The 55,965-nt window shown below is 71.3% G+C and carries 50 protein-coding genes, 1 rRNA gene, 3 pseudogenes and 1 riboswitch (1 of these 55 only partly in view); of the genes and pseudogenes, 23 read left to right on the top strand and 31 right to left on the bottom strand.

The features are described 5' to 3' along the window. A protein-coding gene (locus ACZ53K_RS30700) for an NB-ARC domain-containing protein (RefSeq protein WP_468842866.1) crosses the window boundary here: on the top strand, positions 1 to 528 show its end. Its footprint begins 1,974 nt before the window's first position; only the last 528 of its 2,502 coding nucleotides appear in the window; its start codon lies off the left edge, out of view; the stop codon is at positions 526 to 528. 61 nt (positions 529 to 589) lie between these two features. On the opposite strand, the gene ACZ53K_RS30695 is transcribed toward ACZ53K_RS30700, so the two are convergent. Further along, positions 590 to 2,371: a hypothetical protein gene (locus tag ACZ53K_RS30695; RefSeq protein ID WP_468842863.1), complete on the bottom strand. Its 1,782-nt coding sequence runs from the start codon at positions 2,369 to 2,371 to the stop codon at positions 590 to 592. Between the two features lie 334 nt (positions 2,372 to 2,705). On the opposite strand from ACZ53K_RS30695, the gene ACZ53K_RS30690 reads away from it, so the two are divergent. The 4 genes from ACZ53K_RS30690 to ACZ53K_RS30675 all read left to right on the top strand — a co-directional run bounded on the left by ACZ53K_RS30690 (position 2,706) and on the right by ACZ53K_RS30675 (position 5,883). Further along, entirely contained in the window at positions 2,706 to 2,861 is a 156-nt protein-coding gene (locus tag ACZ53K_RS30690; protein ID WP_468842860.1) for a hypothetical protein, read from the top strand. Positions 2,862 to 3,124: 263 nt separating this feature from the next. Further along, positions 3,125 to 3,796 (top strand): DNA alkylation repair protein, encoded by a 672-nt coding sequence (locus ACZ53K_RS30685; RefSeq protein WP_468842857.1) that lies wholly within the window; start codon positions 3,125 to 3,127, stop codon positions 3,794 to 3,796. A gap of 334 nt (positions 3,797 to 4,130) precedes the next feature. Then, on the top strand, positions 4,131 to 5,120 hold the full coding sequence (locus ACZ53K_RS30680) for a PI-PLC domain-containing protein (RefSeq protein WP_468842854.1): 990 nt from the start codon (positions 4,131 to 4,133) through the stop codon (positions 5,118 to 5,120). Between the two features lie 166 nt (positions 5,121 to 5,286). Beyond that, on the top strand, positions 5,287 to 5,883 hold the full coding sequence (locus ACZ53K_RS30675) for a chemotaxis protein CheB (RefSeq protein ID WP_468842851.1): 597 nt from the start codon (positions 5,287 to 5,289) through the stop codon (positions 5,881 to 5,883). Here the strand turns inward: ACZ53K_RS30675 and ACZ53K_RS30670 are convergent. From ACZ53K_RS30670 to ACZ53K_RS30660, 3 genes and pseudogenes are all read right to left on the bottom strand, one after another. Continuing rightward, a pseudogene (locus tag ACZ53K_RS30670) lies at positions 5,775 to 7,904 on the bottom strand (AfsR/SARP family transcriptional regulator). The gene ACZ53K_RS30675 and the pseudogene ACZ53K_RS30670 overlap by 109 nt on opposite strands. Before the next feature lie 148 nt (positions 7,905 to 8,052). Beyond that, positions 8,053 to 9,213, bottom strand: a complete 1,161-nt coding sequence (locus ACZ53K_RS30665; protein WP_468842849.1) for a serine hydrolase domain-containing protein — start codon at positions 9,211 to 9,213, stop codon at positions 8,053 to 8,055. 53 nt (positions 9,214 to 9,266) lie between these two features. Further along, entirely contained in the window at positions 9,267 to 9,938 is a 672-nt protein-coding gene (locus ACZ53K_RS30660; RefSeq protein WP_468842847.1) for a DUF4097 family beta strand repeat-containing protein, read from the bottom strand. A gap of 221 nt (positions 9,939 to 10,159) precedes the next feature. On the opposite strand from ACZ53K_RS30660, the gene ACZ53K_RS30655 reads away from it, so the two are divergent. Next, positions 10,160 to 10,915: a GbsR/MarR family transcriptional regulator gene (locus ACZ53K_RS30655; protein ID WP_468843041.1), complete on the top strand. Its 756-nt coding sequence runs from the start codon at positions 10,160 to 10,162 to the stop codon at positions 10,913 to 10,915. A gap of 29 nt (positions 10,916 to 10,944) precedes the next feature. Here ACZ53K_RS30655 and ACZ53K_RS30650 read toward each other — a convergent pair whose 3' ends face one another. From ACZ53K_RS30650 to ACZ53K_RS30635, 4 genes are all read right to left on the bottom strand, one after another. After that, positions 10,945 to 12,276: a cytochrome P450 gene (locus ACZ53K_RS30650; protein WP_468842845.1), complete on the bottom strand. Its 1,332-nt coding sequence runs from the start codon at positions 12,274 to 12,276 to the stop codon at positions 10,945 to 10,947. Between the two features lie 108 nt (positions 12,277 to 12,384). Further along, positions 12,385 to 13,362 (bottom strand): endonuclease/exonuclease/phosphatase family protein, encoded by a 978-nt coding sequence (locus tag ACZ53K_RS30645; protein WP_468842843.1) that lies wholly within the window; start codon positions 13,360 to 13,362, stop codon positions 12,385 to 12,387. A gap of 229 nt (positions 13,363 to 13,591) precedes the next feature. Next, complete coding sequence (locus ACZ53K_RS30640; RefSeq protein WP_468842841.1) at positions 13,592 to 14,008, bottom strand: VOC family protein; 417 nt, start codon at positions 14,006 to 14,008, stop codon at positions 13,592 to 13,594. A gap of 10 nt (positions 14,009 to 14,018) precedes the next feature. Next, positions 14,019 to 14,438, bottom strand: coding sequence for a helix-turn-helix transcriptional regulator (locus ACZ53K_RS30635; RefSeq protein WP_468842838.1), 420 nt, complete (start codon positions 14,436 to 14,438; stop codon positions 14,019 to 14,021). 264 nt (positions 14,439 to 14,702) lie between these two features. Here ACZ53K_RS30635 and ACZ53K_RS30630 point away from each other — a divergent pair, with 264 nt between their 5' ends. Together ACZ53K_RS30630 and ACZ53K_RS30625 are read left to right on the top strand one after the other, a co-directional pair. After that, positions 14,703 to 16,853 carry a S9 family peptidase gene (locus ACZ53K_RS30630; RefSeq protein ID WP_468842835.1) on the top strand — a complete coding sequence of 717 codons (2,151 nt, stop codon included), beginning with the start codon at positions 14,703 to 14,705 and terminating at the stop codon, positions 16,851 to 16,853. Between the two features lie 127 nt (positions 16,854 to 16,980). Next, on the top strand, positions 16,981 to 17,505 hold the full coding sequence (locus ACZ53K_RS30625; RefSeq protein WP_468842832.1) for a Rieske (2Fe-2S) protein: 525 nt from the start codon (positions 16,981 to 16,983) through the stop codon (positions 17,503 to 17,505). 42 nt (positions 17,506 to 17,547) lie between these two features. Here ACZ53K_RS30625 and ACZ53K_RS30620 read toward each other — a convergent pair whose 3' ends face one another. Continuing rightward, positions 17,548 to 18,204 carry a cysteine hydrolase family protein gene (locus ACZ53K_RS30620; protein WP_468842829.1) on the bottom strand — a complete coding sequence of 219 codons (657 nt, stop codon included), beginning with the start codon at positions 18,202 to 18,204 and terminating at the stop codon, positions 17,548 to 17,550. Positions 18,205 to 18,437: 233 nt separating this feature from the next. Here ACZ53K_RS30620 and ACZ53K_RS30615 point away from each other — a divergent pair, with 233 nt between their 5' ends. The 5 genes from ACZ53K_RS30615 (at position 18,438) to ACZ53K_RS30595 (ending at position 22,720) form a co-directional block, all read left to right on the top strand. Next, on the top strand, positions 18,438 to 18,905 hold the full coding sequence (locus ACZ53K_RS30615; protein WP_468842827.1) for a pyridoxamine 5'-phosphate oxidase family protein: 468 nt from the start codon (positions 18,438 to 18,440) through the stop codon (positions 18,903 to 18,905). Positions 18,906 to 19,147: 242 nt separating this feature from the next. Further along, a complete protein-coding gene (locus ACZ53K_RS30610; RefSeq protein WP_468843038.1) occupies positions 19,148 to 20,602 on the top strand; it encodes an acyl-CoA synthetase in 1,455 nt (484 codons plus the stop codon). A gap of 181 nt (positions 20,603 to 20,783) precedes the next feature. Further along, positions 20,784 to 22,214: a carboxyl transferase domain-containing protein gene (locus ACZ53K_RS30605; protein ID WP_468842824.1), complete on the top strand. Its 1,431-nt coding sequence runs from the start codon at positions 20,784 to 20,786 to the stop codon at positions 22,212 to 22,214. Between the two features lie 32 nt (positions 22,215 to 22,246). Further along, the gene (locus tag ACZ53K_RS30600; RefSeq protein WP_468842821.1) at positions 22,247 to 22,456 is read left to right on the top strand and encodes a hypothetical protein; all 210 of its coding nucleotides are present in this window, start codon (positions 22,247 to 22,249) and stop codon (positions 22,454 to 22,456) included. Positions 22,457 to 22,513: 57 nt separating this feature from the next. After that, a complete protein-coding gene (locus tag ACZ53K_RS30595) occupies positions 22,514 to 22,720 on the top strand; it encodes a GNAT family N-acetyltransferase (protein ID WP_468842818.1) in 207 nt (68 codons plus the stop codon). A 300-nt stretch (positions 22,721 to 23,020) separates the two neighbouring features. Here the strand turns inward: ACZ53K_RS30595 and ACZ53K_RS30590 are convergent, their stop codons facing one another. Continuing rightward, a complete protein-coding gene (locus ACZ53K_RS30590) occupies positions 23,021 to 23,929 on the bottom strand; it encodes a LysR family transcriptional regulator (RefSeq protein ID WP_468842815.1) in 909 nt (302 codons plus the stop codon). A 73-nt stretch (positions 23,930 to 24,002) separates the two neighbouring features. On the opposite strand from ACZ53K_RS30590, the gene ACZ53K_RS30585 reads away from it, so the two are divergent. Beyond that, complete coding sequence (locus ACZ53K_RS30585) at positions 24,003 to 25,085, top strand: DMT family transporter (RefSeq protein ID WP_468842813.1); 1,083 nt, start codon at positions 24,003 to 24,005, stop codon at positions 25,083 to 25,085. 37 nt (positions 25,086 to 25,122) lie between these two features. Here the strand turns inward: ACZ53K_RS30585 and ACZ53K_RS30580 are convergent, their stop codons facing one another. Both ACZ53K_RS30580 and ACZ53K_RS30575 read right to left on the bottom strand, forming a co-directional pair. Next, entirely contained in the window at positions 25,123 to 25,695 is a 573-nt protein-coding gene (locus ACZ53K_RS30580) for a GNAT family N-acetyltransferase (protein ID WP_468842810.1), read from the bottom strand. A gap of 239 nt (positions 25,696 to 25,934) precedes the next feature. Further along, on the bottom strand, positions 25,935 to 27,266 hold the full coding sequence (locus ACZ53K_RS30575; RefSeq protein ID WP_468842807.1) for an aminotransferase class I/II-fold pyridoxal phosphate-dependent enzyme: 1,332 nt from the start codon (positions 27,264 to 27,266) through the stop codon (positions 25,935 to 25,937). A gap of 35 nt (positions 27,267 to 27,301) precedes the next feature. On the opposite strand from ACZ53K_RS30575, the gene ACZ53K_RS30570 reads away from it, so the two are divergent. Both ACZ53K_RS30570 and ACZ53K_RS30565 read left to right on the top strand, forming a co-directional pair. Beyond that, complete coding sequence (locus tag ACZ53K_RS30570) at positions 27,302 to 27,976, top strand: pyridoxamine 5'-phosphate oxidase family protein (RefSeq protein WP_468842805.1); 675 nt, start codon at positions 27,302 to 27,304, stop codon at positions 27,974 to 27,976. Positions 27,977 to 27,987: 11 nt separating this feature from the next. After that, on the top strand, positions 27,988 to 28,629 hold the full coding sequence (locus tag ACZ53K_RS30565) for an FMN-binding negative transcriptional regulator (protein WP_468842802.1): 642 nt from the start codon (positions 27,988 to 27,990) through the stop codon (positions 28,627 to 28,629). A 338-nt stretch (positions 28,630 to 28,967) separates the two neighbouring features. On the opposite strand, the gene ACZ53K_RS30560 is transcribed toward ACZ53K_RS30565, so the two are convergent. The 4 genes and pseudogenes from ACZ53K_RS30560 to ACZ53K_RS30545 all read right to left on the bottom strand — a co-directional run bounded on the left by ACZ53K_RS30560 (position 28,968) and on the right by ACZ53K_RS30545 (position 31,732). Further along, positions 28,968 to 29,114 (bottom strand): hypothetical protein, encoded by a 147-nt coding sequence (locus ACZ53K_RS30560; protein WP_468842800.1) that lies wholly within the window; start codon positions 29,112 to 29,114, stop codon positions 28,968 to 28,970. Then, a pseudogene (locus tag ACZ53K_RS30555) lies at positions 29,111 to 30,202 on the bottom strand (EamA family transporter). Before ACZ53K_RS30555 ends, ACZ53K_RS30560 begins: the two are co-directional and overlap by 4 nt. A gap of 52 nt (positions 30,203 to 30,254) precedes the next feature. Further along, positions 30,255 to 30,782, bottom strand: coding sequence for a peptidase (locus tag ACZ53K_RS30550; protein ID WP_468842797.1), 528 nt, complete (start codon positions 30,780 to 30,782; stop codon positions 30,255 to 30,257). A 347-nt stretch (positions 30,783 to 31,129) separates the two neighbouring features. After that, the gene (locus ACZ53K_RS30545; protein ID WP_468842795.1) at positions 31,130 to 31,732 is read right to left on the bottom strand and encodes a PadR family transcriptional regulator; all 603 of its coding nucleotides are present in this window, start codon (positions 31,730 to 31,732) and stop codon (positions 31,130 to 31,132) included. A gap of 460 nt (positions 31,733 to 32,192) precedes the next feature. Between ACZ53K_RS30545 and ACZ53K_RS30540 the strand changes: the two genes are divergently transcribed. After that, positions 32,193 to 32,735: a hypothetical protein gene (locus ACZ53K_RS30540; protein WP_468842792.1), complete on the top strand. Its 543-nt coding sequence runs from the start codon at positions 32,193 to 32,195 to the stop codon at positions 32,733 to 32,735. A gap of 301 nt (positions 32,736 to 33,036) precedes the next feature. Further along, the gene (locus ACZ53K_RS30535) at positions 33,037 to 34,344 is read left to right on the top strand and encodes an MFS transporter (protein ID WP_468842790.1); all 1,308 of its coding nucleotides are present in this window, start codon (positions 33,037 to 33,039) and stop codon (positions 34,342 to 34,344) included. Between the two features lie 81 nt (positions 34,345 to 34,425). Here ACZ53K_RS30535 and ACZ53K_RS30530 read toward each other — a convergent pair whose 3' ends face one another. Continuing rightward, complete coding sequence (locus ACZ53K_RS30530) at positions 34,426 to 34,773, bottom strand: MerR family transcriptional regulator (RefSeq protein WP_468842787.1); 348 nt, start codon at positions 34,771 to 34,773, stop codon at positions 34,426 to 34,428. Between the two features lie 166 nt (positions 34,774 to 34,939). Between ACZ53K_RS30530 and ACZ53K_RS30525 the strand changes: the two genes are divergently transcribed. Continuing rightward, on the top strand, positions 34,940 to 35,743 hold the full coding sequence (locus tag ACZ53K_RS30525) for an aminotransferase class IV family protein (RefSeq protein WP_468842785.1): 804 nt from the start codon (positions 34,940 to 34,942) through the stop codon (positions 35,741 to 35,743). Between the two features lie 134 nt (positions 35,744 to 35,877). After that, on the top strand, positions 35,878 to 36,702 hold the full coding sequence (locus ACZ53K_RS30520; protein WP_468842782.1) for a PhzF family phenazine biosynthesis protein: 825 nt from the start codon (positions 35,878 to 35,880) through the stop codon (positions 36,700 to 36,702). A 97-nt stretch (positions 36,703 to 36,799) separates the two neighbouring features. On the opposite strand, the gene ACZ53K_RS30515 is transcribed toward ACZ53K_RS30520, so the two are convergent. Continuing rightward, entirely contained in the window at positions 36,800 to 37,567 is a 768-nt protein-coding gene (locus ACZ53K_RS30515) for a CPBP family intramembrane glutamic endopeptidase (protein WP_468843036.1), read from the bottom strand. Between the two features lie 381 nt (positions 37,568 to 37,948). Beyond that, positions 37,949 to 39,484, bottom strand: a complete 1,536-nt coding sequence (locus tag ACZ53K_RS30510) for a glutamate-cysteine ligase family protein (protein WP_468842777.1) — start codon at positions 39,482 to 39,484, stop codon at positions 37,949 to 37,951. 621 nt (positions 39,485 to 40,105) lie between these two features. Here ACZ53K_RS30510 and ACZ53K_RS30505 point away from each other — a divergent pair. Together ACZ53K_RS30505 and ACZ53K_RS30500 are read left to right on the top strand one after the other, a co-directional pair. Beyond that, the gene (locus ACZ53K_RS30505) at positions 40,106 to 40,693 is read left to right on the top strand and encodes a hypothetical protein (protein ID WP_468842774.1); all 588 of its coding nucleotides are present in this window, start codon (positions 40,106 to 40,108) and stop codon (positions 40,691 to 40,693) included. A 363-nt stretch (positions 40,694 to 41,056) separates the two neighbouring features. Next, on the top strand, positions 41,057 to 41,263 hold the full coding sequence (locus ACZ53K_RS30500; protein WP_030019934.1) for a DUF5999 family protein: 207 nt from the start codon (positions 41,057 to 41,059) through the stop codon (positions 41,261 to 41,263). Between the two features lie 145 nt (positions 41,264 to 41,408). Here the strand turns inward: ACZ53K_RS30500 and gcvP are convergent, their stop codons facing one another. After that, complete coding sequence (gene gcvP / locus ACZ53K_RS30495; protein ID WP_468842771.1) at positions 41,409 to 44,294, bottom strand: aminomethyl-transferring glycine dehydrogenase; 2,886 nt, start codon at positions 44,292 to 44,294, stop codon at positions 41,409 to 41,411. A 189-nt stretch (positions 44,295 to 44,483) separates the two neighbouring features. Beyond that, positions 44,484 to 44,581: riboswitch (glycine riboswitch) on the bottom strand. A 114-nt stretch (positions 44,582 to 44,695) separates the two neighbouring features. Between gcvP and ACZ53K_RS30490 the strand changes: the two genes are divergently transcribed. Beyond that, the gene (locus tag ACZ53K_RS30490; protein WP_398487045.1) at positions 44,696 to 45,085 is read left to right on the top strand and encodes a PRC-barrel domain-containing protein; all 390 of its coding nucleotides are present in this window, start codon (positions 44,696 to 44,698) and stop codon (positions 45,083 to 45,085) included. Between the two features lie 293 nt (positions 45,086 to 45,378). Here ACZ53K_RS30490 and ACZ53K_RS30485 read toward each other — a convergent pair. The 11 genes and pseudogenes from ACZ53K_RS30485 to rrf form a co-directional block, all read right to left on the bottom strand. Further along, positions 45,379 to 46,776, bottom strand: a pseudogene (locus ACZ53K_RS30485) (DNA polymerase IV); the annotation flags it as partial. A 288-nt stretch (positions 46,777 to 47,064) separates the two neighbouring features. After that, positions 47,065 to 47,667: a MerR family transcriptional regulator gene (locus ACZ53K_RS30480; protein ID WP_468842768.1), complete on the bottom strand. Its 603-nt coding sequence runs from the start codon at positions 47,665 to 47,667 to the stop codon at positions 47,065 to 47,067. A gap of 186 nt (positions 47,668 to 47,853) precedes the next feature. Continuing rightward, the gene (locus ACZ53K_RS30475; protein WP_003984965.1) at positions 47,854 to 48,327 is read right to left on the bottom strand and encodes a bifunctional nuclease family protein; all 474 of its coding nucleotides are present in this window, start codon (positions 48,325 to 48,327) and stop codon (positions 47,854 to 47,856) included. A gap of 53 nt (positions 48,328 to 48,380) precedes the next feature. After that, the gene (gene ftsR, locus ACZ53K_RS30470) at positions 48,381 to 49,127 is read right to left on the bottom strand and encodes a transcriptional regulator FtsR (protein WP_468842766.1); all 747 of its coding nucleotides are present in this window, start codon (positions 49,125 to 49,127) and stop codon (positions 48,381 to 48,383) included. Between the two features lie 17 nt (positions 49,128 to 49,144). Further along, complete coding sequence (locus ACZ53K_RS30465) at positions 49,145 to 49,990, bottom strand: FHA domain-containing protein (RefSeq protein WP_468843033.1); 846 nt, start codon at positions 49,988 to 49,990, stop codon at positions 49,145 to 49,147. Positions 49,991 to 50,108: 118 nt separating this feature from the next. Next, positions 50,109 to 51,074: a DUF881 domain-containing protein gene (locus ACZ53K_RS30460; protein ID WP_468842763.1), complete on the bottom strand. Its 966-nt coding sequence runs from the start codon at positions 51,072 to 51,074 to the stop codon at positions 50,109 to 50,111. Then, positions 51,074 to 51,406: a small basic family protein gene (locus ACZ53K_RS30455; RefSeq protein WP_003984969.1), complete on the bottom strand. Its 333-nt coding sequence runs from the start codon at positions 51,404 to 51,406 to the stop codon at positions 51,074 to 51,076. Before ACZ53K_RS30455 ends, ACZ53K_RS30460 begins: the two co-directional genes overlap by 1 nt. Then, the gene (locus ACZ53K_RS30450; protein ID WP_468842760.1) at positions 51,403 to 52,317 is read right to left on the bottom strand and encodes a DUF881 domain-containing protein; all 915 of its coding nucleotides are present in this window, start codon (positions 52,315 to 52,317) and stop codon (positions 51,403 to 51,405) included. Before ACZ53K_RS30450 ends, ACZ53K_RS30455 begins: the two co-directional genes overlap by 4 nt. A 116-nt stretch (positions 52,318 to 52,433) precedes the next feature. Further along, entirely contained in the window at positions 52,434 to 54,929 is a 2,496-nt protein-coding gene (locus ACZ53K_RS30445) for a sugar phosphate nucleotidyltransferase (RefSeq protein ID WP_468842758.1), read from the bottom strand. A gap of 117 nt (positions 54,930 to 55,046) precedes the next feature. Then, entirely contained in the window at positions 55,047 to 55,655 is a 609-nt protein-coding gene (locus ACZ53K_RS30440) for a CDP-alcohol phosphatidyltransferase family protein (protein ID WP_031005205.1), read from the bottom strand. 215 nt (positions 55,656 to 55,870) lie between these two features. Continuing rightward, positions 55,871 to 55,965 (bottom strand): 5S ribosomal RNA (rrf, locus tag ACZ53K_RS30435); the annotation flags it as partial.

The raw sequence follows: 55,965 nt of genomic DNA, 5'->3' as shown, positions 1-55,965 counted from the left end.
GAGTTCTACGGACGGTACTGGGACCGGGCCGACCCCGGGCGTGCCATCGGCGCGTACCGGTACTCCCTCGACCTGAACCAGCAGGCCGGCGAAGTACGGGGCGCGGCCATCGCCGCCTACTTCCTGGGCTGCGCCCTGGACGCGCACGGCGATCACACGGAGGCTCTGGCCACGCTCCAGCAGGCGCACCAGGACCTCCTGGACCGTGCGGACCGGCGGATGGCGGCGCGAGTGACGGCCGCTCTCGGCACGGTGTACGACCACCTGGGCGATCCCGACGCGGCTCTCCGTGCGCTCCACGAGGCTGCCCAGGTGCTGCGTACGGAACAGGCGACCCACTATGAGGCGCAGGCACTGGTGACCATGGCCGACATCGCGGAACGGACCGGCCGTGCGGACCAGGACACCGTGCACGCCTGCCTGACCCGGGCCCTCGAAATCCACGAGGCGGGCGGCAGCCCCTTCGCGCAGACGCTCCGGGAACGTCTGGCGCGTCTGGCGCCGCGTCTTGCGGTGGACGAAGAGTGACGCCCGCGCGGCAACCGGGCGGAGGAGGCAGGCGGCAGACAGGCGGCAGGCAGCCTCGGTTTCAGGCGGGCAGCCTCCCCAGTAGCTCGGGGTACGGCTTCGGGTGCGGCTTGGGGCGCAGGCGCAGTACGACATCCTCCTCGCGTGCCGTGCCGATCCGCAGCAGTACCGTGACGTCGTCGAGCGGGAGCTGGGCGCGCAGGCAGGTGTAGACGATGGCGGCAGGCAGCCCTGGGTCCAGGGCGGGGCCGGTCGCCGTGGTTTCCACGACTCGCCCGTCGCGGCACCCGACCAGGAAACCGCCGGAGCCTAGCGCCGTCGCTGCCAGCAGGCTGCCGGGCCACTGGGCGAGAGTGTCCTGTATCCAGCGCAGCGCCTCGATCGCGGTCGCGGCCGGGCATCGGCGCAGCAGGACCGAGGCGCTCTCGACCAGCCGTCGGTCACTCTCGTCGTCCCTGCAGGCCAGGTGGGAGAACGACACGGCGGCGGTTTCCGGTACGTCGCCGCCGAGGCCGGGCCCGGCACCGGGAAAGCGGCACACCGTGACCGCTGTCTGCCCGCTTGTCGGCACACCTGTCTGTCCACTTGCCTGTCCGCTCTGCTCGGTGGCAGTGGTGGTCACGCGCCACGATGTGACCTCGGAAGCCGGCGGCTCGGGAAGTGGCAGCATCCGCGCAGCAGGTGCGGAAGCAGACGGCTCGGGCAGCTTCAGCAGACGGTAGACGGCGGTACGGAGCCGGGCCAGCGCCTGTCCGGGCTCGGCGAACGCCTGCTCCGCAACCGCGGCGTACCGCTGCGGGGTGTGCTCACGCACGGCGTCATCGATCTGCTGCTGAAGACTTTCCTGCGGATCGAGCCGGGGTGCGACGCACGCCAGGGCGTGGATGGCGGTGCCCGGCACCGCGTCCTGGCCGAAGGCGGCCAGCAGCACCGGCTTGCCGAGCGCCGCCCCGTACATGGTCACCGAGCCGTGGTCGCCGACCACGACATCGGCCGCGACCAGCGCCGGCCGCCAGGCATGAACCGTCGGCATCAGCAGCAGCCCCGCCTCCAGTGCGGCGGCCTGTACGGTACGGACCTGCCAACCTCCGTGCGCCGCCCACACATTGGGGTGCACGATCGCTCCGACCCGATACTCGTCGTACGGCAGTTGCGCCAGAAGACGAGCAGGCAGCTCCGGCTCCGCGCCCAGCAGCGACGTAGGCCCCCAGGTGGAACTGACCACGACCAGGCACTGATCATCCGCCACCCCGAGCGCCTCTCGGTAGGCCCGGCGCCACGGCAAGCCGGCGGCGAGTTCGTCAAGGCACGGGTCTCCGACGAGCAGTGTGTGTCCCGCGGCCTTCGGGTGTGCGGCGACCAGCTGGTCTTCCTGGTCCGGGTGGGAAACGGCGAGCCAGGCACGCCCTGCTTCCAGCAACGCGTCCGGTACGACGCCGGACAGCCGGTCGCGGGAACTGCGCGAATCCGGCACGAACTTCTGGAAGCCCACGCCGTGCGGCAGCACCAGCACCGGGCAATCGCCCTCCGGCACATCGACGTTCTCGCTGGCGGAGAGGATCAGGTCGGGCGCGGCACTTTCCAGCTGGCCCCAGGGCATGACCCGGCAACCGGCAGCACGGAGCAGGTCGAGGACCCCGTCGTTGAAGGCGGAGGTGGGGTCGTGGGCGAACACGACGGTCACCCGGCTGTCGCCACGCAGGAGGGCGGGCAGCGCCTCAAGGACCCTGACGGTCGAGGTGACCGTGCGAGCGGTGACCACCAGGGTGCGCTCCCCCTGGAAGGTGCTCCACCGATGGGCGTCGTGTCCCACGGGCACGCGAAGCGGCCGGCTACCGTACATGGCCGCCGCTTCCGGACGCCCGGCTGCCGCTACACGTCAGGCGCTGTTCGCTGTTCGCTGTTCGCTGTTCGCTGTTCGCTGTTCGCTGTTCGCTGTTCGCTGTTCGCTGTTCGCTGTTCGCTGTTCGCTGTTCGCTTCTTTTATGTTACCCAGATCACTTTGCAAGTCGTACTGCAACCATTCAGTGGTTCCGCCAAGAGGACCCGTACACGGTAGCGAAGGCCGGACGAAAGGCCAGGGCGGCGGCGCAGTGGGCTGCGTGGGACGTACGGGGGCCCGTGCCGCCCGGCGGTCCCCGGCGGGCCGCTTCAGAGCGAAAAAATACGACGCCGGGATGGTGAGCGTTCGATATTTCCCGCGCAGGCAGGCCGCGCAAAACAGGTCGGAGATGGGCGGTGCCTGGCTGCCGATGAGCCTGGCCGCACGTCAGTACGGACGGCGGGCTCCGCAGGCCGGGGCCCTGCTGGCCGGACTCGCGCTGGGCGGCTGATTCGGGCAGGTAGCGAAGGCCGAGGAGGAGGGCCGCCAGGCCAATGGGCAGGTTGATCAGGAAGAGCCGCTTGCGGCCGTGGAGATCGCCGAGGCGGCCGCCGGTGATCTGTCGGCGTCAGCGGACACGACGCATTCCTGTTCTGCCGGACAGAAAGGGGAAAGGGCAGGCCGGACGTGCCCGACCGAAGAGGCCGGCCGTACGGCGAAAGGCCGGCTTTCGTCGTAGGCTGAGTTCTCGCGCGCGAGGGACGGGAGGCCGAGGTGGTCGAGACCGCGTTGGCCGACGTGCTGGCCGAGCTGGCCGGGCTGGCGGACCCGAAGACACGTGAGGTGAACGAGAGACACGGCGACGATCATGGTGTGCACCTCGGCAAGCTGCGCGCACTCGCGAAGCGGCTGAAGACGCAGCAGGAACTCGCCTGCCGGCTCTGGGAGACCAACGACACCGCGGCGAGGCTGCTGGCCCTTCTCATCTGCCGTCCGAAGGCGTTCGGGCGTGACGAGTTGGACGGCATGCTGCGCGAGGCGCGTACGCCCAAGGTGCACGACTGGCTCGTGAACTACGTGGTGAAGAAGAGCCCGCACGCAAAAGAGCTGCGGCCGGCCTGGTCCGCCGATCCGGACCCGGTGGTCGCGAGCGCCGGCTGGGCGCTCACCACCGAACGCGTGGCGAAGAAGCCCGAAGGCCTCGACCTCGCGGGACTGCTCGACACCATCGAGGCGGAGATGAAGGACGCCCCGGACCGCCTGCAGTGGGCGATGAACCACTGCCTGGCGCAGATCGGGATCGAGCACGCCGAATACCGCGCCCGGGCCATCGCCATCGGCGAGCGCCTGGAGGTGCTCAAGGACTATCCGACCTCGCCGGGTTGCACATCTCCGTTCGCGCCCGTCTGGATTACCGAGATGGTGCGCCGGAAGGACGGTACGTAGGAGGGTTCGCGCCCACACTCGTACCGCTGCTCCCGTACTCCCTCCCGTAGTTCCGTACTCCCGCACGCCCTCGGAACACGGCACCCGATACGGGCCGGCCGTGAGGAGCGGGAACGCGTGGCCAGAATGGCTGTTTGCCGCTGGAAATAGACCGATAACACATCACGAAAGCCGCGTCGGGCGGGATATTTTCGCCGCAGCTGGACGGCTTGTCGCCGTCACGTTTCACGGAAGAGGAGCGCCGTGGGGACAGCGGCGACGGAAACGGCGCGCGAAGGGTGCGGCGCCCGCTCGCCAGGGGCGCTACAGGACACCCACTTGAAGGAGAACCTTCTTGACCACTCATCTTCGACGTCGCTCCGGCCCGCGGAGGGTACTGGCGCTGCTGGCGGCGCTGTGCGCGATCGTCGGCGTCACCGCGGCCGGTACGGCACCGGCGGCAGCAGCCGATCAGCGTCACGCGATCTACGCCATCGCGCACCGGGTCAACACCCTGGACGGCGTGGACGCCGCGCTCAAGCACGGTGCCAACGCCATCGAGATCGATGTCTGTGCCTGGTGGAACCCGAACGAATGGCGCGCTTGGCACGACTGTTCCTCGGCCGGTGACAACCGGTACGGCACCAGCTTCGACAGCATGATCGACCGCATTGTCTCCAACGCCAACGCGGGGCGCCGGCTGGCGCTGGTCTGGCTGGACATCAAGGACCCGAACTACTGCGGAGAAGCCCAGAACCGTACGTGCAGTGTCGCCGGGCTCCGGGACAAGGCACAGCGGCTGACGGCTGCCGGGATACAGGTGCTCTACGGGTTCTTCGAGTACCACGGCGGCGACACCCCGGACGTCGGCGGCCGGGGCTGGAAGAGCCTGGAGCACAAGCTCGGCAAACTGGAGGGCATCACGACGACCGGGACCCGCGATCAGGTCCGGAACGCCTTCAACCGGTCCGGTTCCGGGTTCCCGAACGGTCGGCGGGTGATGGACTACGGCGACAACAACATCGGCAAGGGCTTCGGCAACTGCACGGAAGCCACCTACAACACCTGCGCGGAGCTGAAGAAGGGCGCCGCGGACCGTGCCGCCGGGCAGCTCGCGGCCACCCTGTCCTGGACGACCACCTACAACGATCCGTGGTACGTCGACAAACTGCTGGGCGATGCGCGCGTGGACGGCATCATCGCGGGTTACGGCAACTTCACCGGAGAGCACGAGTACAACGACAGCTGGCAGTGCGCCAACGCCATCAACCACATCCGCGACTGGGTGAACCGGCACGGTGGCAGTCACCGCATGGCCAACAGCGGTGACCGCCTCTTCAAGTAGCGCCGAGCCTCGGGCGCAGGCCGTGCCGCACCGCGCTGCCCTATAGGCACCTCTACGCCCCTTCGAGGGGACCTCGGGCCGTCGGCCGGAATTCCGGCCGACGGCTTTTCGGACAGTGACCGCCCGGCGGCGCCCGGTCGGGCAGGTCCGGGTCTAGAGTCGCGGTATGGCGACGCCGCGATGCATCGACGAGAGCTGCGCCGTGGTGACCATCGCCGCTTCGGCCGGCGGCGTGTTCGCGCTGCTGGAGCTGTTCGGATCCTTCGTCTCGGGGCCGCCGGTGCCGACGCTGGTCGTACAGCATCTGAGTCCGCGGCACCGCACACAGCTCGACACGATCCTCCAGCGGCGCACGCGGGTCCGGGTCACGATGGCCCGGGACGGCGAGCAGGCGGAGGCCGGGCGGGTCTACCTGGCGCCTCCCGACCGGCATCTGCTCATCGGGCCGGGCGGCACCATGGAACTGTCCGACACCGAGCGGGTGAACCGGGTCAGGCCCGCGGCGGACCGGTTGTTCGCCTCGGCCGCCGAATCGTACGGGGACGGCGCCTGGGCCTTCGTCCTCAGCGGAACGGGGCGCGATGGCGCGCTGGGCGCCCGTGCCGTCAAGGGCCGCGGTGGCACCGTGGTGGTGCAGGACCCGGATTCCGCCGACTATCCCGGAATGCCCGAGGCGACGCTGGAGACCGGTGCCGTCGATCTCGTGCTTCCCCTGCACTCCATCGAGATGATGATCCGTACGTTCGCCCGCCAAGGGCAATGAGTTGATGTACGCGGGCGGCCCGGCGAGTCGTACGTCGCCGCGCCGTCCGGAGCGTCGTTCCCGGCCCCTCCCCCGCTCTTCATGGCCGAGGCAGCCCCCGTCGCTGCCGTCCATACGGGGGCCGGAACCCGCTCCTGGAGGTGTGGATGGTGATCGTCTTCTTGCCGTCGGGGGTGCCGACAACGGCGAGGCGGGACCCCTGCATGCTGCCGCGCAGGTGCGCGCCGCCGGTCACCGCCCGGTCCAGTTCGAAGACGCCGAGGCCGTAGGTGGCGTGCGGCATCCAGTTGGCGCCCTCGGTGGACAGCATGGTCCACATCTCGCGGTGCTGGGCGGGCGGGAGCAGGCTGCCGGAGGCGGTAGCTGTCCCCGGCCCGTTCCACGAGGGACTTGTCGACCAGCGAACCGAGTACGTACGGGATGTCCCCGGCGGACAGCGCGCCGCCCGAACAGACCGCCTCGACGGCTTCGGGCCCGGTCGGGGCGGGGAAGACCGCCATCCGCCGTGCCGGCGTCCGCTCGTGGCCGGTCAGCAGCTCCCAGCTCCACCCGATGACCGCGTACAGGGTCCGCTGCCGCGGCTGCGCCGCCCTGTTGCCCGTGGACAGCAGCCGGAACCGGTCGTCGAGCCGCCGCGCGATCTGCTGGGCGCTCATCGACCGCAGCCGGGCCGCGGCCAGTTCTAGGGCCAGCGGCAGGCCGTGCAGCCTGCGTACCACCTCGCCCACCGCTCCCATCGTGGGCTCGTCGGGCGTGAATCCGGGCCGTACGGCCGCGGCCCGTTCGACGAAGAGCCGTACGGCAGGTGACGCGGCGGCCTCGGCCGGGTCAGCGCCCTGGGCGGGGAGGGGCAGCGGCCCGAGGCGGCAGAGCGATTCGCCCATGACCTCCAGCGGCTCCCTGCTGGTGGCCAGGACGGTCAGGCTCGGGCGGCGTTCGAGCAGGTGCCGTGCGAACTTCGCGACGGCGTCGACGACGTGCTCGCAGTTGTCCGGGACGAGTACGGCCTCTCCGCCGCCGAGCAGGTCGGTCACCTGGTCCAGCGGCTCCGTGCGGCTGTCGCCGGAAGGCCGTGGCGCGGTCGGGGTGCTGAGCGTGCCCAGTACCGCGTCGGCCACTCCGTCGTGCCCGCGCGCCCCGGCCAGCGGGACGAGCCACAGCCGGCCCTGCCGGTGGGCCCGGTGCATGGACGCCGCCTCCACGGCCAGCCGCATCTTGCCCACCCCGCCGGGGCCGACGACCGTGACCAGCCGAGACCTCTCCATCAGCCCGTCGGGCAGCTGCAATTCGCCGTCCCGGCCGAGGAACGAGGTCAGCCGCGCGGGCAGGTGTCCGGGTGCCGGGCCGGACCGTACGGCGGGCCGCTTCCCGTCGCCGCGCAGTACGGCGAGATGCGCTTCCCGGAGCCCGGTCGAGGGATCGACGCCCAGCTCGTCGGCGAGCCTGCCGCGTACGTCCTCGAACACGGCCAGCGCGGCGGACTGGCGGCCCGCCGCGTGCAAGGCACGCATACGCAGTGCGGCCTATCGTTCCCGCAGCGGGTGCTCTGCCGACGCCGTCTCCAGGTCGGCCAGGACCCCGGCGTGGTTGCCGAGCCGCAGCTCGGCCTCGCAGCGGTCTTCGAGCGCCGCAATCCGCAGGTCCTCCAGCCGGGCTCCGGCCGGGCCCGCGAACGGGGCCTCCCGCACATCGGCCAGCGCGGACCCCTGCCACAGCGCGAGCGCCTCGCCGAGCAGGAAAGCCGCCTCCTCGGGCGCCCCCGCGGCGAGTTCCCGCCCGCCCCGCGCCGCCAGCGCTTCGAAGCGGACGGCGTCCACGTGATCTTTCGGCACCGCGAGCCGGTAGCCCGCCCCCGTCGACTCCAGCACCCCGCCGTCGGGCAGGGCCTTGCGCAGCCGGTACACCAGCGCGTGGAGCGAGTTGACCGCGTCCGCGGGAGGGCGCGTGCCCCACAGGCCGTCGATCAGGGCGTCGGGCGTCACCAAGTCGCCTGCGGCCAGCGCCAGTCGGCCGAGCAGCATTCGCGGCCTCGCGCCCCCGACGCCGACCGGCGTCCCGTCGCCGTCGAAGACCCGTACCGGCCCGAGCACCGCTATCCGCATTCCCACGGGCCCAGCGTCCCGGGCCCGTGGGCCGCGCCCCGCCGGGGAGCGCGGCCGTCCGAGGTGCTCATTCCACCGGCTGGGCCGCTTCGGCGGCCTCGTCAGCCGGCTCGGTCTGTCCGCTGCCGAAGACCTCCGCGATGAGCCGCTGCGTCGCCTTCTGGAACGGCCCGGCCAGGGACAGTGCGGCGTCGTCCACGTAGTTCAGCGAGGCGGTCAGGGTCCTCCTGCCGTCGGGCGTGCTGTACATCAGCGCTCCGTGGCCCATGATGCCGCCGTTGTGGGTGATGATGGTGCCGCCGCCCTCCGTTTCCTGTACGAACACTCCCAGTCCGTAACCGGCCTTGGGATGCGGCTCGCACATCTCGGCCAGCAGCGGGGCGGGCAGGAGTTCGCCGCGTACGAGCGCGGTGATGAACGTGTGGAGGTCCTGGGTGGTCGAGATCATGTCACCGCCGGCGGCGATCCAGGAGGGGTTGTGGCGGGTGACGTCGATCGTCTCCTGCCGGTCCCCGTCCTCGTACCGGTAGTACGCGTGGGCGTGCGGCTCGGGGATCTCCGGCGAGGCGCCCGGCACCACGGTGCCCGACAGCCCGAGCGGCTCCAGTATCCGCTCCCGCGTCTCCTCGGCGCACGAGCGGCCGGTGACCTTCTCGATCAGTAGCCTGGCCAGCACATAGTTGGTGTTGGAGTAGCTCCAGTCCGCCCCCGGCTCGAACCGCGCCGGCTTGGACAGCGCCAGCCGTACCAGTTCCTCCGGCGTGTAGGTCGTGAACCGTTTGTCCGCCCACTCCTTGCCCTGCCAGGGAATCCCCGGCTTGAACGTCCCGTCCTCGAAGAGCTCGCCGGTGAAGTTGAACACCCCGCTGGTGTGCTGCAACAGCATCCGCACCGTGATCCGCCGGTCCAGCCCGAACTCGGGCAGGTAGTCATCCGCCGGGGTGTCCAGCCCGATCTTCCCCTCTGCCACCAGTTGCAGCACCAGGGTCGCGGTGAAGGTCTTGGTGTTGCTGCCGATCCGGACGTGCCCGTCCACCGGCGGCCGCTCGGTTCCGCCCAGCTCGGCCACTCCGGCGCTGCCGGCCCACTCGCCCCGCTCGTCGTGCACGCGCAGCGTCACCCCGGTGAAACCGGAATCGACGATGTCCTGGATGGTCTTCCGCAGGTCCGGGCGGTCCGGCCCGGCGGTGTCGAGGGCTTCGGTGGACTTGCCTGTCATGGTCGTCATGATGGTGCTCCTCAAAAGCGGCGGGTCGGTGGGTACGGATCGCAGAGCGCGGATCAGATGCTGCGGGCGACGATGTCGCCGTAAGCGGTGGTCGCGTGGATGTTCAGGCCGGCGGCGCCGTCGGCGTTCTTGAGCGTGTTGGTGATCCGGCCGTACGAGGTGCCGGCGTCCAGGGAGGCGGAGACACCGCGGGCGGCGCCGACCGAGATATCGCCCTTCTCGGTGCGCAGCGTGACCGTGCCGCGTACGGCTTCGGTGATGCGGAGGTCGCCCTTCTGAGTGCTGATCTCCGCGGGGCCGCCCAGGCGGCCGACCACGATGTCGCCGTCGAGGAGGGTGAGGTGGGCGCTCTCGGCCTCGTCGAGCTTGACCGAGCCGTGCGCACCCTCGAAGGCGACGTCACCGAGCCGTCCCACACCCCGGAATTCGGCGCTGGCCGTCTTCGCCTCGACGCGGGAGCCGGCGGGCAGCTGGACGGTCACCTCGACGGCCCCGGAGCCGTTGCCGAGGATCCGGTTCTTCGGCGGCGCGGCCTCGATCCGCAGGACGCCGTCGCCGTATGCGACCAGCGTCTGCTCCGCCGCCTTCACGTCGCGGCTGTTCGAGGCGTTCGCGGGCAGCACCTCGACGGTGCTGTCGGCCCGGTCGGCGGCGATGAAGCGGATGCGTCCCGCGGGGATGTCGAGGATGGCCGAGACCGGGGCGGGGGTGTCGAACTTCTGCATGGTGTCTTCCTTCGGTTCGTCGTTTCTGACGTTGGAAACGCTACGTTGCATTCACACATCCGGCAACAGCAACGTTGCGCACAATCCACATAAGCCCAGGTCAAACCAGCCTTTTCGTTGCACTGGTCAACCGATTAACGCAACAACAGGGCTCCCTCCGTTGCAACGATATGAAGATGAACGCTATGCTGACAGCCCGACGCACCACGAAGGAGACCTCGATGCCGGGCGGCAGGCTCAGTCAGCAGGAACGCCAGCAGATCGCACTGGGGCTGGCCGACGGCCTCCCCTACGCGGAGATCGCCAGACGCCTCGACCGCCCGACCTCGACCGTCACCCGCGAGGTCATGCGCAACGGCGGTCCCACCGCCTACCGCGCCGACCTCGCCCATCGCGCCACCGAACGCCGAGCCCACCGGCGCAGGCAGGCCACGCCCCGGGCCCCGGAGGCGCTGCCGCCGGTCCACGGACGCGACGCCGAAGCCGTACGCGAGTACGAGGAGGTGTTCACCACCGTCCTCATGGCTTCGGGCATGCCCAAGATGATGGCCCGGGTGCTGGCCTGTCTCACCATCACCGACTCCGGCAGACTGACGGCGTCCGAACTCGCCCGGCGCCTCCAGGTCAGCCCGGCGTCCGTCTCCAAGGCGATCACGTACCTCGACAGCCAGGGCCTCGTCCGCCGGGAGCGCGACGAAAGCCGCCGCGAGCGCTACGTCGTCGACGACGATGTCTGGTACCAGTCGATGATGGCGAGCGCCCGCGCCACCGCCCACCTCGTCGGCATCGCACGGCAGGGCGTGGGCGTCCTCGGCCCCGGCACCCCGGCCGCCGCCCGCCTGGAGAACATCGCCCGGTTCGTCGACTTCGTCTCCGAGAGCATCGCCCGCGCCGCGGAGCAGGCCCGCGAGATTCTGCACACGAAACCCGAAGCGCTCCCGGACGGCTCCGCCGAGCCGGGTTCAGAGCGCGGGTAGGGCCGGCCCGGCGGCCGGCGCGCCGGGGATCACGGACGCCGGCCCGCGTCGCGCGGGCTCACGCGCAGGTGGATGTCGTCGCCCGCCCACAGCACGAACCGTTCGACCGGCGTCACCTCGTGTCCCGGTTCGGGCCGGAAGCGGAGGCGTTTGAGCAGGACGGCCAGGACCAGCTCGGCCTCGACCATGGCGAGACCGGCACCCTCGCAGCTGCGCGGCCCGAGGCCGAACGGGATGTAGGCCAGCCGCGGCCGCTGGGCCACTTCCCGCGGGCCGAAACGCTCGGGTACGAACTTCTCGGGCTCGGGCCAGTGGTCGGGGTTCATGTGTACGGCCCAGAACGGGTAGAAGATCGTCGTCCCGGCCGGGATCTCGTACCCGCCGAGGAGCAGGGGCTCGGTCGTCTCCCGCGCGCCGTACGGGCCGGGCGGGTAGAGCCGCATCGCTTCCTTCAGCACCATGTCCAGGTAGGTGAGGTGCCGCAGGTCGGCGTAGTCCGGCGCCGGGCGGTCGCCGAGCACCCGGTCCAGTTCGCCGGCGACGCGTTCGGCCACCTCGGGGTGGCGGCCCAGGAGGTGCAGGGTCCAGGAGACCGCGACTCCGGTGGTGTGGTGGGCGGCCAGCAGCGCCACCATGACGGTGTCGCGGATGCGCGCGGGCCGCTCACCGGCCTCGACCAGCGCGCCGATCAGGTCGCTGCGGTCCGTGCGGCCGCCGGTGCGATGCGCCGCGACCACTCGGTCGACCGTCGCGCGCAGGTGGGCGAGGGCCCGCGCCGCCCGCTCGGCGCGTTCCTCCTGCGTACCCGGGACCGGCACCTGGTAGAGCCGTCCCAGGTATTCGGTGAGTACGTCCTCGAAGGCCGCGACGACGCGTTCCGGGTCCGCGGCGTCGCCGCCCAGCGCGTACTCGCAGATCATCCGCAGCGACAGGGCGGTGAGGTCCTTCTGCAGGACGACGGGCCCGCGGCCGTGCTGTTCGGCCCAGCGGTCCGCGAGATCGGTGGCCAGGGCGGTGAAGTGCGCGAAGTGCCGTTCGTGTGAGGGGCGTCCGGCGAACACCGACAGCAGGACGCGTCGCCAGGGGGTGTGCTCGTCGGCCGGCAGCACCTGGAGGTTGCCCGCCTCGCACAGCGGGTCCAGGAACGCGAACAGCCGCTCCGGCCGTTTGTCGATGTGGGCGGTGGCTTCCAGCAGCACGGGGTCGGCGACCGACACGGCCGTCTCCGCGCCCGGAAGCTGGAACCGTACGACAGGTCCGTACTCCGCGTGCAGCCGCAGCTGGTAGGTGTGCAGTCCGCCCGCCGCCGCGATCGCGCCCGCCCCGCCGTCCGGCCGGGGTTCGGGACCAGGGATACGCATGGCCAACGCCTCCTCGACGGCTCCGGACCGCCGTGGGGAGTGCCCCACGGCGGGAGTGAAGCCTCCATCATCGTCCGTTCCGGGCGACAGGGAGGAGCCGTTGACCGATCAGAGGGTGAACGTGGTCAGCACGGCCAGGTGGTCGGAGGGCCAGTCCGCGCCACCGCCGAACGTCTTGGACGTGGCGGGCTTCAGCGAGCCGCCCCGGTGCAGGATGAAGTCGATACGGTCCTGCGGCTCCGGCTTGTTGTCGTAATCGCTGTTCTTCTTGGTCACGGGCGACCAGGTGTTGCCGGGCTCCTTCGCGGGGTCCGGGTGCAGCTCGCGGAAGGAGTCCTTGAAACCCTTGTCGGCGAATGCCTTGGTCGCGGGCCAGGCGACCGCCGAGTTGCAGTGCTCGGACTTGGTCGCCTCGGTCCAGTCCAGGTGGGAGGGCGTGTTGAAGTCTCCCGCCACGATCGCCGGTGACGTCCCGGTCCACTTCGCGATGGCCTCGGCCTGCGCCTTCCGGCTCGCCTCGTCCGCGTGGATCTGCTGGTAATCGTCCTGGTCGAAACAGGCGTTGTACGGGCCGTACTTGGTGTAATCGAGGTGGATCGAGTACACCCACACGCCCTGGATCTTCGCGGCGATCGCCTGCGCGCCGGTGCCCTTGTCGGAGAACGCGTCCGTCTTCTCGATCGGCTTGCTGCTGAGGAGATCGACGTCCGTGCCGCTGGCCGTATAGTGCTTCCATCCCAGTTTGCCCGCTATCTCCTTGGCAATGGGACTGGACGACTCCTGCAGGGCCACGACATCGGCGCCCGAGGTCCGGATCTGCTTCGTGATCTTGTTAACGCCGTCCGAGACCTTCGCACCACCGTGCCAGGTGTTCAGGCTCATCACCTTCAGGGACTTCGCGGCCTTGCGGGCCTGCGGGGACGCGGCCTTGTCCGGGCCCGTCCCGTCCCGGCCGGCACCGCCGGTGGCGGCCACCGCGGTCGCCGCCACGGCGAGGACGGCCACGCCGCCGCAGAGCCCGAAGGCGAGGCGCCGCTTGGTGTTCAGGGACTTCGGGGCGCCCGAGGGCTTCGCGCTCTTGCTCATGTGTGCTCGTTCCTCTTGAGTGCCGGACGGACCGGCTGGTGGGGGGAAGGAGCCCGACGGCGGCCACACGGCCCACAGGACTCCCGTGCGGCACCTCTAGCCGAGGGCCCGGAGGCTCAAACCGGCCTCCGGGCCCGAAAAGTGGATCTGTTGCAGGACCGTGACAGCCACGCCCCCGGCTTACCGGTCACCCGAGCCGAGGCCGCCCCTCAGACGTCGAGCGGCGCGCTCACTGCTTGCGGGTCTGGTTGAAGCGCAGCATGTTGCCGGACGGATCGCGGAACGCGCAGTCGCGGACGCCGTACGGCTGGTCCACCGGCTCCTGCAGCACCTCGCCGCCCGCGGCCCGGATGCGTTCGAAGGTGGCGTCGCAGTCGTCGGTCGAGAAGATGACGGCGCGCAGCAGGCCCTTCGCCAGCAGTTCGGCCATGGCCTCGCGGTCGGCGGGCGAGGCGTTCGGGTCCGCGAGCGGCGGTTCGAGAACGATGTTCACGTCGGGCTGCGACGGCGCGCCGACGGTCACCCAGCGCAGGCCCTCGAATCCGACGTCGTTGCGCACCTCCAGGCCGAGCACGTCCCGGTAGAAGGCGAGCGCCTTGTCGTGGTCGTCGACGGCAATGAAACAGGTGGAAAGGTTGATGTCCATACGGAACACGCTACGGGCGGGGCGCTTGCCTGGCTTCTCCGTTCCTGACCGGTCTGGTGTAGATCTTGGCGTAGCAGGCCGGGATGGCGGCGCCGTCGTCGTGGCTGCGGGCCCGGTACGCGCTCGGGCTCTCGCCGACCAGCTCGGTGAACCTCGAACTGAACGACCCCAGCGAGGTACAGCCGACCTCGAAGCAGACCTCCGTGACCGACAGGTCGCCCCGCCGCAGCAGCGCCTTGGCCCGCTCGATCCGGCGCGTCATGAGGTAGCTGTACGGCGTCTCGCCGAAGGCGGCGCGGAAGCTGCGGGAGAAGTGGCCCGGCGACATGAGGGCGGTACGCGCCAGCGCCGGCACGTCGAGCGGCTTGGCGTACTCGCGGTCCATCCGGTCACGGGCCCGGCGGAGCCGGACGAGATCTTCCAGCGTCACGAGGCCATCATCCCACTTCGCGGGCGCGGATGCCGGTGGAGCAGAGCCCGTGAGCCGTACAGAGGAAGCGCACCGCGCTCACCAGGACGCCACACCTGAACACATGTACACTTGTCGAACGAAGCCCCGCGGTCCCCCGTCCGCGGGGCTTCGTCATATTTCCGGCCGACGGTGCCTCCCGGGGCCGCGCCCGGAGTTCGAAAGCGGAGCCGGGACTGACGCGAAAGCGCTGGAAGCCGGGCGGGTGCGTGCGAGAGTCCCGGTATGACCCTTGCTGATGACTCTTGTGACGACCGTCGCGCCGCGTTTCCCCGGCAGTTCGCACGGACCCGGCGCTTCACTCTCGGCGTGCCGCGTCAGTTCGGCGTCTCTCCGGACGGCCGCCGCGTGCTGTTCATCCGTACGGGCAAAGGCAGCGATCCCGTAGGCCGGCTGTGGCTCCACGAGGGCGGCGAAGAACGCGTGCTGGTCGACCCGGCGCTTCTGGAGGGGAGTTCGGCTGCGGAAGAGCGGCTGCCCGAAGCGGAGCGGGTACACCGAGAGCGGGTCCGGGAGCATGCCACCGGTGTGGTGGCGTACGCGACCGACGCGGCGGCGCGCGTGGCGGCCTGTGCGCTCTCCGGCGCGCTGTGGGTCGTCCGTACGGACGGAGGCGCCCCCTTCCGCGTACCGGCCGCCGGGCCGGTCGTCGATCCCCGGCCTTCTCCGGACGGGCGGTACATCGCGTATGTGACCGGCGGATCGCTGCACGTCGTCGCCCTGGAAGACGGGACGGACCGGCAACTGGCGGCCGCCGAGGGCCCGGACGTCACCTACGGACTGCCCGAGTACGTGGCCGCCGAGTCGATGGGCCGCTCCCGTGGCCACTGGTGGGCCCCGGACAGCCGCCGCATCCTGGTGGCCAGGGCGGACACCGCTCGCGTGGAGCGGCGCCACATCAGCGATCCGGCACACCCCGAGCGGCCGCCGCGGGCGGTGGCGTACCCCTCGGCGGGGACGGCCAACGCGGAGGTGACGCTGCACATCATGCCGGTGACCGCTTCCGGTGGGCGGCGCGTCGAGGTGACGTGGGACCGGGTCGCGTACGAGTACCTGGTCAGCGCCGGCTGGGACGGACACGGGCCGCTCATCGGCGTACAGAGCCGCGACCAGCGGACATTGCGCACGCTGACGGTCGCGGCGGACACCGGTGCGACCGAGGTGCTGCACGAGCGCACCGACCCCGCCTGGACCGTGATCGTGCCCGGCACCCCGGCCCGTACGGCTTCGGGAGCCCTGATCCTGCCCGAGGACACGCCCTGCACCCGTCACCTGAGCGTGGGCGGCGCCGTCGTGACACCGCCCGGCCTGGAGGTGTGCGAGGTCGTCGCCGTGGAGGGGGAACGGGTGTGGTTCACCGCCGGTGAGGAGCCGACGACGGTCCATGTGTGGCAGTGGGCCCCAGGAGACGGGCTGTCCCGGCTGAGCGAGGGGCCGGGGCTCTTCACGGCCGTCGCAGCGGGCGGCACGGTGGTCCTCAGCGGGGTGACACCGGACGGGCCGGTGACCGAGGTGCACGGCTCCGGGCCGGTGACCGACGTGCGCAGCTCCGGGCCAGACGCACCCTCCGGGTCCATCGCCTCACTCGGCGAGGAACCGGTCGTCACCCCGCGCCCGGAACACCTCGTCCTGGGAGAACGGGCGTTGCACAGTGCGCTGTACCTGCCCTCCTGGCACGAGCCCGGTTCGGGAAAGCTGCCGGTACTGCTCGCCCCGTACGGAGGCCCCGGCATCCGGCTCGCGGTGCGGGCGCGCACCTGGTTCGCCTGTGTCGCGCAGTGGTTCGCCGAGGAAGGCTTCGCTGTACTGATCACCGACGGCCGCGGCACCCCCGGCCGTGGCCCGGCCTGGGAGAAGAGCGTCCACGGCGACCAGCTCACCCCCGTACTGGAGGACCAGGCCGACGCGCTGCACGCGGCCGCCGCGCGCTTTCCGGACCTGGATCTGTCCCGGGTGGCGATCCGCGGCTGGTCGTTCGGCGGCTTCCTGGCCGCCGCTGCCGTGCTGCACCGCCCCGACGTCTTCCACGCGGCGGTCGCCGGAGCCGCCCCCACGGACCAGCGGCTGTACGACACGCACTGGAAGGAACGTTACCTCGGCCACCCCCTGGAGACACCGGACCACTACGCGCGCTCCTCCCTGGTGGGCCACGGCCACCTGCTGCGCCGCCCGCTGCTCCTCGTCCAGGGGCTCGCGGACGACAACGTGGCCCCCGCACACACCCTCCGCTTCTCCGCCGAGCTGCTGGCCGCCGGGAAACAGCACAGCGTGCTGCCGCTGCCCGGAGCGGGACACGCGCCCGCTGACGCGGCGGTCACCGAGAACCTCCTCCGGTTCGAACGCGATTTCCTGCGCGGCGCGCTCGACAGGACCTGAACACCCGCACCCGCCCGTCCGTATGGAACTTCCACAACGCCCAGGGGCCGCACGCACCACGTGGCACGCACCACTCACGGCGCACGGCGCCCGGGGCGGGCAAGGCACCGACAGCCGGAGGCACACCATGACTCAGCAGGCATCAGCGGGGCGGGCGGGCGCGGGGACGGCGCGCCGTACGGTCGTCACGGCGGCCGGCGCGGCGGGACTGGCCGCCGCGCTCGCGGCATGCGGGAACAGCACGGACGGGTACGGCGACAGCGCGTCGTCCACCCCGCCCGGCCCGTCGGAGGCGGCCGGGGGCGACGGGTCGAAGAACGGCGACGCGGACCCGGGCTCCGGGAGTGCGGACAGCGGCGCGGCCGGCGGCGTACTGGCGAAGACCTCGGACATCCCCGAAGGCGGGGGCATGGTCTTCAAGGACCGCAAGATCGTGGTGACACAGCCCGCCAAGGGCGAGTTCAAGGCGTTCTCGGCGGTCTGCCGGCATCAGGGGTGCCTGGTGAACGAGGTGGCGGACGGCACGATCAACTGCCCCTGCCACGGCAGCAGGTATGCGATCAACGACGGCAGCGTACGCAAAGGCCCCGCCACCCAAGGGCTCACCGCGGCCAAGGTGAGCGTGGCAGGCGACTCGGTCAAGCTGGGCTGACGGGTGCGCCGGGCGGGCCCCGCGACCGCCCCGCCCGGCCGGTCACCCGGCGGCGGCCCGTGGCTGACGTGGACGGCTCCAGCAGGCAAGCAGGTCGCCGGTGGTCGTGACGGTGGCGACGAGGGCGAGGGTGTGCCGGACCATCGCCGCCGTATAGTCGGCCGGCACACCGGCGATGGCGTCGGCGGGCACCACCGCCGTATAGCCGAGATTGACCGCGTCGAAGACGGCGTTGGGGATCGCCACGTTCGCCGAGACCCCGACGATGACGAGCGTCCGGCAGCCGAGGTTGCGCAGCAGCGGGTCCACGTCCGTACCGGCCAGCGGCGACAACCCGTGCAGCCTGCGCACGATCAGGTCGTCGTGGGACACGGGCACCGGATCGGCGATCCGTACCGCGGTCGTACCGGTGAACTGCTGTACGGGCAGGCGCGCGGCGGCGGCGAACAGGCGCGCGTTGCGGTTGGCGCCCCGGCCGTCCGGCCGGCGCTCGGCGACGGCGTGCAGAACCTGCACCCCCGCGTCGTGCGCGGCACCGACCAGCCGGGCCACCCGGCCGAGCGCACCGGACGTACGGGCCGCGTCGGCCAGTTCCGGGAACGCGCCGTCCGGTCCCACGACACCGCGCTGGCACTCGACGGTGAGCAGTGCCGTCGTCGCCGGATCGGTCTGTTCCAGAAGGCGGGCGCCGGGGGCCATTGTCTGGCCTCCTTTCCGGGGGGGGCGGTTGTCGGGCGCGGTGGGGATGGGGGTTGGGGATGAGGATGAGGATGGGGGCACGGGTGTGCTGATGTGTAGGGGGCGCCCGCCCGCCGTGGCACCGCGGGCTGCGGGGCGCGGGGCGCGCGAGCGTATCCGCCATTGCGCCGGCGCGGAAGAGACCCCATGCTTCCTGACACCCAGTCAGGCCGTACGGCGGAGGTGGACGACGGATGACCGGCACACAGCAGCGGCGCGGGCGCCGCATCATGATGACGCCGCACGAACGCGACGCCTTCCTGGCGGAGCGGCGCACCTGCCGGGTGGCCACCGTGGGCGCGGACGGCGCACCGCACGTGGGCGCCCTCTGGTTCGCCTGGGACGGCACGGCGCTCTGGCTGTACTCGATCACCCGCAGCAAGCGGTGGGCCCAGCTGCGCAAAGACCCACGGATCGCGGTGGTCGTCGACGACGGGCACGACTACGGAGAGCTGCGCGGGGTGGAGCTGACCGGCAGCGCGACCGTCGTCGGCGAGGTACCGCGGGCGGGTGCCGCCTGCACGGAACTCGACGGGCCGGAACGGTTGTTCGCCACCAAGTACTTCGGCCTGGACCGGATGCCGCACGACGGCCGGCACGCCTGGCTGCGGCTGGTCCCGGAAGCCGTCGTGTCCTGGGACTTCCGCAAGATGGCGGGGTGAGCGGGCCGTGCGCCGGGCCCTGCCGCACACCCGGCGCGGCGGTTTCGTCGCGCTCTCCCACACAGCTCCGGCCGGGCTTCCGCACAGCTCCCGTCGCACTCCCGCGCGGCCCGGTGGCGCTCACCACGCGGCGCCGCGTGATCGCGTTGTCGGTGGTCTCTGCCAAAGTGGTGGGGTCGGCCCGTTCCGGCAGGTCCGGGGCGGTGGCACCGACGTGGGACGACGAGGACGAGGGAGACCTGGTGAACGTGCTCTTTCCGGCGCTCAGCGACGCATCGCCGCAGCCCGCGCTGCGCTTCGGCGAACGGGCGCTCAGCTACCGTGAGCTGGCCGCGGACGCGTGCCGGCTCGCCGACCGCCTCAGTGGGCAGATCCGGGTGGCCGTCTGGGCCACACCCACCCTGGAGACCGCGGTCGCGGTGGTGGCCGCGCTGCTCGCCGGGGTCCCCGCCGTACCCGTCAATCCGAAGATCGGCGAGAGCGAGCTGGCGCACATCGTGTCGGACAGCGGCCCGACGCTCGTGCTGGCCGAGCCGGACGCCGAGCTGCCCGGCGCGCTGGCCGCCCTCCCCCGCCTCGACGTCGAGCCCGCCGCCGACGGCGCGGAGGTGCCCCCGCTTCCGTACGAGCCGGGCGCCGAGTCCGCCGCCCTCATCGTCTACACGTCCGGCACGACCGGCCCGCCCAAGGGCGTCGTCATCCCCCGCCGGGCGATCGCGCACACCCTGGACGCGCTGGCGGAGGCGTGGCAGTGGACCGCCGACGACGTCCTCGTGCACGGCCTGCCGCTGTTCCATGTCCACGGCCTCGTACTGGGCATCCTCGGGCCGCTGCGGCGCGGCGGCAGCGTGCACCACCTGGGGCGGTTCAGCACCGAGGGCGTCGTCCGGGAGCTGACCGCGGACGGCACGATGCTGTTCGGCGTACCGACGATGTACCACCGCCTGGCCGTCGAGGCGGGCGAGAACCCGGCGCTGGCCAAGGCGCTGGGCCGGGCCCGCCTCCTGGTGTCCGGCTCGGCGGCCCTGCCGCGCGCCGATCACGAGCGGCTCGCCGCCGCCGCGGGGTGCCGTGTCATCGAGCGGTACGGCATGACGGAGACGCTGATGAACACCAGCGTACGGGTCGACGGCGAGCCCGCGCCCGGCAGCGTCGGCGTACCGCTGCCCGGTGTGTACGTCCGGCTGGTCGACGAATCCGGCCGGGCGATCGAGGCGAGTGACGGCGAGACGGTCGGCGAGATCCAGGTCCGCGGCCCCAACCTGTTCGTTGAGTACCTCAACCGCCCGGACGCCACCGCGGGAGCCTTCGACGGCGGCTGGTTCCGTACGGGCGACATGGCGACCCGCGACGCGGCCGGCAACTACCGCATCGTGGGACGCAAGGCCACCGACCTCATCAAGAGCGGTGGCTACAAAATCGGCGCGGGCGAGATCGAGAACGCGCTCCTGGAGCACCCGGGCGTTGGCGAGGCCGCCGTGACGGGCGAACCGGACGACGATCTGGGCGAACGGATCGTCGCCTGGATCGTGCCGGCACCGGCGGCCGGGGACGTCGCCGCGCCGTCCGGGTCCGAGCTGGCCGACCATGTGGCCCGGCAGCTCGCGCCACACAAGCGCCCGCGCGTCGTCCACTTCCTCGAAGCCCTGCCGCGCAACGACATGGGCAAGGTACTGAAACGGGAACTCCGTGCGTAGCGACGTACCGCCGGGGGCTTCGGAGGCGGGCGGCGGGGGCGCTCGTGGCGACCGTGCTCATGGCAGGAGTGCTCGTGACGCGAGTGCGGGCGCTTCCGGAGCGGTCGGGGAGGGCGCGGACGGCGGTCGGTCCGTACCGTCCGGGCCGTCGCCGCGCTGGTCCGCGCGCGAGGCGGTCGCCGTGGTGACGGACGACTTCACGGAATTCCCCGCACCGGGGGCCGGGGCGCCGTACGACGACGGGCCGCTGGGCTGGGACGGTTACGGCCCCGCGCGGCAGCGGGCACGGCAACGGACCGGCGAGGAGGAGTCCGTGATCAGCGGCATCGCCCGTATCGCCGGTGTGGAGGCCGTCCTGGTCTCCTTCGAGTTCGGTTTCCTCGGGGGCTCCCTCGGAGAGCGCACGGGCGACCGGCTGGTGGCCGCCGGTACCCGTGCCCGGGAGTCGGGGCTGCCGGTCGTGACACTGATCGCCACGGGCGGCAGCCGGATGCAGGAGGGGATGCGGGCTCTGACACAGCTCCAGCGGGTGGCGGCCCAGTCCGCGCTGAACCGGGCCGCGGGGCTGCCGCAGATCGCCGTGGTCCGCGACCCGACGACCGGCGGCGGCTGGGCGACGCTCGGTGCGGGCGCCGATGTCGTGCTCGCGCTGCCGGGCGCGCAGATCGGTTTCGCGGGCTCGCGCGTACGGCCCGCCGACGCCGACCCGTACGCGTACAGCGCCGAAAGCCAGTTGGCGGCCGGCCAGGTGGACGCCATCGTTCCGCCGGACCACCTGCGTACGGCGCTCGGCCGCTGGCTGCGCCTGCTGTCACCGGCAGACGGCGCGGCAGCGGCAGCGGCAGCGGCAGCGGCAGCGGCAGCGGCAGCGGCAGCGGCAGCGGGGTCAACGACGGGCCGGAATCCCGCCGCCGAAGCGGATCCCGACACCGCCGCGACCCCGACCGTCGAAGCCGCGCCGCCACCGTACGCGCTCGGGGCGTACGGGCTCCCGGCCTCCGGCTGGGAAGCGGTGTGCGCGGCCCGTGCCGAGCGACGCCCGCGCGCCGCGGCGTATCTGGACGCGTATTTCGACTGGCGCGAGGAGATCAGCGGCGACCGCTGCGGCGGCACGGACCCGGGCATACGCTGCGGATTCGGCCGACGCGACGGCCGCACGATCGCGTTCGCCGCCCAGTGCGGCACAGCCGTGCGCCCCGCGGGATTCCGTACGGCCGCCCGGCTGATCCGGATGGCGGACCGCTTCGGCATACCGGTGCTCACGCTCATCGACACGCCGGGCGCGGCCAACGACCCGGCAGCCGAACGGGCCGGTGCGGGCGCTGCCATCGCGGACGTCTTCGCCGCGCTGGCCTCGGCCCGTCCGCCCGTCACCTCGCTGCTGATCGGGGAGGGCGGGTCCGGTGGGGCGCTGGCCCTGGCCGCGCCGGACCGGCTGTGGGCGACGCCGGACAGCTACTTCTCCGTCATCGCCCCGGAAGCGGCCGCCGCCATCCTCAAGCGCGACACGGGCGCGGTGCGCGACACGGCCGATCAACTCCGGGTGCGCCCACAGGACTTGCTGGACCTCGGGCTGATCCAGGGAGTCGTCCCGCCGCTCGATGACCGATGACCACCGCCGGTCCCCGGAGCCACAACGGGCCGATGGACACCACGCTCAGCCGTCCCGTCCGCCCGGATGAACTCGACGCCGTGGCCGCGCTTCGGTGGCAGTGGGTGCAGGAGCTCGAAGGAGCGCCCGTCACCACGCGCGAGGAGTTCGTGCGCTGTTTCGTGGCATGGGCGCGGGAGAACACGTCCTCGCACCACTGCCTGGTCATGGTCCGCGCCGATATGGTCATCGGCATGGCGTGACTGGCGGTCACCCGACGCGTACCGAATCCGCGCGCGCTGGACCGGGCATCGGGGGATGTGCAGTGCGTGTACGTGGCGCCCGACGAGCGGGGCGGCGGGCTGGGCGGGCAGCTCATCGACACGGTGCTGGAACTGACCCACGAGCACGGACTTGAACGCGTGACGGTGCACTCCAGCGACCAGGCCGTCCGGGCCTCCGCGCGGCACGGGTTCGGGACGTCTCCCCGCCTGCTCCAGGCTGATGTCTGCAACCGGTCGGCATGACGCCACCGGTCGGCGCGTCCGGCGCCGCTCGTCGCCCCGGATGCACAGAAGGCGGCCGGTCATATCGCGGGCTTCCCGGCGAAAGCCGCGGCGGGCGGGCGCTTTCTCACGGGTCTCGACTGCACTCTGGGCAGCGCCGCGCCTGCGTCCGCGATCGCGGCGTCCGCCACCGCCGACCAGGCCAGGTCAGGCCGTATGCGGCCACTAGAACGTGCCGCTCGCCCAAGCGCCTCCTTGTGCCGACCACCGGGGCCCGTTCCAGGTGCCCGACCCCGCCACCCAGCCCCCGGCCCCGCGGTATCAGCGACCTTCGACCTCCTTGCCCGCCGCGCGGAGCGCCGCGACCGCGGCGCGGATGGACGGCCGCCGGTCGGCGTCGGCGCGCCAGATCGCGTAGACGTGCCGCCGCATCGTGTGCCGTACGGGCACCACGCTCACCCCCGCCGGAACCGGCCCGCGCCCCAGCCGGGGAGCCACCGCGACACCCAGCCCCGCTCCGATGAGCGCCAGTTGGGTGTGGTGCTCCTCCGCCATGTGCGCGATGCGCGGCTCGATCCCCTGGCTGCGCAGGGTGAACATCAGCCAGTCGTGGCAGAACTCGCCCTGCGGCCAGGAGATCCATTCGTCGTCGGCGAAGTCCTCCAGTTCGACCGACGCCCGGTGCGCCAAGGGGTGGCCGGCCGGCATGGCCACGTCGGCGGGGTCGTTCAGGATCGGCGCCTTCGCCAGGCCCTCGGGCAGCGAGAGCGGCCGGTTGTGCCAGTCCAGGACGACACCCAGGTCGATGTCGCCGCGTACCACACACCGCACCGAGGCATCCGGCTCCATCTCGCGTAGCAGTGGCCGGAGTTGGGGGTGTTCGGTGCGGAGCCCGGCCAGCGCGGCGGGGAACAGGCCGCGCGCCGCCGTGGGGAAGGCGCCGAGTCGCAGCTCCCCTACGGCCTGGCCGCGGTGGGCCTCCAGCTCGGCCTGGGCCAGCTCCACCTGCGAGAGGATCCGCACGGCGTGGTCGGCCAACAGCCGGCCGGCATCCGTCAGCCGCACACCGCGGCCGTTCTTGGCCAGCAGCTGCTGGCCCGTCTCCCGCTCCAGCTTGGCGAGCTGCTGCGAGACGGCGGAGGTGGTCACATGCAGTCCGTCCGCCGCCGCGCTGACCGAGCCGTGCCGGGCCACCGCATTCAGGGTACGCAGACGCTCCAGGTTCAACATGTAAGCAATGCTAATCCGTGAGTCCACAGAAATTCTCTTGTGCTAAGGGATGCTGCCCAGCATCGTGAACCTCATGAGCAACGCCGCCCGTTCCGGAGCCCAGACGGCTCCCGCACCTCCGCTTCCGCCTCCGACCGGTACCGACACCCCCGCGGACCCCACCGTCACGACCACGGACACCGCCTCGACCGCCGCGTCCACCACCGCCTCGGCCGCCGCCTCCGCCTCGCCGAAGGCGCGACGCCGTCCCCTCGACTGGCGTCTGCGGTTCGGGGCCCTGTGCCTGGTCTGGGGCTTCAGCTTCCTGTTCATCAAGGTCGGCACGCAGGCGTACGCGCCCCTGCAAGTCACCTTCGGCCGACTGGCGTTCGGCTCGGCGGTGCTCATCGCCGTACTGGTGGCCAAGCGTCAGCGGCTGCCCCGCTCCGCCCGGACCTGGGGCCACCTGGCGGTCGCCGCGTTCCTCCTCAACACCCTCCCCTTCGCCCTCTTCGCCTACGCCGAACTGACCATCCCCTCCACCCTCGCGGGCATCTGCAACGCCAGCTCCCCGCTGTGGGGCATGGCCCTCTCCCTCGTCGCCCTCTCCGAGGACCGGCCCACCCGCCGCCGCGTCGCGGGGCTCGGCCTCGGCTTCCTGGGCGTACTGACCGTGCTCGGCGCCTGGCAGGGCTTCTCCGGTACGGACCCGGCGGGGACCGCGATGGCCCTGGGCGCGTCCCTGAGTTACCCCATCGGCTGGATCTACGTACGGCGCACCCTCGCCGGAGCCAAGGACTCCAACGTCGCCCTCGCCGGCACCCAGATGCTCCTCGCCACCGCCCAGGTGGGCGCGGCAACCGCACTCTTCACCTCCGCTCCGGCCTCCTACCCTGTCGTCCCGCTCCTCGCGATCCTCGCGCTCGGCGTCCTGGGCACCGGCTTCGCGTTCCTGCTGCAGTACGGGCTGGTGGCGGAGGTCGGTCCGACCACCGCCCAGATGGTCACCTACTTCGTCCCCGTGATCGCCACCACGGCCGGTGTGACACTGCTCGGCGAACAGCTCAGCTGGAACACCCCCGTCGGCGCACTCATCGTCCTGGCCGGCGCCGCCCTGACCCAGAGCCGCCCCCGGCGCACCGGCCTGCGCGGCCACGGTGAGGGATATTCCCGGTGACGAGTGACCCCAGCGAGGGGGTGGTCCTGGATCCCGGTCAGGAGTGGTCGGGGAGGCGCGCCCCGGCGGTGTGCTCGGTCATCTCGGCCGTGACCGCCCACCGCTCGTGGTCCCGCCATGCGCCGTCGGCGTACTGGAAGCGTGGGGAGTAGCCCTCGCGCCGGAACCCCAGCCGTTCGACGAGCCGGACGGAAGAGACGTTGCCCGGCTGGATGTTGGCCTCCAGCCGGTGCAGCCCCAGCTCGGTGAAGGCGTACCCGATGACCAGGCGCACCCCTTCGGTCATATAGCCGTGCCCGGCGGTGGACGCGTAGGCGACGTAGCCGAGGGCTCCGCTCTGGATACCGCCCCGCACGATGTTGTTGATATTGACGCCGCCGACGATCGCGCCACCGTCCCGGAGGCACACCACGAAACCCTCGTGGGCCGGCTGGTCGAACTTGGCGACGTACGCGCGAAAGGCCTCCGCGGTGGACTCCCTCGCGGGGATCCACGGGTGGTGCAGTGCGGCACTCTCACGGTCGAGGGCCGCGATCTCCTCCCGGTCCTGGAAAGAGACCCGCCGAACGGCCACTCGCGGACCGCGTACAAGAAAGCTCTGATCAGGCATCGTGCGATCGTAACCAGCATCGTTCCCCCTACTTCCGGCCTGTCGGCCCGTCCGTCCCTGCCAACCTGCGGGCTGACGAGGTGCGAGCCTCCGAGCGTGCGGCCCGAACGCGCGGCACACCCCTGACCGCCCGCCTCGTCAACGCAATCCCAGCCTCCCGTCCCGCCACCTGCCCCATCAGCCGCCCCGCAGGCGTACTGCCCCCTCGTGCGCCCTGCGCCCCCTCTCGCGCGATCACTTCAGTCGTACCGGCGCGCCTCCTTCGGCTCGACGGCTGAGGCGATGGCGTCCGCCAGCGTCAGCAGTTCGTCCTCCGCGAGGCCGGCGATCGTGACGCGTATGCCGGGTGGTGAGTCCATGCGGAAGCGCGCTCCAGGGGCGACGGCCCATCCCGCGTGCAACAGCCGGGCGACCGCGCCGGTTTCGTCCGGCACCGGAATCCACACATTCATCCCACTGCGTCCCCGCGCCCGGATATTACGGGCCGCCAGGGCGTCGATCAGGGCGTCCCGGCGGCTGCCGTACGCGTCCGCGACGGCCTTCGGGTCCACCGCTCCCGTACGCCACAGGTGCACCACCGCGTTCTGCAGCAGATGGCTCACCCAGCCGGGCCCGAGCCGCTGGCGCCCGCGCACCCGGTCCACGGTCACGGCGTCCCCCGTCAGCACGGCGAGCCGCAGGTCGGGGCCGTACGCCTTGGCCGTGGAGCGGACCAGTGCCCAGTGGTCCGTGGCGCCGGCGAGCGGGTTCAGCGGGTGGTCGACGATGTCGTGGCCGTGGTCGTCCTCTATCAGCAGCACCTCCCGATGGACCGTCAGCACCTCACGCAACTCCCGGCACCGCCGCTCGCTGAGCACCGCTCCTGTCGGGTTCTGCGCCCGGTCCGTGACGACCAGGGCCCGCGCGCCGTCGCGGATCGCCCGGCCGACCTGCTCGGGCAGCGGCCCTTCGTCGTCCACCGCGACCGGCACGGCCCGCAGCCCGAGGCCCGGAATCAGATCCAGCAGGCTCCCCCACCCCGGGTCCTCGACGGCGACCATGTCACCGGGGCGCAGATGCGCGCCGAGCACCCGCTCTATCGCGTCCAGCGCACCGGAGGTGACGGCGATGGAGCCGCTCGGCACCCCGTCCGCCTCGAAGGCGGCGCGAGCCAGCCGCTCCAGCTCCGTGTCGACAGCGGGCGCTCCGTACAGCGTCGGCCGCTCGGCGCTGCGGGCGGCGGCCGCGGCCAGCGCCTGCCCGAGCGCGGGCAGCAGCGCGGGGTCGGGATTCCCGGCGGCCGCGTCGCGCACGCCGGGCGGCACGGGTCCCACCGTCGCCTCGCGGGCCGTACTCGCCGGCCGCGGACGCACCCGACTGCCCCTGCGGCCCGACGTCTCGATCACGCCCCGGTCGCGCAGCGTCCGGTACGCGGACGCCACCGTATTGGGGTTCACCTCCAGATAGACGGCCAACTCCCGCAGCGGAGGCAGGATTTCGCCTGGTTGGAGCTCGCCCGCACCGACGGCTCGCTCGACACTGGCGGCAATCTCCGATGCGCGCCGCCCTTTGATCCGATACTCTCCTAGCACAAAATTAAGTATGCACTAGTGCAATGGAGATCGCAATGCCCCAGGCGCCCCAGAACCCGTCCTACTCCCGGACGGAGCGCACCGTACCGACCCGCGCCCGCGAGCGCGCCGCTTACGACCACGAGACCGTGCACGCCATCCTCGACGCCGGATACCTGTGCCACCTCGGCTTCGTCCGCGACGGCGCCCCGGTCGTGCTGCCCACGCTCTACGGCCGGGTCGGCGACCGCCTCTACCTCCACGGCTCGACCGGTTCGCGCCCGCTGCGGATGGCCGGCGAGACGGCCGACCCCGGTCTGCCCGTGTGCGTCACCATCACCCACGTCGACGGCCTGGTCCTGGCCAAGTCCGCCTTCCACCACTCGCTCAACTACCGCAGCGTCGTCGTCCACGGCACCGCCCACCAGGTCATCGACCAGGACGAGAAGACGGCCGCGCTGGACGCCCTGGTCGACCAGGTGCTGCCGGGCCGCGCCGCCGACTCCCGCTCTGCGAACGCCAAGGAGCTGGCCGCCACCGCCGTCATCCGCCTCGACCTGGACGAGGTCTCCGCCAAGATCCGCACCGGTGGCCCGAGCGACGAACCCGAGGACCTCCTACTCCCCCACTGGAGCGGCGTTCTGCCGGTCTCCCTCTCTTACGGAGCCCCCGTCCCGTCCGACGACCTCGCCCCGGGCATCGCCGAGCCCGCCTACCTCGCCGCGCGCTGAAGGAGAACCGGATGCTGATCCACCCGTGGGACGCGCCCACCGACGACACCGAGTGGCAGGACTGGCTGACCGGCCACGACTTCGGCCAACTCGCCGTCAACGGCCCACCCGGCTCGCCGCCCCTGGTCCAGCCGCTGCACTTCGCCTACGACCCGGCCCGCCGCGAGGCCGTCACCCACCTCACCCGCCCCAACCCGATATGGCGGGCGCTGGAGGCGTCGCCGGCCGTCCTGCTGAGTGTCGTGGACGATTACGTGTTCATACCGGGGCCGTGGCAGGCCGCCGAGGAGGACCCGCCCGAGCACGGCGTCCCGACCAGCTTCTACGCCGCCGTACAGCTCACATGCACGGCCCACGTCGTGGACGAACCGCAGGCGAAGGCAGCGCTCCTCGAACGCCAGCTGGGGCACTTCCAGCCGGAGGGCGGCTCGGCGCCGGTCACCGCGGACGGCCCGCCGTACGGCCGCCAGCTGTCCGGCATCCGGGGACTGCGGCTGGAAGTCACGGACGTACGGGCCAAGTTCAAGTACGCGGGCAAGCGGAGCGAGACCGTGCAGCAACGAATCTCGGAGCGCCTGGCCGAACGGGCCGCGCCCCGCGACACCCAGGCCCGCGCACACCAGCTGCGCCGGCTGGCGGCCGGGCGCGGCTGACGGGAGGGGCGCGGGGCAGACTGGAAGCGGGGGGCGCCCCCTGTGCCACAGGCGGTCGCGGCGACGGTCACGTACAACAGGCCCCGACCCACGGGCAGGGCGGGGCAGAGCAGGAAAAGACACCATGCATGGCTGTGCTTCTCCGGGAGATCCGGGACGGCGCCGGGCGCCGTGGAATGGTCGCGTGTCCCGTGTGCGGGCAGGAGCGACCGGCCGGGGCAGGGCGTCACTTACGGATCACCCGATCACCCCGGGCCCGGGTCAGATCCTCTCTCGGAAACCGCCGCCCGCGCTACGCGGCGGGAGGGCGCAGCACAGTCAATCGCATGATCAGCACCCTAGAAGTCGCGCCGGCCGGCCGACACGCCCCGGCCGTCGTCGAAGCGCGACCTTGCATCGTCGCGGGACGGCACATCGCCGTCGAGAGGCCGCACATCACCGTCAAGGGCGGACGCCTCGTCCGCGGCGACGGCCTCGCCCGTCACCGGACCGCCCGTCCGTCCGGTCTCCTCCCCTCCCCCGGTGCCGCCCTCCGCCCGGCCCCCTTCGGGGTCGCCGACTGCGCGATGAACGCACCCGCCAGAACGATCGCCCCGCCCGCGATCTGCGGCGCGGTCAGGTGCTCGCCGAGCAGCACCCACGCCAGTACGGTCGCGATCACCGCCTCCAGGCACGCCACCACCCCCGCCACCTGCGGGGACAGCCGGCGCACCGACAGGACGCCGGTCAGGTACGCCAGTACGGTCGCGACCAGCACGATCCACCCGAGCAGCAGTACGGCGGGCACCTGGGCCCCGTCCATGTCGGCGCTGCCACCGAGCACCGCCTACTGCATCTCCCAGGGGCGGGCGATCACGGTCAGTACGGCGGCACCGATCAGCAGCCCGTACGCGATCACGCCCAGCGGGTCCGCCGCGTCCTCGCCGTCGCTGCCGTGGTCGGAGAGCAGGAAATAGCCGACCTGGCAGCAGGCGGCACCGAGGGCCAGGGCGAGTCCGACCGGATCGAAGCTGAGCCCGGACCACACCTCGACCACGCAGGCCAGCCCGCCCACCGCCAGGACCACACCGGCCGCCGCGGCTCGCGTGACCGGCTTCCGCTGGACGAACCGGACCCAGCCCAGCACCATCGCCGGCGCAAGGTACTCGATGAGCAGCGCGACTCCCACGGGGATGCGGGAGAGTGCCGCGAAGTAGCACGCCTGGACGCCGGCGACGGCGAGCAGGCCGAAGCCCGCGAGGAGGGCGGGGCGGCGCAGCGGCAACCGCCGGTGGCGCCAGGCGACGGGCAGCATGACGGCGGCCGCGCCCGCGACCCGCAGCCAGGTGACGTGCAGTGGTTCGAGACCCGCCGTGATCAGGGGCTTGGCGGCCACGCCCGAACCGCCGAAGGCGAAGGCGGATATCAGCGCGAGGGTGAGCCCGACGTTCCGGTCCCGACCGGTCGTGTCACCGCTCCCCGGACGTTTCGCGCCCCCACGGCCCCCTGAGCCCCCGGGCCTCCCCAGGTCCCCTTCGGTCCCGGCCATGACCCCGGCCCCCGAGGCCGCCTGACTCCCCGTAGACACGCACATCGGCACATCATGACACCAGCCGTCAGCAGCGTCACCCCCGGTACGCCTGTCACTACTGGCCGGAGCGGTCCCCGTCCAGCCGGGCCGCCAGTCGTTCCGTATCGACCGAAGCCCGGCGCAGCACGTCGACCGCACGCGACTCGGGATCGTCCACGAGGGCCGCGAGCAGATCGAGGCAGGCGGCATGGGTCGCGTACCGGGCGTGCGCGCGATCGAGTGCGCCGTCCAGCGCGGCGGCCGCGGCGGGTGACCAGCCCGGCACCGCCCCCTCGGTCACCATCGGCACCGCACCGGAATCCTCGACGGTGCCGTGCCACTGAAGGCCGTACCCGATGCTGCGCTGGACCAGATAGCCGAGCAGCCGGGCGACCTGCGCACCGCTCTCGAACGCCTCCCGCACGCGGGGGTCCGTCTCCAGGAGGCCGTGCAGCAGGTGGGCCGTGTCCACCTGACGGTCGCCGTCCCGCGTGGCACGCCTGCGGGCAGCGGAGACCACCGACGCGAGCTCCACGGTGAGCCGCGTTTCGAGGTCCTCGCGAGGAGCCCCTCCTCCGCTGTTGTACGCAGTACGGTTTTGCACAGTCCCCACCCCACCAGCAGCGGACGCCCCGAACATCCCCGGCGGGAAGCATTTGCGCATCCGCCCATGGTTGGGCACGGCTTTTCGGAATCTCATCCTTGCGGAGGAGAGGGGACGCACCGTTCCTAAGACCGGGCGGAGCGCGGGCCGACACCACGCCCGCCGCATAAACCACCGGAGCGCGGCTCACACAGCGGCACAAACAGCAGAAGTACACACAGCCGCTCGCGCAGCGGCACACCAAGGGGCCGCGACCGGGTCTCCCCGTCACGGCCCCGGCCGAACTCACTCGTCATCGCCATCGCCGTCGTCGCGCTTGCGTCACCACGCGGCCGACGGCAGGCGCATCACTCGTCCTCGGCGAGGATCAGGTACAGCTCCTTGCGGGCCTTGTTGACCACCGAGATGGCCTTCTCCCGCTGCTCGGGCGTGCCGGTGGCCCACACCTGCCGGAACGCCTCGACCAGGCCGCCACCCGCCTTGCGGATCTCGTTCATGGCCTCCCAGTCGACGCCTCGGCCGGCTTCCTCCCAGGGGGCGTCGGCGACGCTCTCCGCCTCCGTACGTCCGGCCTCGGTCAGCGCGAAGAGCTTTTTGCCGCCCTCGCTCGCACTACTGATCAACCCCTCGTCCTCCAGCATCTGGAGGGTGGGGTACACCGAGCCGGGGCTCGGCTTCCAGGCCCCGCCACTGCGCTCGGCGATCTCCTGGATCATCTCGTAACCGTGCATCGGCCGGTCCTTCAACAGGGCCAGGATCGAGGCGCGCACATCACCGCGCCGCGCCCGGCCCCGCGGTCCGCCACCTCGGCCCCGACCGCCGAACGGCGGCCCTCCGAAAGGCGGCCCGAACGGCCCGAACGCGGCGCGCCGCCCCTCGAACCGTCCTTCGTCATCTCCTCGGCCACCGCGTCGGCCGTGTCCGTGGTGCTCGTGTCCATGGGAACGCATGAGGGCGCTCCTTTCTTCTCGTCATTGCTTCGTGTGATCGCTCACGACATCACTCTGATCGCTCGCGATGCTTCGACGATATATCGGAACTCTTCGGATGGCAATGCCCGGGACCGGAAGCAGCGAGCCGGGCCTGGATGACAGCGGCAGCGTGCCGCTGACGACTGCTGGACGGTCCGAGGAAACCCTTGTGCGGGCGCTCGCTAGGCTCGCGCCATGTCCAACGATCACGGTTTCGCGTGCTCGTGCTGCGGCGGCTGCGCTGCATCCGGCCTGAGTCGTCGGGCCAAGGCCTGGCGAAGGCGCGCGGGGACGGAGGGAGGGCGTATCGGCGGGAGGCGGAAGACCTGCCACCAAGCACTCCGCCCGGCAGAAGTACTTCATGGCCGAGGTGGGTAGAGGTCCCCGGCCGTGCGGTGATGAGCGTGCGACATCAGGTGACCAACGGGGAGAGACCGTAATGCTTCTGGACCAACTGCCCGCTCTGATAGGCGTCGTGGTCGGTTCGCTCGGCTCGTACGCCGTACAGAGCTTGACCGAGCGGCGGCGGTGGAGGCGGCAGCGGGAGGAGCGGTGGGACGAGAAGCGCTTCGAGACGTACGGTCGTTACGCCAACGCCCTCAAGGCGCAGCTTCGCGTCGCCCAGCGCATCGGCGCCGCCCTCGGGTTCGCGGACGTGGCCGATGCATTGCTGCCGGCCGACGGTCTGCCGCTGCTCGCCGATGCGGAGTCCCGCCGTGCGACGGAGTGGGAGTCCGTCCTGCTCGTCGGGGACGGGGCGACGATCGCGGCGGCGCGGCGCTGGCACGAGACGATCTGGACGATCGAGCTGCTCGTACGGGAGGGGCCGGTCGACGCCGAGAAGTGGACGAGGGCCCATCGGCTGGCGAGTGCGGCGCGTGATGCCTTCTACGAGAGCGCGCGGCGTGACCTCGGCATCGCGGGAGACCCACCGCCGTCAGGGGAGTGGCCACGGCCGTGGCGGGCCGAGCTCTCCGGGTGAGCAGCCGGGCTCCCCACCTGGCCGATCAGGAGCGGGCGCGGGGGAGCAGGGCAGTGGCGCGGGCCTCGCCGTCCCAGGCCCCCTCCGGAAAATGCGCTGCCGTGACGTGTGGTCGGCGGCTGGCCTCCGCGATGGTGGGCGTGCTTCTCAGCAGTGATCAGTTCGAGCAGCTTGAGCAGCTTGAGCAGCTTGAGCAACTCGAATAGTTCACGCAGCTCAAGGGGGCTTGGTGCCGTCCGTACCTTTTCCTGCTTCCTCCGTCATGCTTCGGTGGGGCCCGGCCACGTGGCCGGGCCGATCGATGAAGGCGCCCGGTTCCGGCCGGTCGCGGCCGCCGGGTCTGTGGCGTGACGGTGACTTCCGGCGGCTCTGGGCGGGGCAGGCAGCCTCCCAGTTCGGGGAGCGGACCGGGCAGGTGGTGCTGCCGCTCGTCGCCGTGGTGGCGCTCGATGCCGGGGCGACCGAGTTGGGCGTTCTGCGGGCCGTGGAACAAGCGCCGGTCCTGCTGCTCTCGCTCTTCGTAGGCGCGTGGGTGGACCGCAGGCAGGCTCGCGACGTCATGATGGCGGCCGACCTCGGGCGGGCACTCGCCCTGGCGGCGCTCCCCTGCGCGTATCTCTTCGGTGTCCTCGGGGTGCCGGCGCTGGTCGCCGTCGCGCTGCTCGTCGGCGTGCTCAGCGTGTTCTTCGACGTGGCGTACCAGGCTTCCCTCGTACGGCTGGTGAGGCGCGACCAGTTGACGCAGGGCAACAGCGCGCTCGAAGGCAGCAGGTCCGCGGCGCAGATTGGCGGCCCCGCTCTCGGTGGTGCGTTGGCGTCGCTGCTGTCGGCGCCCGTCGCCGCCGCGGCCGGCGCGTTCCTCTTCGCGCTGTCCTGTCTGTCGATCCGTCGGATCCGTCGGCGCGAGCAGCCGTACGAGGACGACACGGGCGGCGCTACGGAACTTCACGGCCATGCCACAGGCGCTGTCGGCGCCGGGCGGTCCGGCCGGATGCGGCAGCAAATCGGCGAGGGTCTGCGTTTCGTCGTCGGTGATGCCTCGTTACGGGCCGTGGGCCTGGCCTCGGCAGCGTTTCAGTTTTTCTTCGCGGCCCTGATGACCGTCTATCTGCTCTTCCTGCCCCGCGGACTGCACTGTCGGTTACCGCCGTCGGCCTGGCGCTCGCGGCGATGGGGCCGGGAGCGGTGGTGGTCGCTGCTGGCCGCCTGGCTGCCGCGCAGGTGCGGTCATGGCGTGGTGCTGGTGTCCGCGGCGGCGCTGGCGGACGGTGTGCTGCTCTGCGTTCCCGCGCTGTACGGCTCCGCCACCGGGACGGTTGTCCTGCTCGTGGGCATCAACTTCCTCTTCGGCACCTTCAGTCAGTTGGTCAACGTCACCGTCATGGCCGTACGGCAGGCCGTCACACCCGTGCCCTTGCAGGCCCGGGTCGTAGCGACGATCAACTGCGTGGGCCTGGGGCTCGCACCGCTCGGGTCACTGCTCGGCGGCCATCTCGCCGACCGGTGGGCACTGCGCACCGCGCTGCTGGTGACCGCTGCCGGCCTGTCGCTCTCCCCGTTGCTCATGTCACTGTCCCCGCTGGCGCGGCTGGGGAAGAGCCTTCCGTGAAACGCTGAAACGCTCTCGGCGACCAGGCGACCAGGCAATCAAGGGATCAAGCTGACCCGGCAGACCAGGCGGACCCGGCGATCAGGTTTTGTGGTCCAAGTAGCCCACGAGGGCGCTACGGCTGCGCTGAAGGTCGTCGATGCGTTCGTCGGTGTCCGCCAGCGCCCGGTTCAGAATGGCCCGCACGTCCACGCACATCTCGATCTCCGGCTGCTCGCCCCGGGCGCACGGCAGCACCGCTCGGATCACCTCGGTGGTCAGGCCCGCGTCCAGGAGGGCGCGGACCTGGCGCACGGTGACCACTGTGCCGTCGTCGTAGCAGCGGTAGCCGTTCGAGCCGCGCTCGGCCTCCAGCAGGCCCTGCTCCTCGTAGTACCGCAGTAGCCGCGGACTGACGCCCGTACGCCGGGACAACTCCCCGATCAGCATGTGCCCCGTCCCATCCCCGCCCCGCCCGCCCCGTTCACGGTTGACCTTCCCATTGGTGTGAAGCCTTAACGTCACTCCCGCAGCGAACATTCCGCGCCTGCCGGCCACGCTGCGGGCGGCGGGCGACTGCCGCGCCCCCTCGTTCCCGTACCGCTGGAGTGAAGTCATGGCCTCTTTCGTTGTCCAACATAACGGCCGGGCGGCGACCGCCGGGGATCTGGCGCCGCTCGCCTTCGCCGGGTACGCGCACTTCACCGCCATGCAGGTGCGCGGAGGCCGGGTCCGGGGCCTCGACCTCCACCTGGAGCGGCTGCGGACCGCTTCGAAGGAGATGTTCGGCCGGGCACCGGCCGATGACCAGGTGCGGGCTCATCTGAGGGCGGCGCTGGACGCGGGACCGGCCGACCTCTCGCTGACGGCCACCGTGTACTCGCCGGCGGGCGAATTCACCGTGGCCGGTGCCGATGTGGAACCCGGACTGCTGGTCCGTACGGGCCCGGCCGCATCCGGGCCGCGGGGGCCGCTGACGCTGGCGGCGGTCGAGTACGAACGGCCCCTCCCGGCCGTGAAACACGTCGGCGAGGTGGGCAAGACGTATTTCCTCCGTGAGGCCGCGGACCGCGGCTTCGACGACGCGGCCTTTGTCGACCGCCGCGGCCGGCTCAGCGAGGGAAGCATCTGGAACCTGGCCTTCTGGGACGGCTCCACGGTGGTGTGGCCCGCGGCCGAGATGCTGGGCGGCACCACCATGGGCATCGTCCGGCGTCAACTAAACGCTCTCGGCGTCCCCCAGCGCGTCCGGGACATCACCCTCGCCGATCTGCCCGCACTGGCCGGCGGCGTGGTCATGAACTCGTGGACGCCGGGTGTGGCCGTACACCGGATCGGCACGGCGCCCTTGCCGGACGCACCGGACTTCATGGCACTGCTGCACCGCGCGTACGAGGCCGAGCCGCGGGTCGCACCCTGAGCCCGGCTGCCACCGACTGGACTCGTTCATATTCCTCACTCAGGCGGCCACTTCCCTCCCTCAACCCCAAAATCAGTCCAGTCAATCCCGATTGGCCTTGGGCATGGATGATGTGGCCTCCTAAGCTCCAGTCCATGAGGATTCGCATCGTTGACGCCTTCACCGACCGCCCCTTCGGTGGCAACCCCGCCGGAGTCGTCCTGTTCGACGCCCATGGGTTTCCCGACGACGCCTGGCTTCAGCGTGTCGCCGCCGAGGTCAACCTTTCCGAGACCGCGTTCGCCCATCCGCTGCCCGCGGGTGGCGACGCCGACTGGGCCCTGCGCTGGCTCACCCCGGCCGCCGAGGTGAACATGTGCGGGCACGCCACGCTGGCCACCGCGCACGTCCTGCACACCACCGGAACCGCCACCGGCACGGTCCGCTTCGCCACCCGCAGCGGGGTGCTGACCACGACGGCCGACGCCGGCGGCGCGGTCACCATGGACTTCCCGACCGCCCCGCTGACGCAGGTCGAGGTGCCGCCGACCGTCGCCGAGGCGCTGGGCACGGAGGTCCGCGGCGCGTACGACACCGGCGAGAACCTCGGTGACCTGCTCGTCGAACTGGCCGACGAGAAGGCCGTACGGACGCTGGAGCCGGATGTGCGGACCCTCGCCTCGCCCGGCGGCCGTGGTGTGATCGCCACCGCCGCGGCCGAAGCCCCGGACAGTGGTTACGACTTCGTCAGCCGGTGTTTCTTCCCCGCCGTCGGCATCGACGAGGACCCGGTGACCGGCAGCGCGCACACCGCGCTCGCGCCGTTCTGGTCCGCCCGGCTGGGCCGCGACGAACTCACCGGCCTGCAGGGCCCGGCCCGCCGCACCGGATTCGTACGGACCACGCTGCGCGGTGACCGTACGCTGCTCACCGGTTCGGCCGTCACCGTCATCGACGGCGAGCTGCTCGTCACGCCCTGAGCCGTGTCACGGGCGGGCCCGGCTGCGGCATCCGGCCGGGTCCGCCCCTCAGCGTACGCATGCGGGGCGCCGGAGCCGGGCCGGTGGCCGCCGCCTGTCACACCGTGGGCAGCCACCCCACCTTTCCCGCCAGCAGCGCGTACCCGACGAATGCCACGATGTCGATCAGCGCGTGCGCGGCGACCAGCGGGCCGACGCGCCGCCAGCGCCGGTACAGCAGTACGAAGATCACACCCATGACCATGTTCCCGACGAACCCGCCGATGCCCTGGTACAGGTGGTACGAACCGCGCAGCACCGCGCTCGCCGCCAGCGCGGCCACCGGCGTCCACTTCATCTGCCCCAGCCGCCGCAGCAGATAGCCGACGACGATGACCTCCTCGACGACGGCGTTCTGCACCGCCGAGGCGATCAGCACCGGGAACTTCCACCACACGCCGGGCAGCCCCTCCGGCACCACCGTCAGGTTGAAGCCGGCCGCCCGCGCACCGAGGTACAGCAGCAGACCGCTGCCGCCGATGGCCGCCGCCACGCCGACGCCGCGGCTCAGGTCGAACCCGGGCCTGCGCCCGTCGAAGCCGACCGCCCGCAGTCCGCCGACCCGCTCCCGGATCAGCAGATGCGCCACCAGCGCCACGGGTACGAGCGCGGTGGCGATGCCGAACACCTGCCAGGCGAGGTCGAGCCACGGGCGTCCCGGCGCGTGCGAGGAGTTCAGCATCGCGGCCTGGTCCTTGAGGCCGCCCGGTTTGGTCAGCGACCCGATGAAGCTGATGAGCGCGGAGACGCCGCTCGCGCCGAGCGAGAGCGCCAGGACCAGCACCGTCTCGCCGCGCAGGACCTGTCTCGACAGCCCGCCGTCCATATCGCCGCCGTCCCGTCCTCCGCCCGGGCCCTGCCGCTTCCGGCCGCGGCTCTCCGCACCGGTCACGGGACTCGCGTCCGACTGCACAGCTGCCTCCAGTTCCGCTCTACCGCTCTGCCGATCCACCTGGCACCGAACACCCCGCACCGACCCGCCATACGCCGCGAAATGGCTGGTCGAGGGCGGCACGGATCAGTTCACCGACCTTATAGGTGGTGGTGCGTCCGGGGCCCCGGACGTCGTCGGGAACGAGCACGAGTCAGGACGCCGGGGCGTACTGCCGCCCGGGATTCGGTCCGCAATAGGGGCCAACGGATGCTCAGGTGGACGGTCAAGGCGGTCAAACGGCAGCCGCCATCCGCTTGACGCCTCGCCCACCCCTCAGAAGCTCTCGCCCCGCCCCGCCGCCACCGGCGCGGCGGTCCACTCGACCGGCCAGGCGTGTACCGGCTCACCCGTGTGCATCAGCTCGCTGTACCGCTGCGTCATGGCCGCCAGCGCCGCGCCCCGGTCCAGGCCGCGGCCGAGGGCGTGGTGGTACGCGGCGGCCTGCCAGGACGCCCCGTTGACGCGGCGGCGGCAGCGCGCTTCGATCACGCCGAGGTAGTGGTCGCGGTCGACGGGTTCGACGCCCCAGGCGTCCAGGCCGGCCGCGGCCATCGGCAGCAGTTCCTGGCGCACCAGGCGTACGGCGGAGACGTCGCCGAGGCCGCCGGAGCGGCCGGGGCGCGGCCATTTCAGTACGGCGTCGATGCCGCGGCGGCACGCGGTGTCGAAGTTCTCGGCCGCGGCGGCGAACGGCATGCGGGTCCACACCGGCCGCGGCTCCTCGGCCAGTGTCCGTACCAAGCCGTAGTAGAAGGCGGTGTTGGCGATGACGTCGGTGATGGTGGGGCCGGCGGGCAGGACGCGGTTCTCGACCCGGAGGTGCGGGACGCCGTCGGCGACGCCGTACACCGGGCGGTTCCAGCGGTAGACGGTGCCGTTGTGCAGGACCAGTTCCGCCAGGCTCGGGATGCCGCCTTCGTCCAGGACGGCGAGGGGGTCCTCGTCCGAGTGGATGGGCAGCAGCGGCGGGAAGAAGCGCAGGTTCTCCTCGAAGAGGTCGTACGGGGCGTCGATCCAGCGTTCCCCGAACCAGGTGCGCGGGCGGACCCCCTGGGCCCGCAGCTCGGGCGGCCGGACGTCGGTGGCCTGCTGGAACACCGGTGGGCGGGACTCGCGCCAGAGTTCGCGGCCGAAGACGAACGGCGAGTTGGCGCCGACCGCGATCTGGACGGCGGCGATGGCCTGGGCCGCGTTCCAGACGGCGGGGAAACGGTTCGGGGTGACCTGGAGGTGCAGTTGCACCGAGGTGCAGGCGGCCTCGGGCGCGATGGAGGCGGAGGAGGAGACCAGCCGCTCGACGCCCTCCAGGTCGATCTGGAAGTCCTCGCCGCGTGCGGCCCTCATCTGGTCGTTGAGCAGGACGTAACGGTCGATCTCGGAGAGGTTGGAGGCGACCAGGTCTTCCGCGGCCAGCGTCGGCAGAATGCCGATCATCACGATACGGGCGGCCACTTCGGCGGCCTTGCGGTCGGCATAGGCCAGCCCGGTGCGCAGTTCCTCGGCGAGTTGGTCGAGGACGCGCCCGGACAGCCGGTGCGGAAGGATATTGACTTCCAGGTTGCACTGGGCCAGTTCGGTCTGGAAATCGCGGCTCGCGATGCGCTCCAGGACCTGGGAGTTCATCATCCGCGGCATACCGTCGGGACCGGCGAGATTCAATTCGATCTCCAGCCCCATCAGATTCTTGGGGCGGTCGAACCGCTTGTCCTCCAGGAGCCTCCGCAATCCCGTCAGACACTCCTGCAGCTTTCTTCGATAGCGTTGCCGGTCGGTGAGGCCGATCCCGCCCGCCGCAACCTTCTCCCCCATCGAAGCGTCCCTCCTCGTGTCGACGGGCCCGGGCGGCGGGCCGCCCGGGGCCTTCCGGCAGCGCCCGGGGCGGTTGGGGTGCCCGGTGGCGCCCGGCGATCGCGCTACGGTCGATGATGCCCGGCAATCCGATCGATAACGCCTCGGACATGCGCCGGAACCGGTAGGCTCCGGGAGACGTACGGGCTGGCACATTCCGAGGGCATACCGTCGGTTCCGAAGGCCGTCTCATGGTGTCGCGGTAAACGGCGTCGAGATCGGCGAAAAGACCGGCTGGATCCGGCCTACCGTGTTCACGGAGAAATACGAGGCCGTCGCGGCGTGCGCCGTACAAAGGCACCGAAAACACCGCTCGGGCGGGTCCGGATTCCGCCTTGTCGGCAATCCATGGAACGGCTAGCCGAAACACTTGGTGAACACACGTCGTATAAACTTCGCTGACGAGGCAGAGAGTTGGCGCCCAGCGTTGCGGTGTTCCACCGGGGCTGCGGCAAAGCGGCTGACCCCGCCGGGCCGACATCCCCGGTCGGCCAAGTACTGGCGCTCTGACCCCGCCCGCTGACGACGTCGTCCGCACCATGCCCAGCACCACCGTGTCTCCCAAGTGAGAGGCGACCCACCATGCCGCTGCATGTCCCCCCTGCCCCCGCGCCTGCCCTCCGCAGCGTCCTCGCCGCCCTCGGTTCCCCCACCGCCGTGCGCGAGGCCCACACCCCCGCACTCCGTGCCCATCAGGGCCCGCTGAGCCCCGAACTCCCCCTTCCCGTTTACGTGTTGGACGATGTCAGCCACCCTGCCGGGCCGCCTCGTACCCGGCTGACCGGCTGGCGTTTTCTGATCCGCAGCGGTGAACGGGCGGTGGCGACAGCGGAAGCCATGCTCACGGCCGACGGCTGGACCTTCTCGCATTTCTGCGAGGGGCCCTACGTCACGTCGACCGAACGGGCACTGCGTCAGGCGGAGTCCGTACCGACCCCGTACCAGCCTCGGCTGCTGTCCGTGCCGGAGCTGTACATGCTCACCCTGTGGCTGCACCACGACATCGCCGCCGACGGCTCCGAGGGTGTGCCCGCTCCGGGTGATGTCCTCGTTCCCCTGGCGCCCGCCCCGCCGGGTATCGCCGCCCACCGGCCGCACCGGGTGGCGGACCTGCTGCCCCGGCTGACCCTGCGCCTCGCGCCGGTGCCCCTGCTGGGGTCGCCGGCCTGAGACCCGGCAGGGGGTTCTCCGCGGCGATCGGCCGAGGTCGTACGACACAACCGCGCACAGGAGCACACCGCCCCACAGGAACGCGCCCCGCGCCCTCCCGGCCGCGGGGCGCTCCGCTGTGCTCACCCGCGCGGAGTACGCGTTCGGCCAGCTCCCAACGCCCCGTAAGGGGGACCCACTTGAAATGAACCGACCGCACGGGTGATGCGTCATTATCTAGTGAGTGCCGCTGCAGCCAAATCCCTGCGGAATCCGGCCCGTGGGGCAACACTGGTATCGACCTACTGAAACGGGGGAGCGGCCATGAGTATCTCGTCGAGCCGCAGGACGAATCAGACCACATCGCAGCGAAAGACATCATCCATGTGCCAGCATCAACCGCCGTGCCCGACCGCAGACTCCGCCGACCGGGAGGCCGCCCATCTGGTGGCGCACCACCCGGAGCAGGGCTGGAGCCTGCTGTGCAACGGTGTCCTCCTGTTCGAGGACACCGGTGAACTGCTGCCGGACGGCCAGGTCATCGCGCCGCACCGGGTTCTGGGCACGCCGCACGTGGCCACCGCTGCCTGACACCTCAGCGCACGGCACCACGCGGAACCGCACAGCACGGCACAGGCCGGCTGACAACACAGCACAAGGGACAACAGGGCCCCCGGCGTCGACGCCGAGGGCCCTTCGCATGCCGCGCCACCGCGGGCGGCGCGCCGACGTCGGATCAGCCGTCGTACTCCTCCAGCGGCGGGCAGGAGCAGACAAGGTTGCGGTCACCGAACGCACCGTCGATACGGCGCACCGGCGGCCAGTACTTCTCCCCCGCCACGACGCCGGCCGGGAAGACCGCTTCCTCACGGGTGTACGGGTGCGGCCACTCGCCGCTGAGCACCGCCGCGGTGTGCGGGGCGTTGCGCAGCGGGTTGTCGTCCTTGTCCCACTCCCCCGAGCCGACCTTGTCGATTTCCGCGCGGATCGCGATCATCGCGTCGCAGAAGCGGTCCAGTTCGTGCAGGTCCTCGCTCTCGGTGGGCTCGATCATCAGCGTGCCGGCCACCGGGAAGGACATCGTCGGCGCGTGGAAGCCGTAGTCGATCAGCCGCTTGGCGACGTCGTCGATGCTCACGCCGGTCGCCTTGGTCAGCGGCCGTACGTCGATGATGCACTCGTGCGCGACCAGGCCGCCGGGGCCGGTGTAGAGCACGGGGTAGTGCGGCTCCAGGCGCTTGGCGATGTAGTTGGCGCCGAGCACCGCGACCTGGGTGGCGCGCTTGAGGCCTTCGCCGCCCATCAGCCGGACGTACGCCCAGGAGATGGGGAGGATGCCCGCGGAACCCCACGGCGCAGCCGAGATGGGCCCGACGCCCGTCTCCGGGCCCGCGGTGGGCTGCAGCGGGTGGTTGGGGAGATACGGCGCCAGGTGGGCGCGTACGCCGACCGGGCCGACACCGGGACCGCCGCCGCCGTGCGGGATGCAGAAGGTCTTGTGCAGATTCAGGTGCGAGACGTCGCCGCCGAACTTGCCCGGTTCGGCGAGCCCGACCAGCGCGTTCAGGTTGGCGCCGTCCACGTACACCTGGCCGCCCGCGTCGTGCACCGCCGCGCAGATCTCGGTGATGTGCTCCTCGAACACGCCGTGCGTGGAGGGGTAGGTCACCATCAGCACCGCGAGCTGGTCGCGGTACTGCTCGATCTTGGCGTGCAGGTCGCCGGCGTCCACCTCGCCGTCCTCGCCGGTCTTGACGACGACGACCTTCATGCCCGCCATCACGGCGCTGGCGGCGTTGGTGCCGTGCGCGGAGGACGGGATCAGGCAGACGGTGCGCTGCTCGTCGCCGTTGGCCCGGTGGTACGCCCGTACGGCCAGCAGACCGGCCAGTTCGCCCTGCGAGCCGGCGTTCGGCTGGATGGAGACCTTGTCGTAGCCGGTGACCGTGGCGAGACGTTCCTCCAGCTCCGTGATGAGCGTGAGGTAGCCCTGGGCCTGCTCGACCGGCGCGAACGGGTGCAGCTGCCCGAACTCGGGCCAGGTGACCGGCTCCATCTCGGTCGTCGCGTTCAGCTTCATGGTGCAGGAGCCGAGCGGGATCATGCCGCGGTCCAGCGCGTAGTCCTTGTCCGACAGACGGCGCAGGTAGCGCAGCATGGCGGTCTCGGAACGGTGCTGGTGGAAGACCGGGTGGGTCAGGTACGTGTCGCCGCGCAGCAGCTCGCCCGGCAGCGCCTCGGCCACCGACGCGTCGAGCGACTCGACATCGCCCTGGACGCCGAAGGCGCGCCACACCGCGTGCACCTGCGCGCGTCCGGTGGTCTCGTCGCAGGCGACGCCCACCAGGTCGGCGTCGACCAGCCGCAGGTTGACCCCGGCCTCGCGGGCCGCGGCGACCGCCTCGGCGGCGCGGCCCGGCACCCGTACGGTCAGCGTGTCGAAGTACGCGCCGTGCACGACCTCGACGCCGCCGGCGCGCAGGCCCGCCGCCAGTATGGAGGCGTAGCGGTGGGTACGGCGGGCGATGGCCGCGAGGCCGTCCGGGCCGTGATACACGGCGTACATGCCCGCCATCACCGCGAGCAGCACCTGCGCGGTGCAGATGTTGCTGGTGGCCTTCTCCCGGCGGATGTGCTGCTCACGCGTCTGGAGGGCGAGCCGGTACGCCTTGTTGCCGTCGGCGTCCACCGAGACGCCCACCAGGCGGCCGGGCAGGCTGCGGGCGAACTTCTCCCGTACGGCCATGAATCCGGCGTGCGGGCCGCCGAAGCCCATCGGGACACCGAACCGCTGCGTGGTGCCGACGGCGATGTCGGCGCCCAGCTCGCCCGGCGAGGTCAGCAGGGTCAGCGCCAGCAGATCGGCGGCGACGGTGACGATCGCGCCCAGCTCGTGCACCTGCTCGATGAGGGCCCGCGGGTCCCGTACGGCGCCGGAGGCACCGGGGTACTGGAGCAGCACGCCGAAGACGCCGCGCTCGGCCACCTCCGCCGGGATGCCCTCGGACAGGTCGGCCACCACGACCTCGACGCCGGTCGGCTCGGCGCGGGTCTCGATCACCGCGACGGTCTGCGGCAGGCAGTCGGCGTCGATCAGGAAGACGCCCTGCTTGACCTTGCCGACGCGCCGCGCGAGGGCCATCGCCTCGGCGGCGGCCGTGCCCTCGTCCAGCAGGGAGGCACCGGAGGTCGGCAGGCCGGTCAGGTCGGCGACCATGGTCTGGAAATTGAGCAGCGCCTCTAGACGGCCCTGGGAGATCTCCGGCTGGTACGGGGTGTAAGCCGTGTACCAGGCAGGGTTCTCCATCACGTTGCGCAGGATCACCGGCGGGGTGAACGTGCCGTGATAGCCGAGCCCGATCATGGGAGCAAGCACCTGGTTACGGTCCGCGAGCGCCCGCAGCTCGGCCAGCACCTCGGCCTCGGAACGGCCCTGGGGCAGCCCAAGCACCTCCGCGCTCTTGATCACATCCGGTACGGCGGCCGCGGTGAGTTCGTCCAGCGATCCGAACCCGACCTGCGCGAGCATCTTGGCCTGGGCCTCCGGACCGGGGCCGATATGCCGCTGCTCGAACGGGGTACCTCGTTCCAGCTCGGTCAGGGAGATGCGATTGGTGGTCATCTGCGGGGGCCTCCTGGTCGTTTCGACCTACGCGGGGCACCACGGCGCTGGTGCCCGGACGGCCTCCCCCTCTGTCATCTCAACCTGAGAGCTTCACCGGTCCCGTACGCGGCACCGGCTTTCACCGTCGGTGAGGAGGGGCTTCCGGCGCTGTGCCCGTCCGTGGCCCGCCCTGCTTTCCAGAGTGACCTCGTCCATGCGGTACGTGAGCCTGAGAGATTCCGGGGAGGAGTTGCTCCTTCGGCGCCTCCGTCATGATCGACGAAGGACTCTCCCGCATGGGGTCTGCAGCCGTTCGCCAGCCTACCAGCGCGGCGAACGGACGTTCCTTCGAGTGGCCGGGGCATGAATTGTGCCGTTTGGTAGTTGTCACAAGGCAGTTGCGACCACTTGGAGGGACCGTGCAGACCGATATCGATCCCCGCAGCTTGATCGGCCGCAAGGCGTTCGACAAGAACGGAACCAAGATCGGCACCGTCGACGAGGTGTACCTGGACGACGCGACCGGTGAACCGGAATGGGCGGCCGTACGCACCGGGATCTTCAGCCGGGACGCGTTCGTGCCCCTGGAGCCCAGCGACCTGGTCGACGAGGCGCTGCACGTCCCCTACGACCGCAGGCTGATCAGGGATGCGCCGGACTTCGGGGTGGGCCGCCACCTCTCGCCGGAGCAGGAACTACAGCTTTACCACCACTACCGTCTGGACATCCCGGCCCCCGATCCCGTGCCCGGGTCGGACGCCGCGCCCGCCGACACGGAGTTCGGGCGGGTGGCCGGCACCGAGGACTGACCACCGGGCGGCGGAGCCACGAGGCCGCCGGGCTCCTCCTCCGGCACGCGGCTTGCCCGGCTCTCGCGGCTCGTGCGGCTCTCGCGGCTCGTGGGGCTCGTGGGGCTAGTGGGGCTCGTGAGTACGCCTGGCTCTCGGGACTCGCGATCACCGGAAACGCCGGGTCCGCCCGGCTCCCCAGGGGCGGCGTGGAGGCCAGGCCTGTCCGGCTCCCTGAAGCCGTCGGCACCGACCCCGTCCGTCGCCTTTGGCTCGCGGTCACCGGAACCGCCCGGCTCCCCTGGCTCGCGGTCGCCCGAGCCGCCCGGCCCACCGGGCAGTCCGTCCCGCCACCCGTCCGGCGGACCGCCCACCAGCGGCAGCGGCTCGCCGGGCCGCAGCGCCGGGTCCTCGACCGGGAACGTGCGGACCCGCCCGGGCCCGGTCCACGGCTGCTCGAACCGTACGGTCACCCGGCCGACGCCGCTCCCCTGCACCCACCCTGCCCCGTGGTCCTCATGCAGCACGTCAAGCCCGGGGAGCCACCGCCGGGGCCGCTCGGGCTCGTCGGCGGCCATCCGCGCGGCCTCGTCGGCCGCCCGGCGCTCCCGCTCGGCCTCCTCCTCGGCGGCCTTCTCCGTCGCCAGCTGGGCGAACAGGTCCTCCTGCGTGAAGTCCGCGAGGCCGGTCACCCCCACGCCCAGCAGCCGTACGCCGCCCGTCGTGTCCACCAGGTCCAGCAGCCGCGCCGCGGCCTCCCGCACCACGCCGGGGTCGTCCGTGGGCCCGCGCAGCGTCTCCGACCTGGTCAGCGTCGAGAAGTCGTAGTTACGCACCTTGATCACGACGGTCCTGCCGGAGCGCCCGGCGGCCCGCAGCCGCTGCACACACCGGTCGGCCAGCCGCGTCAGCTCGGCCCGCACCCGCGTCCGGTCCGTCAGGTCCACCTCGAAGGTGTCCTCGACCGATATGGATTTCGCGTCCCGCTCGGCCACCACCGGCCGCTCGTCGCGGCCCAGCGCCATCGCGTACAGCCCGGCGCCGTGCGCCTTGCCCAGCAGCCGTACCAGCTCCGCCTCGCCCGCCTCCGCCGTCTCGGCGACCGTGTGGATGCCCGACCGGCGCAGCGTCTCGGCCGTGGCCGGGCCGACGCCGGGCAGCGTGCGCACCGTCATCGGGCCGAGCAGTTCCCGCTCCGTGCCCGGCTCGATGACCACGATTCCGTCCGGCTTGGCCTGCTCGGAAGCGATCTTGGCCAGCATCTTGACCCCGGCCAGCCCCACCGACCCGGTCAGCCCCGTCCGGCGTCTGATGTCGCGCCGCAGCCGCTCCCCCACCGCCCGCACCGCCGCGGTGTCCGCCTCGATGCCGCCGGCTTCCAGGTCGACGAACGCCTCGTCCAGGCTGAGCGGCTCGACCAGCGGCGACAGCTCGTGGAGCAGCTCCATCACCGCATCGCTCACCTGGCGGTACAAGCTGAAGCGCGGCGTCAGATAGGCCGCGTTCGGGCAGAGGCGGCGGGCCTGGGCGGTCGGCATGGCGGAGCGCACGCCGAAGACGCGGGCCTCGTACGACGCCGTGGAGACCACGCCGCGCGGGCCGATCCCGCCCACCACCACGGGTTTTCCGCGCAGGCTCGGCTTGGCCGCCTGCTCGGCGGCCGCGAAGAACGCATCCATGTCCAGATGCAGGATCGTCGGCGCACGTCTCACACGACTGATGGTCCCCCACACCACTGACAATCGCGCCGACCGACCCTGGCGGGCGGCACGGGCAGCCCGCTGAGACGCCCTCGGAGGCGCTGGAGGAGACTCCTGGGGCCCACGGGCTTCCGTGGTGTTCCTGGTACCGCAGAGGCGTGACAGAGACGTGGCAGCGGCACGGCCGACCGCCGCACCGGGCGCGCGCAGCGGCGCGCCCGAACGCGATACGTCAGCCGCCACGCCACGCTTTACGGCCCGTACGACACGGCCGGTTCGGCAACGCCGTACAGCCGCCGCTCAGCCCGCCCGGTTGCGCCGCCGCGCCAGCTCGTCGTGCGGGTTGTGCCGGACCAGCGTCTCGCCGGTGTCCACCCGCTCCCCGTGGAGCTGCGACAGCGCGCCCTCCACGTCGCGCCACACCACGCCCACCGCGATGCCGAAGACGCCCTGCCCGCCTTGGAGCAGGTCGACGACCTCGTCGGGCGAGGTGCATTCGTAGACCGTCGCGCCGTCGCTCATCAGGGTCATCCTCGCCAGGTCGGACAGCCCGCGGGAACGCAGGTGCCGGACGGCGGTGCGGATGTTCTGCAGGGACACCCCGGTGTCCAGCAGCCGTTTGACGATCTTCAGGACGACGACGTCCCGGAAGTTGTAGAGCCGCTGGGTGCCCGACCCGTAGGCGGGCCGTACGCTCGGCTCGACGAGCCCCGTACGGGCCCAGTAGTCGAGCTGGCGGTAGGTGATACCCGCGGCCGCGCACGCCGTCGGGCCGCGGTAGCCGATGGTTTCCGCCCCGCGGTCCCCCGGCACCTCGGCAGTCTGTGCCGGGGTGCGCTCAACAGCCCCGGGGTGGAGGGGCAACGCCCCTTCCGCCGCCGTACCGTCGCCGGTGATTGCCACGCCGACCTCCGTCCTCCACGTCCCGGACGGGACCTGCCTTATCGACGGTATGCAGTCACTCGGGGTGCGTCAACGATCGCCGCGCTCGCCACGCCGAGTGATAATCACCCTGCGAGTGGTTTCTCGTGCCCCCGGACGGGGAAAGGCTACTCGAATGCGCGGAAGGCGACCCTCCGCGCACCCGGCTCACTGGCTGTTGGTGCCGAAGTCCTCGGGCGAGATCTGGTCGAGGAACTCGCGGAACTTCTCCACCTCGTCCTCCTGCTCGTCCGGGATGGCGATGCCCGCGTCGTCGAGGACCCCGTCGGTCCCGTAGATCGGCGTACCGGTGCGCAGCGCCAGCGCTATGGCGTCGGACGGACGGGCGCTGACCTCGACACCACTGGCGAAGACCAGTTCGGCATAGAAGACCCCCTCGCGCAGGTCCGTGATGCGGACCTGGGTCAGTTCCTGGCCCACCGCTTCCAGCACGTCCTTGAAGAGGTCGTGCGTCAGCGGCCTGGCAGGGGCCATCCCCTGCTGGGCGAAGGCGATGGCGGTGGCCTCCCCCGGCCCGATCCAAATGGGCAGGTAACGGTCGCCTCCTACCTCCCGTAGGAGCACGATCGGTTGGTTGGAAGGCATTTCCACCCGGACACCCACGACATCGAGCTCGTTCACACAGCAACCCTAGGACGTGCCCGGCCGGTTTGGGTAGTCGGGCCACCCATTGCTCACGTGAGGCGGATCCGCAGGGCGGACTGGACCAGTGCGGCGTGCAGCCGTACGGACAGGGTGGCCAGCTCTCGGGCGGTGGCCTCGGCATGCTGCCTGGTCTGCGGATTGCGGTGCCGGCGCAGCGGCGCCACGACCTGCTCGACCAGGTTGGCCTCCCGTTCGGCAGCCGCCTTGACCGCCCTCAGGTGGCGGGGCTCCAGACCGAATCGCCCCAGTTCGGCGACGAGCTTGGCGACCGTCACGGCCTCGATGTCGTACCCGCCCCCGTCGTCCGGGACGATGAGTCCGTACGCCTCCCAGTCGGCGAGTTCGGCCTCCTCGACCTCCGCGGCGGCGAGCAGCTCCGCCCGGCCGATGCGGGCGGCCGTGGGCCGGTCGCCGACCGGCTCGCCCAGGCCCTCGAACAGCTCCCCCGCGGGCGCGGCGGGAGCCGGCAGCTGCACCTGTTCGCCCCGTTCGAGGGCGTCGAGGTGCTCGCGGATCACTTTCAGCGGAAGATAGTGGTCACGCTGCATCCGCAGGACGGCCGCCAGCCGGGCGATGTCGTCCGCGCTGAACTTGCGGTACCCGGACGGGGTGCGCCGCGGCTCGACGAGCCCCTCGGCCTCCAAGAAACGGATCTTGGAGATGGTCACCTCGGGGAACTCGTCGCGCAGCGTGTTGAGCACCGTACCGATGCTCATCAGCTTGCCGTCCGAGGTGGTGCCGGCGGACCCGGCACCACCCGGCGCAGTGCGGTGCATGTGCCTTCCTTGGCCGGTCAGAAGCCGACGCCGCGCTGGCTCGCGTAGAAGACCAGCCGGAACTTGCCGATCTGGACCTCGTCGCCGTTGGCGAGCGGCACCGAGTCGATCCGCTCACGGTTGACGTACGTGCCGTTCAGGCTGCCGACGTCGGCGACCGTGAAGCCGCCGTCCTGGCCGCGGCGGAACTCGACGTGGCGGCGCGAGACCGTCACGTCGTCCAGGAAGATGTCGCTCTGCGGATGCCGCCCGGCCGTCGTCAGGTCGCCGTCCAGCAGGAAGCGGCTGCCCGAGTTCGGTCCCCGGCGCACGACCAGCAGGGCCGAGCCCATGGGCAGCGCCTCGACGGCCGCCTGGGCCTCGGGGGACAGCGACGGGATCGCCGTCTGCCCGGTCGTCTCCGCGTCGTACGCCTCCAGCCCCGAGATGGAGATGGTCGAGGTCGTCTCGGAGGCACGCTCGGCCTGCGCCCCGGGGCGCAGCGGCGCTCCGCAGTTGGAGCAGAACCGGCTCGCCTCGGCGTTGCGGTGACCGCACCTCGTACAGACCGGCAAGGCAACCCCTCCACCCGTGTTCGCGGCCGACGGTCCCTGGGAACCTATGCGGCCGGGCACGGAGGGGTCAACAGAATGGGCACCCGGCGCACCGGAGCCACCGACCTGGTCGCGGAAGAGCGGACGCTCACCGCCGGCGCCGCTCTCCTCGGGCTGGCGCGAGGCGCGGTGCTTGGCCGAGCCGCTGCCGCCCTCCTGGCGTGCGCTCTTGCCGAACAGCTTTGCAAACAACTTCACGGGCGATTCCCCTTGAACGAAACAGACCCGCCCGTGGGGCAGGACGAACCCTCGATGCACACACCGGCCGATCCGGACATCCGGTGAACGTCCGTGGCCTTCACACAGTTTCCACCACGCACCACCCGTACGGTGCGCCGACCCCCCGCTACCTCATGCCCGACCCGGGGCGCCCCCACTCGTCGCCGGCTCACCGCGATGACGACCGAGCGTAGTCAGGCCGCTTCGCCTCCCGCAAGGCGTCCACAATGATCTTCTCGTCACGGCTCACAGACACAGTGGCCTGCTCCTTTTCCAAAGTCTGCACCACACCGCCAGGAATGTTCAGCGCCGGTTCCAGGTCCTCGGGCTTGCCGATCACCTTGAAACGGTAAGGCTGGGTGACCCGTTTGCCGTCGACCTGCACGCCGCCGCGGACATCCGAGAGGTACGAATCGGCCACGATCCGTACGTCGTTGATCTGAATGGCCTCGGCGCCGGCCGCCCGCAATTCCTGGACGGTGTCCAGGAGTTTGTCCGCCTCGACGGAGTGCGTCGGATCGTTGATGGTGAGGTTGATGCCCGGCCCCTGGGCCGCCACCGTCCCCGCCAGCACGCCGAGCTGCTGCTCCTTCTCCACGGTCTGCTTACGGGCCTCCTCGGCCTGGTCCGAGCTGTTCTCCAGCTCGGTCTTCTGGCCCTCCAGCCTGCGCTGTTCATCCGTCAGGCGTTGCGAACGGTTGTCCAATTCATCCAGGATGCGCACCAGGTCCTCCTGCCGCGCACCCCGTAGTGCACTGCTGTCACTCGTGGAACGTACCTGAATTGCCAGGCCGAGTCCGAGAATGAACAGCAGCAGAGCGACGATCAGTTGAGCCCGGGTCAGCCGCGGCGGCCACAGACCGGCGGCCAGCCGCTGCCGACCGGTCACCTCCGGCCGCGCCGCGCCGGGCTTCGGCGCCTGCTCCGCACCCGCCGCGGGCGGCTCGTCCGCGGCGTGTCCCTCGTCGTCCCGCCGGGCCTGCGACCGGCTCTCCGGGGGCATCGGCCGCCGGTCGGCCGGCCGGTCCGCGGCGCCGGGCCCGTCGGGCCGCGCCTTCGGCGGCTCCTCCGGGCCCCGGCCCGGCTCCGGCGCCGTCCCGTCCCGCTCGCTGTTCTCGTCCGTAGCCACCGGCATCAGGCCCTGAAGACGTGCCGACGGATGGCCGCGGCGTTGGAGAAGATGCGGATGCCCAGTACGACGACCACACCGGTGGACAGCTGGGCGCCGACGCCGAGCTTGTCGCCGAGGAAGACGATGAGCGCGGCGACCACCACGTTGGACAGGAACGAGACGACGAAGACCTTGTCGTCGAAGATGCCGTCCAGCATCGCGCGCAGACCGCCGAAGACGGCGTCCAGCGCCGCGACGACAGCGATCGGCAGGTAGGGCTCGACCACCGTCGGCACCACGGGTCGGACCACAAGCCCGACCACGACTCCCACGATGAGGCCCAGTACGGCGATCACGATGTGCCCTTCCCTGTGTCGGCGCCGCCCGCGGCACCGGCCTTCGGCTGTGCTGTACGTACGATCAAACTGGGCGCGGGCGGCAGCGTGACCTCGTTCTCGGCGGAAATCTTCGTACGAATCCCGTAGTTCTTGCGCAGGACGTCCAAGTACTGACCGTCCGCACTGTCCTGGAACGCGGTCGCGAGCTTGTGCCCGTCCCCCACCGCCAGCACCGTGTACGGCGGCACCAGCGGTTTGTTGTCGACCAGTATGGCGTCTCCCGCGGCTCTGATCGCCGACAGGGACGTGAGCCGCTGCCCGTTGACGGAGACCGCTTCGGCGCCGGACGCCCACAGGCCGTTGACGACCCGCTGCAGATCGCGGTCGCGCAGCCGCCCCGTGTCCAAAAACCCGCTGCTCTCCCGCGGGCCGCCACCGCTCGACTTCGCCGACTTGGCGTCGTCGACGACGAGTTTCACCCCGGGCCCGGTCACCTGCGTCGAGCCGGCCAGCAGAGCCAGCAGCTCGGCCCGGTCGCCGCCGTGCTTCTTCAGCGCCTCGCGCTGCATCGTCCCCACGTCGTCGCGGAGCGCGTCGACACGTTTCTGCACCGCGTCGGCGTCGGCCGTGCCGTGCTCGATGCGGTTGATCAGCTCTTCGCGTTCCTTCGCCAGGGTGGGTGCCGATATCCGCGCCTGCGCGGCACCGACCGTCACCACCACCGCGGCGAGCACCAGGCCCGCCGCCAGACCCAACTTCGCCCGCAAGGTACGGGGCAGGCCCCGCGTCCCCGCCTCCGCCTTGCGCGCCGAGGCCTCCGCGTACCCGTCGTCCAGGGCGTGGTCCATGACGTTGGTCAGCAGCGACATCGAGGCGTCGGGGCGCGAGGCCTGGGGGTGGGTGCTCCGATCGGGGCGCTGCTGCGACATGCCGCACATCGTCGCACGTCGGCGCCGCAGTCTCCCAATGGCCCCACCGGCGTGCCGAATCGCGGCACGCCGGTGGGGTCACGGGTTCGTACGGACGCGGTCACGCCCGCCGGGGATCAGCGGCCGGCGCTGTCCACCACCGCCGACCACTCGTCCAGCAGCTGCTGGGCCGAGGCGTCGTCCGGGCCCTCCGCCCACAGATGGGTGACGGCCTCCGCCGGGTCCGGCAGCACCAGCACCCAGCGCCCGTCGGCCTCGACCACCCGTACGCCGTCGGTGGTGTCCACCGACCGGTCGCCGGCGGCCTCCACCACATGGCGCATGACCAGGCCCTTGACCGCCCACGGCGTCGCCAGGTCCCGCTTGAGCACATGCGCCCGCGGAATCCGCGCGTCGATCTGGCTGAGCGTGAGCTGCGTACGGGCCACCAGCCCGATCAGCCGGACGAACGCCGCGGCGCCGTCGAAGACGCTGCTGAACTCCGGAATGATGAATCCGCCGCGGCCGTCACCACCGAAAATGGTGTCGTCCGCGCGCCCCACCCGGGTCAGGTCGTCGGGCGAGGTGGTCGTCCACTCCACCTGCGTGCCGTGGTACGCCGCCACCTGCTCGGCGATACGGGTCGTGGTCACCGGCAGCGCCACCCGGCCGCTGCGCCGTTCGGCGGCCACCAGATCGAGCATGACCAGCAGCGCCCGGTCGTCCTCGATGATCCGGCCGCGCTCGTCCACCAGCGACAGCCGCTCGCCGACGGGGTCGAAGCGCACCCCGAAGGCCGCCCGCGCGGAGGCCACGATCTCCCCCAGCCGGACCAGTCCGGCCCGCCTGGCGTCGGCGGTCTCCGTCGGCCGGGACTCGTCCAGGCCGGGGTTGATGGTCAGCGAGTCGACGCCGAGCCGCCCCAGGAGGCTGGGCAGCACCAGACCGGCACTGCCGTTGGAGGCGTCGACGACCACCTTCAGACCGGCCTCGCCGATGCCCTCGGTGTCCAGCGAACGGAGCAGCGAGCCGGTGTAGGAGTCGTAGACGCTGGAGGGGAAGTGCAGGTCCCCGATCTCGCCGGGGAAGGCCCTGCGGTATTCCTGGCGCGCGTAGACCCGGTCCAGCTTGCGCTGGCCCCCGAGGGAGAGGTCGGCTCCCCGCTCGTCGAGGAACATGATGTCGACGGAGTCCGGTACGCCCGGTGTCGTCCGGACCATGATGCCGCCGGCGCTGCCCCGGGCCGTCTGCTGCCGGGCGACCGGCAGCGGCACGTTCTCCACGTCCCGTACATCGATGGCACTGGCCTGGAGCGCGGAGATCATCGCGCGCTTGAGGGCCCGCGCACCCCGGGAGTGGTCCCGGGCGATGGTGACGGTGGAGCCCTTCTTCAGAGTCGTGGCGTACGCGCCGGCCAGCCGTACCGCGACCTCGGGGGTGATCTCGACGTTCAGGATGCCGGACACGCCCCGGGCGCCGAACAGGTGCGCCTGGCCGCGGGACTCCCAGATCACCGAGGTGTTGACGAAGGCGCCGGCCTCGATGGTCTTGAACGGGTAGACCCGTACGTTGCCCTGAACAATCGATTCCTCACCGACGAGGCACTCGTCGCCGATGACCGCGCCGTCCTCGATCCGGGCCGCCCGCATGACGTCGGTGTTCTTGCCGATCACACAGCCGCGCAGATTGCTCTGCTGCCCGATGTACACGTTGTCGTGCACCACGGCCTTGTGCAGGAAAGCGCCGCTCTTGACGACGACGTTGGAGCCCACGACGGTGTGCTCCCGGATCTCGGCGCCGGCCTCGACCTTGGCGTAGTCGCCGATGTACAGCGGGCCCCGCAGGACCGCGTCCGGGCTGACCTCGGCGCCCTCGGCGATCCAGACGCCCGGGGAGATCTCGAAGCCGTCGATGTCCACATCGACCTTGCCCTCCAGGACATCGGCCTGGGCCTTCACATAGCTCTCGTGGGTACCGACGTCCTCCCAGTAGCCCTCGGCGATATAGCCGTAGACCGGCTTGCCTTCCTTCATCAGCTGCGGGAAGACATCGCCCGACCAGTCCACCGGGACGTCGGGTTCCACATAGTCGAAAACTTCGGGCTCCATGACGTAGATGCCCGTGTTCACCGTGTCGGAGAAGACCTGCCCCCAGGTCGGCTTCTCCAGGAAACGCTCGACCTTGCCTTCCTCGTCGACGATCGTGATACCGAATTCCAGAGGATTGGGGACCCTCGTGAGGCAGACGGTGACGAGCGCGCCCTTCTCCTTGTGGAAACGGATCAGGTCGGTGAGATCGAAGTCGGTGAGCGCATCTCCGGAGATCACGAGGAAAGCGTCGTCGCGCAACGCCTCCTCGGCGTTCTTCACGCTGCCCGCCGTCCCGAGCGGCTTTTCCTCGTTGGCGTAGGTGAGCTCCATGTCGAGCTCTTCTCCGTCACCGAAGTAGTTCCGGACGAGCGACGCCAGGAATTGCACGGTCACTACGGTCTCGCTGAGCCCATGCCGCTTCAGCAGCCGCAGCACATGCTCCATGATCGGCCTGTTGGCCACGGGCAGCAGCGGCTTGGGCATACTCGACGTCATGGGGCGAAGGCGAGTGCCTTCACCACCGGCCATCACAACGGCCTTCATGTCGGAAGCGTCCTCCTCGAAACAGACGACGGTCCTGCCGACTTCGCCCGTCCGGGAGAGTTGCCGCTCTCCGTCTTCGGTACCCGGAGTGGCCGGGTACGAATACGTACGGCGGGTTCAGTCGGCCTTGGTGTCCACCTTGATGATCCGGCGGACCTGGACCACATAGAGGATCCCTGCCCACCAGTACAGTGCTGTACCCCATCCGGCGAACGCCCATCCGAAAATTTCAGCGAGCGTGTGGAGCCAGCCTTCTCCGTCGCTGAGCAGCAGCAACGGGAACGCGTACATCAAGTTGAATGTAGCCGCCTTCCCCAGGAAGTTCACCTGGGGCGGTCCGTACTTGTGGCGGGCGAGCGCCGCGACCGCGATCAGCAGCATCAGTTCGCGGGCCAGGAGGGCCGCGGTGACCCACAGCGGAAGGATTCCGCGCCAGGTCAGACCGACGAGCGTGGAGAGGATGTACAGCCGGTCGGCGGCCGGGTCGAGGATCCGGCCCAGACTGCTGATCTGGTTCCAGCGGCGGGCCAGCTTGCCGTCGAGGTAGTCGCTGATGCCGCTCAGCGCCAGTACCAGCAGCGCCCAGTACTTGGTGTCCGGGCCGCCGAACTCCTTCCACAGGATCAACCACAGGAACACCGGCACGCCGACGAGGCGAGCCATGCTCAGAATGTTCGGGATGGTGAGGACACGATCCGTCTGGACGCGCGTCTCCTGGACCTCCACCCGGGGGCCTCCTGTGGGGAACGTACCGACGATGCCCCCTGACCTTACCTGGCCACTACAGCCCGGCACACCGCGGGGCCCTGTCCGGATACCATCCGACAACCACCCAAATAAGCGATCGGTGGGCCCGCCGGCCGCCCGGGCGTCTCCTGAAAGCGCCCGTGAAACGCAGGAAGCCCCGCACCATACGGTGCGGGGCTTCCCACTCAAAAGGAGTTCGGCGGCGTCCTACTCTCCCACAGGGTCCCCCCTGCAGTACCATCGGCGCTGAAAGGCTTAGCTTCCGGGTTCGAAATGTAACCGGGCGTTT

Source organism: Streptomyces sp. NPDC033221, from assembly GCF_055577005.1.
Note: the sequence above shows the minus strand (reverse complement) of the source record. Positions and strands in the feature narration are given on the sequence as shown.

What these genes read in the sequence shown, in the direction of transcription:
- ACZ53K_RS30695 (WP_468842863.1), bottom strand. Translation starts at nt 2,371, where the DNA reads ATGTACGGTAGCCGGCCGCTTCGCGTGCCCGTGGGACACGACGCCCAT.
- ACZ53K_RS30690 (WP_468842860.1), top strand. Translation starts at nt 2,706, where the DNA reads ATGGTGAGCGTTCGATATTTCCCGCGCAGGCAGGCCGCGCAAAACAGG.
- ACZ53K_RS30675 (WP_468842851.1), top strand. Translation starts at nt 5,287, where the DNA reads ATGGCGACGCCGCGATGCATCGACGAGAGCTGCGCCGTGGTGACCATC.
- ACZ53K_RS30665 (WP_468842849.1), bottom strand. Translation starts at nt 9,213, where the DNA reads ATGACGACCATGACAGGCAAGTCCACCGAAGCCCTCGACACCGCCGGG.
- ACZ53K_RS30660 (WP_468842847.1), bottom strand. Translation starts at nt 9,938, where the DNA reads ATGCAGAAGTTCGACACCCCCGCCCCGGTCTCGGCCATCCTCGACATC.
- ACZ53K_RS30655 (WP_468843041.1), top strand. Translation starts at nt 10,160, where the DNA reads ATGCCGGGCGGCAGGCTCAGTCAGCAGGAACGCCAGCAGATCGCACTG.
- ACZ53K_RS30650 (WP_468842845.1), bottom strand. Translation starts at nt 12,276, where the DNA reads ATGCGTATCCCTGGTCCCGAACCCCGGCCGGACGGCGGGGCGGGCGCG.
- ACZ53K_RS30645 (WP_468842843.1), bottom strand. Translation starts at nt 13,362, where the DNA reads ATGAGCAAGAGCGCGAAGCCCTCGGGCGCCCCGAAGTCCCTGAACACC.
- ACZ53K_RS30640 (WP_468842841.1), bottom strand. Translation starts at nt 14,008, where the DNA reads ATGGACATCAACCTTTCCACCTGTTTCATTGCCGTCGACGACCACGAC.
- ACZ53K_RS30630 (WP_468842835.1), top strand. Translation starts at nt 14,703, where the DNA reads ATGACCCTTGCTGATGACTCTTGTGACGACCGTCGCGCCGCGTTTCCC.
- ACZ53K_RS30625 (WP_468842832.1), top strand. Translation starts at nt 16,981, where the DNA reads ATGACTCAGCAGGCATCAGCGGGGCGGGCGGGCGCGGGGACGGCGCGC.
- ACZ53K_RS30620 (WP_468842829.1), bottom strand. Translation starts at nt 18,204, where the DNA reads ATGGCCCCCGGCGCCCGCCTTCTGGAACAGACCGATCCGGCGACGACG.
- ACZ53K_RS30615 (WP_468842827.1), top strand. Translation starts at nt 18,438, where the DNA reads ATGACCGGCACACAGCAGCGGCGCGGGCGCCGCATCATGATGACGCCG.
- ACZ53K_RS30600 (WP_468842821.1), top strand. Translation starts at nt 22,247, where the DNA reads ATGGACACCACGCTCAGCCGTCCCGTCCGCCCGGATGAACTCGACGCC.
- ACZ53K_RS30590 (WP_468842815.1), bottom strand. Translation starts at nt 23,929, where the DNA reads ATGTTGAACCTGGAGCGTCTGCGTACCCTGAATGCGGTGGCCCGGCAC.
- ACZ53K_RS30585 (WP_468842813.1), top strand. Translation starts at nt 24,003, where the DNA reads ATGAGCAACGCCGCCCGTTCCGGAGCCCAGACGGCTCCCGCACCTCCG.
- ACZ53K_RS30580 (WP_468842810.1), bottom strand. Translation starts at nt 25,695, where the DNA reads ATGCCTGATCAGAGCTTTCTTGTACGCGGTCCGCGAGTGGCCGTTCGG.
- ACZ53K_RS30570 (WP_468842805.1), top strand. Translation starts at nt 27,302, where the DNA reads ATGCCCCAGGCGCCCCAGAACCCGTCCTACTCCCGGACGGAGCGCACC.
- ACZ53K_RS30565 (WP_468842802.1), top strand. Translation starts at nt 27,988, where the DNA reads ATGCTGATCCACCCGTGGGACGCGCCCACCGACGACACCGAGTGGCAG.
- ACZ53K_RS30545 (WP_468842795.1), bottom strand. Translation starts at nt 31,732, where the DNA reads ATGCGTTCCCATGGACACGAGCACCACGGACACGGCCGACGCGGTGGC.
- ACZ53K_RS30540 (WP_468842792.1), top strand. Translation starts at nt 32,193, where the DNA reads ATGCTTCTGGACCAACTGCCCGCTCTGATAGGCGTCGTGGTCGGTTCG.
- ACZ53K_RS30535 (WP_468842790.1), top strand. Translation starts at nt 33,037, where the DNA reads ATGAAGGCGCCCGGTTCCGGCCGGTCGCGGCCGCCGGGTCTGTGGCGT.
- ACZ53K_RS30530 (WP_468842787.1), bottom strand. Translation starts at nt 34,773, where the DNA reads ATGCTGATCGGGGAGTTGTCCCGGCGTACGGGCGTCAGTCCGCGGCTA.
- ACZ53K_RS30525 (WP_468842785.1), top strand. Translation starts at nt 34,940, where the DNA reads ATGGCCTCTTTCGTTGTCCAACATAACGGCCGGGCGGCGACCGCCGGG.
- ACZ53K_RS30520 (WP_468842782.1), top strand. Translation starts at nt 35,878, where the DNA reads ATGAGGATTCGCATCGTTGACGCCTTCACCGACCGCCCCTTCGGTGGC.
- ACZ53K_RS30515 (WP_468843036.1), bottom strand. Translation starts at nt 37,567, where the DNA reads ATGGACGGCGGGCTGTCGAGACAGGTCCTGCGCGGCGAGACGGTGCTG.
- ACZ53K_RS30510 (WP_468842777.1), bottom strand. Translation starts at nt 39,484, where the DNA reads ATGGGGGAGAAGGTTGCGGCGGGCGGGATCGGCCTCACCGACCGGCAA.
- ACZ53K_RS30505 (WP_468842774.1), top strand. Translation starts at nt 40,106, where the DNA reads ATGCCGCTGCATGTCCCCCCTGCCCCCGCGCCTGCCCTCCGCAGCGTC.
- ACZ53K_RS30500 (WP_030019934.1), top strand. Translation starts at nt 41,057, where the DNA reads ATGTGCCAGCATCAACCGCCGTGCCCGACCGCAGACTCCGCCGACCGG.
- gcvP (WP_468842771.1), bottom strand. Translation starts at nt 44,294, where the DNA reads ATGACCACCAATCGCATCTCCCTGACCGAGCTGGAACGAGGTACCCCG.
- ftsR (WP_468842766.1), bottom strand. Translation starts at nt 49,127, where the DNA reads ATGCACCGCACTGCGCCGGGTGGTGCCGGGTCCGCCGGCACCACCTCG.
- ACZ53K_RS30460 (WP_468842763.1), bottom strand. Translation starts at nt 51,074, where the DNA reads ATGCCGGTGGCTACGGACGAGAACAGCGAGCGGGACGGGACGGCGCCG.
- ACZ53K_RS30450 (WP_468842760.1), bottom strand. Translation starts at nt 52,317, where the DNA reads ATGTCGCAGCAGCGCCCCGATCGGAGCACCCACCCCCAGGCCTCGCGC.
- ACZ53K_RS30445 (WP_468842758.1), bottom strand. Translation starts at nt 54,929, where the DNA reads ATGAAGGCCGTTGTGATGGCCGGTGGTGAAGGCACTCGCCTTCGCCCC.